This is a genomic window from Jiella avicenniae (assembly GCF_021390325.1).
Classification (GTDB): Bacteria; Pseudomonadota; Alphaproteobacteria; order Rhizobiales; family Rhizobiaceae; genus Jiella; species Jiella avicenniae.
The window spans coordinates 1-47,206 of the sequence record NZ_JAJUWU010000029.1; the positions used below are offsets into that span (position 1 = coordinate 1).

Genomic DNA, 47,206 nt, shown 5'->3' on the forward strand with positions numbered 1-47,206 from the left:
CCTTGAAGGCCGGGCTATGGTTCCGGCGCGGTCTCTTGCTCATCGTCTCTCCTGTTCACGGCCATCTTCGCCGTCTTCAGGCAGACATTCCACTCAGCCCGCTGTTCAAATTCGCCGAGCCACCTCTGGCCGAGCCCGGGATCGCGCAGGAAACCGTCATACGACGCATTCTGGATGGCAGTCGTGGAGATCGTTTAGAGCCTCACGCGCTAAGCTCGTGGACCATAATCTCCAAAGCTTCAGGTCATTCCCCGTCAGTCCCCAGACCGCAGTGACTTCCCGTGGAGACATCAGCTTACTAGGACTATTCAATCCTGGTCGGCGCCAACCAGCATTTCCTTCGATACTCCCCAATTCGTCGCAATCAGATCACGGCATGATTTCGCCAACCTGTGAGATCGACTGCTGAGGGAAATGTCGTCGCATCCCTGGGCGCCTTCGCCTTGCAGTTTGCGACCAAAGCACACCATGTGGCTCTCGACTAAATTGCCTTCGACGACACTCAGTGGCCCATAATAGAGCACCCAAAAGCGATCCACCGCCTGTTGGCGAGTTGGATCGGCATCCGGCTTGCTAGCGATTGTCGCAGTCACCGTACTGGCTTCCAGACAAAGCTCCATTTGCTTCTCGAGGAATGGTCTCTTCGCGTCCATCTCATAGGTTTGATTGAATTGATGTATGGATACCGCGACACCCACGAGAGCTACGACCACCCCCAAAGCTTTCGCCCAGCTCTCCAATCGTTGTGACGATGACATAGCCTGTTCCTCCGCGACATCGATTCACAACCCTGAATAGCGGAATTACTTGAGTATGTCGAATGCGGCCTGTTCCAGACCCTATTGAAGCGTCGGCGCCACTACGGCAACCTCACGCAAGACGGACAAAAAAAGGGAGCCGAAGCCCCCCTTAGATCATTCACAAAACTTGGAAACTTGCGGCTCATGCCGCCTCTTCGTTGCCTTCGGCCTCGAGCCGGGCGCGGTCGGCCGCGCCGCGCGCATCCGGATCACGGTCGACGAATTCGATGACGGCGAGCGGGGCGTTGTCGCCGCGCCGGAAGCCGGCCTTGAGAACCCGGCAGTAGCCGCCGTTGCGCTCGGCATAGCGGGCCGCCAGCGTGTCGAACAGCTTGGCGGTGGCCGCAGCGTCCTGCAGGCGCGAGCCGGCGAGACGGCGGGCATGGAGGTCGCCGCGCTTGCCGAGGGTGATGAGCTTCTCGACGATCGGACGCAGGTCCTTGGCCTTGGGAAGCGTGGTGATGATCTGTTCGTGCTCGATCAGCGAGGCCGCCATGTTGGCGAACATCGCCTTGCGGTGGCTGGCGGTACGATTGAGCTTACGGCCGCGATTGGCGTGGCGCATGGGTCGGTTTCCTTGGTCGAAGAGCCGGCTTTCGCCGGGGGTCGGTATCTTTGCGTCCCTGCCGCGATGCGACAGGTCGCCGTGCCTTTGAATGATTCATGCCATGCCGGAGCATGGGATCGACCCGGCCGGTGACGAAACCGGCCGGGTCGCTCGTCTCAGTACTGGTCTTCGTAGCGCTTGGCGAGATCGTCGATGTTTTCCGGCGGCCAGGAGGGCACTTCCATACCGAGGTGCAGACCCATGGAGGCCAGGACTTCCTTGATCTCGTTCAAGGACTTGCGGCCGAAGTTCGGAGTGCGCAGCATCTCCGCCTCGGTCTTCTGGATGAGATCGCCGATATAGACGATGTTGTCGTTCTTCAGGCAGTTGGCCGAACGGACAGAAAGCTCCAGCTCGTCGACCTTCTTGAGCAGCGCCGGGTTGAAGGCGAGTTCGGCGATCTGCTCGTCGGCCACGCCGCCGGCGGCGCCCGGACGGACGTCGCGCTGCGGTTCCTCGAAGTTGACGAAGACCGAAAGCTGGTCCTGCAGGATGCGCGCCGCATAGGCGACGGCGTCCTCGCCGGAGATCGAGCCGTCCGTCTCGATCGTCATGGTCAGCTTGTCCTTGTTCAGGTCCTGACCCTCGCGGGTGTTCTCGACCTTGTAGGACACCTTCTTGACCGGCGAGAACAGGCTGTCGACCGGGATCAGGCCGATCGGCGCGTCCTCGGCGCGGTTCTGGTCCGCCGGGACGTAGCCCTTGCCGGTATTGACCGTGAACTCCATGCGGATCTCCGCGCCCTCGTCGAGGGTGCAGATCTCGTGCTCGGGGTTCAGGACCTCGATGTCTCCGACCGTCTGGATGTCGCCCGCCTTGACGACGCCCGGGCCGGACTTGCGCACGACCATGCGCTTCGGCCCCTCGCCCTGCATGGAGATGTTGATCTCCTTGACGTTCAGGACGATGTCGGTGACGTCCTCGCGGACGCCCGGGATCGAGGAGAATTCATGCAGGACGCCGTCGATCTGCACGGCCGTGACCGACGCGCCGCGCAGCGACGACAGAAGGACGCGGCGCAGCGCGTTGCCGAGCGTCAGGCCGAAGCCGCGCTCGAGCGGCTCGGCGACGAGCGTCGCCTTGGTCCGGCTGTTCTCGTTCTTGAAGACAAGCTGGTTCGGCTTCGTCAGCTCTTGCCAGTTGCTGGAAATCATCGGGGATGCCTCTCAGTTTCCTCGCCACCATCCAATCGTGGCGATAGGTCTGATGCCGGTGTGCCGCCGGCGCGCGCCGGCAGGGCCTTCCGGAAACTCGAACAGCGGAGCGCTTCGCGCCCCGCCCTTGCACTGGCCGCATGACGGCCGGGTCCTCACCACGCGAAAGGGCGCGGCCCTCGGGCGCGCCATCCGCGGGACGGTGTCAGACGCGGCGCTTCTTGCGCGGCCGAACGCCGTTGTGCGGGATCGGCGTCACGTCACGGATCGAGGTGATGGTGAAGCCCGCCGACTGCAGGGCGCGCAGCGCCGATTCGCGGCCCGAACCGGGGCCGCAGACCTCGACCTCGAGCGTCCGCATGCCGTGCTCCTGCGCCTTCTTGGCGCAATCCTCGGCGGCGATCTGTGCCGCGAAGGGGGTCGACTTGCGCGAGCCCTTGAAGCCCTGCGCACCGGCCGAAGACCAGGCGATCGCGTTGCCCTGGGCGTCGGTGATGGTGATCAGCGTGTTGTTGAAGGTCGAGTTGACGTGCGCCACACCCGACGAAATGTTCTTGCGCTCGCGGCGGCGAACGCGCTGGACTTCCTTGGCCATTCAGACTTCCTGTTCGATCTCGACACCGCCGTAATTCCGGCGGCTCCACCTGCGCTGCCAGCGGGCAGCGCGACATTGGGAGCGGGCATGACGAAGCCAAGCATGGCGACCGCACCCGTTCCCGAACGAAAGCGGGCGCACAGCAAACGCCGGCGCCCGACCTCGTAAAAGCTTACTTCTTCTTGCCGGCGATCGCCTTGGCCGGACCCTTGCGGGTGCGGGCATTGGTGTGGGTGCGCTGACCCCGGACCGGCAGGCCGCGGCGATGACGCAGGCCGCGGTAGCAGCCGAGATCCATCAGCCGCTTGATGTTCATCGCGGTCTCGCGGCGCAGATCGCCCTCGACCTGATAGTCGCGGTCGATGATCTCGCGGATCTGCAGCACTTCGGCGTCGCTGAGGTCGTTGACGCGACGATCCTCGGTGAGGTTCGCCTTCGTCATGATCTCGCGGGCAAAGGACGGACCGATGCCGTGGATGTACTGCAGCGCGATCACAGCGCGCTTGCCGGATGGAATGTTGACGCCAGCGATACGGGCCACGTCGCTTCTCCTACAATGTCATGGCAGGCCGTCGAGCCCGCTTTCCTGTTGGGCAATGCGCCCGATCGTTCACGCGGGGCTTTTATGGCCGAAAACAGCCGGCCGGTCCTCGTTGGAGCCCCGTGCCAGCCGCAAAAATCGCGAATGGGCTGCGTATAGGGAGTCGCGGCGGGCAAGTCAACCGGCACGACGAGCGCGCGACGGGGCCGAGAGCAGCCGTTTCCGCCCGCTTCGCGCGATCTTGCGCAAGCCGTGGCAGACTCGGCGCCGTCAGCGCAAGAGGCCCTTCACCACGGTCGAGGCCTTGCCGAAATCCATCTTGCCGGGATAGCGCTCCTTGAGCTTGTTCATGCAGCGGCCGACGTCGCGCAGGCTCTTCGATTCGGTGTCCTCGACGGCCTTGCGGCAGGCCAGCTCGATCTCTCCGTTGTCGAGCTGCGGCGGCAGGAACTCGCGAATGATGGCGATTTCCTCGCGCTCCTGCTCGGCCAGTTCCAGACGACCGTTGTCCTCGTAGGTGCGCGCCGATTCCTCGCGCTGCCTGATCATCTTGTCCAGGATGTGCAGCACCTCCTCCTGGCTCACCGGGTCGCGGCCGGCGCTGCGATTGGCGACGTCGCGGTCCTTGATGGCGGCGGTGATCAGCCGCAACGTGCTGATGCGGCGTTTGTCCTGCTGTTTGACTGCGGCGTTGAGAGCGTCGGAGAGATGCTCGCGCATGGTGCCTGACTTTCGAGTTCGATTGACGGCGCGCTCATCGAGCGCGCTGGCGTTGACGTAGTGCAATACCTGTAGAGGCCGGACGTAAAGGTCGAATCGCGTTTCGAGCCGCGCTACGCTGTGAACGAAACGGGGAGATGTCGCCTGTTTGCATCGGGCCCGCCGGGATCGATCCGGCCCTCGACGCTCTTGCTCGTCGGCACCGGCTGCATGTAAAGACGCCCACGACTTTGCGCAAGATGTCTTGCCTCCGCCTGACGCGCACCTGATATGGGCGTGCGACGGGGCGCGCCGCGCCGCACCCGCTTGCAACATCAGCATCCCGAAAGGAACGATCATGACCGGCGAAGCCTGGACCGAGCGCAGGACGACGGCAGTGCTCGTCCTTGCCGATGGAACGGTGATCGAGGGATTCGGCGTCGGCGCCGAAGGGGCGGTCGAAGGCGAGGTCTGCTTCAACACCGCCCTCACCGGCTATCAGGAAATCCTCACCGATCCGTCCTATGCCAGACAGATCGTCACCTTCACCTTCCCGCATGTCGGCAATGTCGGCGCCAATCCCGACGATCACGAGGACCTGACGCCGGCCAATTCCTTCGGCGCCGTCGGCGCGATCTTCCGGGCCGACGTCACCGCTCCGTCGAACTACCGCTCCGCCGGCCATCTCGACGCCTGGCTGAAGACCCGGGGCGTCGTCGGCCTGTCCGGCGTCGACACGCGGGCGCTGACCGCCTGGATCCGCGACAACGGCATGCCCAACGCCGTCATCGCCCATTCCGAGGCCGGCGAGTTCGACCTCGAGGCCTTGAAGGCGCGGGCGAGGGCCTGGCCGGGCCTCGTCGGCCTCGATCTCGCCAGGGAGGTCGCCGTCGGCCAGTCGGCGGTCTGGAAGGAAACGCCGTGGATCTGGGACGCCGGCTATGCCGAAATGGCCGAGCCCCGCTACAGGATCGTCGCCATCGACTACGGCACCAAGCGCAACATCCTCCGGCTGATGTGCGGCCACGGCGCCGAGGTGATCGTCATGCCGCCGACCGCCAGCGCGGAAGAGATCCTCGCCCACCGGCCGGATGGCGTGTTCCTGTCCAACGGCCCGGGCGATCCGGCGGCGACCGGCGAATATGCCGTCCCGACGATCCGCAAGCTGATCGAAGCCGACGTGCCGCTGTTCGGCATCTGCCTCGGCCATCAGCTGCTGGCCCTGGCGCTGGGCGCCAAGACCGAGAAGATGCATCAGGGCCACCACGGCGCCAATCATCCGGTCAAGGACTACACCACGAACAAGGTCGAGATCGTCTCGATGAACCACGGCTTCGCCGTCGCCGCCGACAGCCTGCCGGCCGGGGTCGAGGAGACCCACCGCTCGCTCTTCGACGGAACGAATTGCGGCCTGCGGCTCGCCGGAAAGCCGGTCTTCTCGGTGCAGCATCACCCCGAAGCCTCGCCCGGCCCGCAGGACAGCCATTACCTGTTCCAGCGCTTCTTCGACCTCATTGAGGAGAGCCGGTCGAAAAAGGCCGCCTGACCCCGGGAGGCAATCTCCCTCGTCGCCTCGACGACGCCTGCCGACCAATGCGAAACCGGCGCCGGAGAAACCTCTCCGGCGCCGGTTTCGCATTGTCGCATGTCGTGTCCGGAATCGCCGTCAGGCAAACCGGAACAGCCTCATCGTCCGCTTCCAAAACGACTTGATGCCGCAGCTGAACGTCGCATGACGATGCAGATCGTCCCGCCCGCGATCACCGCCGTAAGAAGAGCGGCCGACCAGAATATCCGCCAACATGGCAGCTCACCCTTTCTCCGTTGCCCCAACTTGACCGACGATACGATCGAAAACCTGCGCGAGCATTAATTCGCCGTTCGTCATGAGGGTAGAATGTGCACGTTGTGCACCCCCGTCAAGCGATTTTTGCGCACTGTGTGCGCCGAATTCTATGCACACAGTGCGTATTCGCCCGTGCCGGGAGAGCGTTTCCGGAAGCGGGAATCAGGCTGAATCGCTTATGAGGCAGGGATCCGAGCCCAGGTACCTTGCCGGAATGGCGTCACGGCGACTGCACGATGCCGTCGGCCCGGCGGCGAAGTCACGGTGACGTGACATGCTCGCGAAGTCCTGCTTTGGTGCGCCGCAGGCAATGCATCGGCAACCGCGTCGAGAGTGACATGACCCCCGAAGCCTTCAAGGACTGGCGCAAGCGCCTCGGCCTCAAACAGAAGGAGGCGGCCGAGAAGCTCGGCCTGAAGAAGCGCGTCATCCAGTATTACGAAAAGGGTCACCGCGACGGAAAGACGGTGGAGATTCCGAAGAACGTCGAGCTCGCCTGCGTCGCGCTGGCGCTGGGCTACGAGGGGTACGACGCGGCGCTCCTGAAGGAGGCGCCCTCCTCCGCAGGACCGGCGGACGACGAAGCCGACGGGTCCGACGACGAATGACCAGCCCCGCCGCCCGCATGACCGCAGCACCATTCATCGCGAAGCCCGAGGGCAATCCTCCCCGCTCTGCCCGAAGCAATTCACCCTTTCCGTCCCCAGCCCCTTCCGTCCCCGGTCCACCTTCCCTATAAGCCGGCCTCAGCCTCATGATCGCCAGCCCGTCCGGCCGCCAGCCCTGCTGCGCGCCGGGGCTTTGGCATGCACCGGAAGACGACGCGATGCCCAAACGCACAGACCTGAAATCGATCCTCATCGTCGGCGCCGGCCCGATCATCATCGGCCAGGCCTGCGAGTTCGACTATTCGGGCACCCAGGCCTGCAAGGCGCTGCGCGAGGAAGGCTACCGGATCATCCTGGTCAATTCGAACCCGGCGACGATCATGACCGATCCCGATCTCGCCGACGCCACCTATGTCGAGCCGATCACGCCGGAGGTGGTGGCGAAGATCATCGCCAAGGAGCGGCCGGATGCGATCCTGCCGACCATGGGCGGGCAGACGGCGCTGAACACCGCCCTGTCGCTGCGGCGCATGGGGGTTCTGGAGAAATACGGCGTCGAGATGATCGGCGCCGATGCCGACGCCATCGACAAGGCCGAGGACCGCTCGCTGTTCCGCGAGGCGATGGCGAAGATCGGCCTCGAGACGCCGAAGTCGCGGCTCGCCAATGCCAGCGAGGCGAAGGCCGCCGACCGTGCCGCCCACGAGGAGAGGAAGGCGGCGCTCCGCCGCGAGATCGCCGATCCCGACGAGCGCGACGCCCGGCTGGAAGCGCTCGAGACCGAGTGGCAGCACGGCGAGGCCGAGCGCAAGCAGCGCTACATGGGCCGGGCGCTCGCCGCCGCGGCGGAAGCGCTGGAAGAGGTCGGCCTGCCGGCGATCATCCGCCCCTCCTTCACCCTCGGCGGCACCGGCGGCGGCATCGCCTACAACCGTTCGGAATTCTTCGAGATCATCGAGACCGGCCTCGACGCCTCGCCGACCACCGAGGTGTTGATCGAGGAATCGGTGCTCGGCTGGAAGGAGTTCGAGATGGAAGTCGTCCGCGACAGGGCGGACAACTGCATCATCGTCTGCTCGATCGAAAACGTCGATCCGATGGGCGTCCACACCGGCGATTCGATCACCGTCGCCCCGGCCCTGACGCTCACCGACAAGGAATATCAGGTGATGCGCAACGCCTCGATCGCGGTGTTGCGCGAGATCGGCGTCGAGACCGGCGGCTCCAACGTCCAGTTTGCGGTCAATCCGGAGACCGGCCGTCTCGTCGTCATCGAGATGAACCCGCGCGTCTCGCGCTCCTCGGCGCTGGCCTCCAAGGCCACCGGCTTCCCGATCGCCAAGGTCGCCGCCAAGCTCGCGGTCGGCTACACGCTCGACGAACTCGACAACGACATCACCGGCGGCGCGACGCCCGCCTCCTTCGAGCCGTCGATCGACTACGTCGTCACCAAGATCCCGCGCTTCGCCTTCGAGAAATTTCCCGGCGCCTCGCCGATCCTGACGACGGCGATGAAGTCCGTCGGCGAGGTCATGGCGATCGGCCGGACCTTCGCCGAATCCCTGCAGAAGGCCCTGCGCGGCCTCGAAACAGGGCTCACCGGCCTCGACGAGATCGAGATCCCCGGCCTCGGCGTCGACGACGACAAGAACGCCATCCGCGCCGCCATCGGCACGCCGACGCCCGACCGCCTGCGCATGGTCGCCCAGGCGATGCGCCTCGGCATGTCGATCGAGGACGTCCATGCCGGCTGCAAGATCGACCGCTGGTTCCTGGCGCAGCTGAAGGCGATCGTCGACACCGAGAAGAAGATCGCCGCCCTCGGCCTGCCGGAGGACGCGAGCAATCTGCGGCTCCTCAAGGCGATGGGCTTTTCCGACGCGCGGCTCGCCAGTCTGGCGAAGAAGCGGCCGAAGGAGGTCGCCGAGTTGCGCAACCGGCTGGGCGTCAAGCCCGTCTACAAGCGCATCGACACCTGCGCCGCCGAATTCGCCTCGCCGACGCCCTACATGTACTCGACCTACGAGCGGCCCTTCGCCGGCGCCCTGCGCACGGAAGCCGAGGTTTCGGACCGCAGGAAGGTCGTCATCCTCGGCGGCGGCCCGAACCGCATCGGCCAGGGCATCGAGTTCGACTATTGCTGCTGCCATGCCGCCTTCGCCCTCAAGGACGCGGGGCTGGAAGCGATCATGATCAACTGCAATCCCGAAACGGTCTCGACCGACTACGATACCTCGGACCGGCTGTATTTCGAGCCGCTGACCGCCGAGGACGTCATCGAGATCATGAAGGCCGAGCAGGAGCGCGGCGAACTCGTCGGCGTCATCGTCCAGTATGGCGGCCAGACCCCGCTGAAGCTCGCCGAGGCGCTGGAGAAGAACGGCATCCCGATTCTCGGCACCGCGCCCGACATGATCGACCTCGCCGAGGACCGCGACCGCTTCCAGAAGCTCCTGACCCGCCTCGACCTGAAGCAGCCGAACAACGGCATCGCCTTCTCCGTCGAGCAGGCCAGGCTCGTCGCCGCCGAGATCGGTTTCCCGCTTGTGGTGCGCCCGTCCTACGTCCTCGGCGGCCGGGCGATGCAGATCATCCATTCCGAGACGATGCTGCAGAGCTATCTGCTCGACACCGTGCCCGGGCTCGTGCCGGAGGACATCAAGCAGCGCTATCCGAACGACAAGACCGGCCAGATCAACACCCTGCTCGGCAAGAACCCGCTGCTCTTCGACAGTTACCTGACCGACGCCATCGAGGTCGACGTCGACTGTCTGTCGGACGGAACGGGCAGCTTCGTCGCCGGCATCATGGAGCACATCGAGGAAGCCGGCATCCATTCCGGCGATTCGGCCTGCTCGCTGCCGGTCCACTCCCTGTCGAAGGAGACGACCGACGAACTCGCCCGCCAGAGCGAGGCACTCGCCCGCTCGCTCCATGTCGGCGGCCTGATGAACGTCCAGTTCGCCATCAAGGACGGCGAGATCTACGTTCTCGAAGTCAATCCGCGCGCCTCGCGCACCGTCCCCTTCGTCGCCAAGACCGTCGGCCGCCCGATCGCCAAGATCGCCGCGCGCATCATGGCCGGCGAGAGTCTCGAATCCGCCTTCGACCGCTACGGCGGCAAGCCGGACACCCACAATGTCCGCCACATCGCCGTCAAGGAAGCGGTTTTCCCCTTCGCCCGCTTCCCCGGCGTCGACACGCTTCTCGGCCCGGAAATGCGCTCGACCGGCGAAGTGATGGGCCTCGACTACGACTACGCCCTCGCCTTCGCCAAGGCCCAGCTCGGCGCCGGCGTCGACCTGCCGCGCGAAGGCACGGTCTTCGTCTCGGTGAAGGATTCCGACAAGGAGCGCTGCCTGCCGGCGGTCCGCCGCCTCGCCGAGCTCGGCTTCCAGGTGCTGGCGACGGGGGGCACCCAGCGCTTCCTCGTCGAGAACGGCATCACGTCGACCAAGATCAACAAGGTGCTGGAAGGCCGCCCGCATATCGAGGACGCGATTCGCAACCGGCAGGTCCAGCTCGTCCTCAATACGACGGAGGGAGCGAAGGCGCTGTCGGACTCGCGCTCGCTGCGCCGCGCCGCGCTGATCCACAAGGTCCCGTACTACACCACCCTTGCGGGCATGGTCGCGGCTGCCGAAGCGATCGCTGCGCTGAAAAAGGGCAATCTTGAAGTTCGTCCGCTTCAGTCGTACTTTATTCCTGCCTGACGTTGTCGGGCGCCTGACGGACGGGCGTCTCGGGCAATCTCAATCGGTCCGACGCTTCAATGCTGGCCCAGAACGGCGAAGCCGTTCGGGGCTGGTTTCGTATTGTGCCGAGGGCGTCTTCCTCGGCTGAGTTTGTGCAGAACGACGTCGCCGAATGCGCGGGGTCCTTGAAAAATTGACTCCGCGCCGTGCGCGAAGTCCGGAAAGGTGGAGGCCATGGAAAAGGTCCCGATGACGAGTCGCGGTTTCGAGGCGCTGCGGGAAGAGCTGCGCCGTCGCCAACAGGAGGAGCGACCGCGGATCATTGCGGCGATCTCCGAGGCGCGCGCTCACGGCGACCTCTCCGAGAACGCCGAATATCATGCCGCCAAGGAAGCCCAGAGCCTCAACGAGGGCCGCATTTCCGAACTCGAAGACCTGACGGCCCGCGCCGAGGTGATCGACCTGTCGAAGATGTCCGGCGACCGGGTCAAGTTCGGCGCGACCGTCAAGCTCGTCGACGAGGACACCGAGGAAGAGAAGCGCTACCAGATCGTCGGCGATCAGGAAGCCGACGTGAAGCAGGGCAGGATCTCGATCTCCTCGCCCATCGCCCGCGCCCTCATCGGCAAGACCGAAGGCGACACCGTCGAAGTCGCCGCCCCCGGCGGCGCGCGCTCCTACGAGATCCTCGAGGTCAGCTGGCAGTAGGGTGCGGATCTTGTTTTGATGGACGCGGTCTTCCGTGGATTTTGAGTATGATCCCGAGAAGAGCGCGTCGAACAAGATCAAGCACGGCATCGATTTCGAGGAGGCCAAGCGCCTCTTCGACGATCCTGATCTTTTGGTGATCGAGGCAACGACGAGCGGCGAACGGCGCTACATGGCGATTGGCCGATTGCACGCTAGACACTGGACCGCCATCTTCACCCCGAGAGGCTCGAAGATAAGATTGATCTCGGTGAGGCGATCGAGACGGAGCGAGGTCGGGAATTATGAAAGCGCATGAGTTCGACAGGATCTTCGACGACGGCGGATCGGTCGACGAGGCGATCGACTGGACCACTGCGCGGCGGCCGAACCAACCAGCCACGCGCCTGTCGGTCGAATTGCCGCATCGCCTGTCGCAGGCGCTCGACCGAGAGGCGGAGCGCGTCGGCCTCACGCGGGAAGAAGTCATCCGTGCGCTGATCTCGGACCACCTCGCCTGACCTGACCCGATTGCCCGACCTCTCCACCATCACCGTCGTCGCGCCGAACTTCAAGCGCCGGCTCTCCGGCGTCACCTCGACGATCGTCCAGCTCGTGCCCCTCCAGGCCCGGTCCATCGGCATCGCCACCCTCGGTCCGGGCCTCCCGAAGTCGCTGCCGAGACTCGGGTGGCGCGACCTGCCGAAACTCTGGCGCCGGCCGGAGGGACGGCCGTTCCGCATCTGGCACGCCCGCCGCAACCCCGAAATGCTGGCGGGCGTCGTTCTGCGTGACGTGCTGCGCATGCCGCTCCGGCTTCTCTTCACCTCCGCCGCCCAGCGCCACCACACCGCCTGGACCCGTTTCCTGATCTCCCGCATGGACGCGGTCGTGGCCACCAGCGAGCGCAGCCGAGCCTTTCTGAAGGTTCCGTCGCGGGTGGTCATGCACGGGATCGACTGCGAGTGGTTTCGCCCGGACGGTCCGATGCCCTCGGGCCCGCTTGCCGAGCGCCTCGCCGGCCGCAAGATCGTCGGCTGCTCCGGCCGCATCCGTCACCAGAAGGGCACCGACCTCTTCGTCGAGGCGATGATCGCCCTCCTGCCAGGGCATCCGGACTGGTCCGCCGTCGTCACCGGCCGCGCCACGTCCGAAAACGAGACCTTCGCCGCCGACCTCGAACGGCGGATCGAAGCCGCAGGCCTTGCCGAGCGCATCCTGTTCGCCGGCGAGGTCGAGGACATCTCGGCCTGGTTCCGCCGCTTCGACCTCTACGTCGCTCCCCCCCGCAACGAGGGATTCGGCCTCACTCCGCTGGAAGCCATGGCGAGTGCGACGCCGGTCGTCGCCAGTGACGCCGGCGCCTTCGCCGAACTGATCGTCGAAGGCGTGACCGGACGGATCGTTCCGACAGGCGAGGCGGGCGCCCTCGCCTCCGCGATTGAACCCTATCTGTCGGACGACGCCGTGCGCCTCGCCGCGGGTGCGGCGGGGCTCGACCATGTCAGGCGGAACTTTCCCCTGGAGCGGGAGGCCGGCGAATTGCGCGCCGTCTACGAGGCGCTCTGGTCCGCCGCCGCGTAGCGCCGCGTCTCGGCGGCGAGCGCTTCGCGCGAAATCGGCAGCAGCGGCGCGAACGCCTCCCCGTCGAAGGCCGCAGGCCGGAACTCGACGTCGCCGAGCCGCCGCAGATTGACCGTCGCAAGCCGCAGCTGCGTGCGCAGGCGCCGGGCGAAATAGCCGAGGTTCTTCGTCGAAAGCGGCAGTCGCTTGCGCGGCTGATGGATCGAGGTCTGGGTCGACAGGCCGACGTCGAAGCCGCGCTCTTCGAGGAGATGCACTTGCATCGTCGCCGCCGGCTCCACCTGGGCTGTCCTCAGCCGGCAGACCGCGAACATGTAGGCGTCGACCGGCGCCGTCCGGGCCTCGGCGGTTGCCAAGAGCCGACGGGCACCCCCCTGGGAAACGTAGTAGGCGCCGGCGCCCGATTTTTCCCGCACGAGCTCGGTCAGCCGCAGCCGACTCATCCCCTTCGTCCGGTGCCTCGCGAAGAACTTCCGCCGGCCGACCGTCTCGAAGTTGACGAGATCGTAGCCGCTCGCCGCGACGCTTTCGGCCGCCGCGACGAAATGTGTGGAAAACACCGTGTCGTCCTCGAGGACGATCAGCCCCCCGGGGCGTTCCGACGCGATCTCCCACAGCGCCCGGTGGGAGAGGAACGCCGCCAGTTCCGGCCGGGTGATCGGCCGCTCCCATCGGGTCGAAAGTCGGGCGAAGGCGGCATCGTCGACGGTCGTCGCGTCGATCGCCGCAAACCGGGTCAGGGCGATACCCAGCGCCCTCGCCTGCACCTCCATCAGCGCCCGCCGCTGCGGCGCCCGGTCGAGGTTGATGTAGAAGATCTCGGGACGGGACACCGGCTCCCTCGCGCTCAATCGATCCAGACGGACGGGAACAGCAGGATCAGCACCGTCACCAGTTCGAGCCGGCCGAGCAGCATGGCCGCCGACAGGACCCACAGGGCGGGATCGGGCAGGGTCGAGAAATTGCCCGCCGGCCCGATGACCTGGCCGAAGCCGGGGCCGACATTGGCCAGCGCCGTCAGCGTGCCGGAAAAGGCGGTGATCAGGTCGAGCCCGAAGACCGTCAGCACCACCGTCCCCATCAACAGCGTCCCGAAGAACAGGAAGAAGAAGATCGTGACGGTCTGGATGGTCTGGGCGCTGATGTCGTCGTTGCCGTATTTCAGCCGGATGATCGCGTGCGGCCGGACCAGTCGGCGAAAGCTCGCCCTGACCACCAGATAGAGGACGACGAGGCGGTTCGCCTTGATGCCGCCCGCCGTCGAGCCGGCGCAGCCGCCGAGAAAGGACGCGAGAAAGAAGATGCCGATCGCCGCGTTCGACCAGAGCGTATAGTCCTCGGAGGCATAGCCGGTGGTGGTGATCACCGAGACGAGGTTGAAGGTGGAGGAAACCAGCGCCTCGCCGAACGGCGTGTCGTTGATGATTCGCCGGGTCACCGCGATGGCGAAGCTGAGGACCGCGCAGATGACCAGGAAGACCAGGATCTGCGGATCGCGCCAGAGCTGGAAGCGCCGCGGCAGGAAGGCGCGGACATAGACGACGAAGGGCAGCGCCGCGAGCACCATGAAGACCGTCGCCGCCATCAGGATGCGGTTGTCGTCGAAATAGCCCATCGAGGCGTCGTGGGTGGAATAGCCGCCCGTCGCCATCGTCGACATCGCATGGTTGGTCGCATCGAAAAGCGTCATGCCGAGCGAGGTGTAGGCGATGGCGCACATCAGCGTCAGCGCCACATAGGCGGCGATCAGCCCGCCGGTCAGCTGGTTCACCCGCGGCAGCACCTTGTCCGACTTGTCGGAGCTTTCCATGTGGAACAGCGCGAGGCCGCCGGCCTGCAGCGACGGCAGGACGAGCAGCACCATGCCGATGATCCCGATGCCGCCCAGCCACTGCAGCAGCGAGCGCCACAGGAGGATGCCGCGCGGCAGCGTGTCGAGGCCGGAGATCACCGTCGAGCCGGTGGTCGTCAGCCCCGACATCGATTCGAAGATGGCGCCGGCGAAGCTGACGTTGACGGAGGAGAAATAGATCGGCAGCGAGCCGATCAGGCAGGCGGCGAGCCATACCGTGGTGACCAGCAGGAAGCCGAGCTTCTGGGTGAATTGCGGCCGCTCGCCGCGGGTGGCGACGGCGATCAGGGCGCAGACGACGCCGACGAGAAAGCCGGTTCCGACGAAGACCCGGAAGTCGTCGTTCTGGTCGGCGAGGTCGGTCAGCGCCGGCAGGAGCATGGCAAAGGCGAGGCCGAGACCGAAGATCGACGTGACGTGGGCGATCGTCCTGAAAATGTCATGCTCTCCGAATGCTGGCGACACCCTCGAAGGGCCCGTCGAACCGGTTTTCTAGTGCTTCCCCGCAGCGACGGCAATTCGCCCTCGCCCGCCGGCTGCGGCTTCCTCCGGCCCTGTTGCCGCCATGTTGCAGCACGGGAAGGCCTCGTCTATTGAACCACAATAACCCCGATGCCATTTGCTAGGCGCATTGCTCGCGAGGCCGCCATGTCCGATCGTCACGCCAACGTCATCATTCTGGGTTCCGGCCCGGCCGGCTACACCGCCGCGATCTATGCGGCGCGCGCGATGATGAAGCCTTTGATCGTCGCCGGCCTGCAGGAGGGCGGCCAGCTCACCATCACCACCGACGTCGAGAACTATCCCGGCTTCGCCGAGCCCGTGCAGGGCCCGTGGATGATGGAGCAGATGAAGGCTCAGGCCCTCAACGTCGGCGCCGAGATGGCGAACGACATCATCGTCGAGGCCGATCTGAAGCAGCGCCCGTTCCGTCTCACCGGCGACTCGGGCACGGTCTACACGTGCGACGCCCTGGTCATCGCGACAGGGGCCCAGGCCAAGTGGCTCGGCCTCGACAGCGAGGAGAAGTTCCAGGGCTTCGGCGTCTCGGCCTGCGCCACCTGCGACGGCTTCTTCTACCGCGGCAAGGAGGTCGTCGTGGTCGGCGGCGGCAACACCGCCGTCGAGGAGGCGCTCTATCTCTCGCACATCGCCGGCAAGGTCACCCTCGTCCACCGCCGCGACGAACTGCGCGCCGAGCGCATCCTGCAGGAGCGGCTCTTCGCCAGCGAGAACGTCGAGGTCCTGTGGGACACCGCGGTCGAGGAAGTCGTCGGCGTCGAAAAGCCGATGAAGTCGGTCAACGGCGTCAGGCTGAAGAACATGAAGACGGGCGAGGTGACGGAAAAGTCCGTCGACGGCGTCTTCGTGGCGATCGGCCATGCCCCGGCGGTCGAACTCTTCGTCGGTCAGTTGAAGCAGAAGCCCTCGGGCTATCTGTGGGTGGAGCCCGGTACGACGCGCACTTCGCTCGAAGGCGTCTTCGCCGCCGGCGACGTCGCCGACGACGTCTACCGTCAGGCGGTGACGGCGGCCGGAATGGGATGCATGGCCGCGCTGGAAGCCGAAAAATGGCTTGCCGAGCAGGCTCTGTCCGACGCGCGAGAAGCCGCCGAATAGGCACCGATCCCCCTTCCGGCACAGTCTGCCGGATCGCTTGAAGGACCAACCCCGATGGCCCTCGACTGGGACAAGCTGCGGATCTTCCACGCAGCGGCCGAAGCCGGCTCGTTCACCCATGCGGCAGACGCGCTCAATCTCAGCCAGTCGGCCATCAGCCGCCAGGTGGCGGCGCTGGAAAACGAGATCGGCGTGCCGCTGTTTCATCGGCATGCTCGCGGCCTCGTCCTGTCGGAGCAGGGCGAACTCCTGTTCCAGACGGCCAACGACGTCCTGAAGCGGCTCGAAACGGTGCGCATGCAGCTCACCGAGACGAAGGAAAAGCCGACCGGCAAGCTGCGCGTCACCACCACCGTCGGCCTCGGCTCCGGCTGGCTGACCGAGCGCGCCCGGGAGTTTCTCGAGCTCTACCCCGATCTCGAACTCCAGCTCGTCTTCGACAACGAGGAGATCGACCTGACGATGCGCAAGGCGGACGCGGCGATCCGCCTGCGCCAACCCCAGCAGCCGGACCTCATCCAGCGGCGGCTGTTCACCGTGCATCTCCACGTCTATGCGGCGCCCGCCTATCTCGCCCGGTTCGGCACGCCGGAGACCCTCGACGATCTCGATCAGCACCGGATCATCACCTTCGGCGAGCCGGCCCCGAACTATCTGCGCAATCTCAACACGCTGGAGACCGTCGGCCTGCCGGAGGGCAAGAGCCGCAGCCCGATCCTCCAGATCAACAATCTGATGGCCATCCGCTCGGCCATCGAGAGCGGCACCGGCATCGCGCTCCTGCCGGACTACATGATCGACAAGCGATCGAAGCTGGTCCAGGTGCTGCCCGAGATGGAAATGCCGACCTTCGACACCTATCTCTGCTATACCGAGCAGATGCGCAGCGCCGCCAAGCTGAAGGTCTTCCGCGACTTTCTGATTTCGAAGGCCCGCACCTGGGCCTATTGAGGACGGCACTCCATCGCCGATCGCACAGCCGGTCCCGACGCCTCCTCCCACACGATTTCGAAGGCGGAGACATTGTCGAACGAACCGAGCGAAATCGTCGCCATCGGCGACGTCCACGGCGAGAGCGAACTGTTCCGGCGTTTCCTCGACGGCGTCGACCGTCTGGCGTCGCAGCGCGGCGTGCGGCCGGCGGTCTACATGCTCGGCGATCTCGTCGATCGCGGCGAGGACAGCCGAGGCGCCCTGGAGATCGCCGACGAGGTGCTCTCGCACTGGCCGGACTCGAAGCTCCTCCTCGGCAATCACGACGAATGGCTGCTGCGCTTCTTGAAGAACGAGCTTTCGCTGGAGGAGGTTTTCCACTGGCTGGATCAGGGCGGCGCGGAGACGCTGGCCTCTTATGGTTTCAGCATCACCGAGACGCAACCCGACGAGATCCGCCGCACCATCGTCGAACGGTGGCCCGCCCATGTGCATCGGCTCACCGAAGCCTCCTTCATCGAATTCGCCGGTCCCTTCGCCTTCGTCCATGCCGGCGTCGATCCGGCCCACCCGCTCGATCGTCAGCGTCCGCACGACTGCATCTGGATTCGCGCGCCGTTCATGAACCATGTCGGCCGCCTCAGCCACGTCGTCCTGCACGGCCACACGCCGCAGAAGGCCAGCCTTCCGACCGTCACCGAAAATCGCCTCTCCCTCGACACCGGCGCGGTCTTCACCGGCTGCCTGACGGGCGCGTGGGTCGACACCCGCAGCGGCACCATGGAATGCTGGCAGGCGGTGCACGGTCACGACCTTGCCCGGATCGAGCCGAAGCGACTCGACCGCGGCCTCGGCACGGCGATGGACTGACGGCCTCAGGCCGATCGGGCCGGAGCGCTGAGCGCCGGCGGAGACGCGCTCGCGCCGGTGCCCGTGCCATTTTCCGGATCGAGACGTCCTTCGTCGCCGGAGGTGCCCCGCGTCACCTTCGAGAGCACGGCCTCGAGCAACGGCGTCATCACGCCGAGACGCTGCGCCTTGATCACCAGGTCCCAGAGCGGCTCGAACTTCTTCCAACCGGCCGCATAGAAGAAGTGCTTGGCCCGGTGTCTGGCGCCGTCATGGCCGGTGGCGGCCCGGACGATGTTCCGCCAGCCGTAGAAGTCCCGATACGCCTTGTCGTAACCCGCCTCGAGTTCGTCCGGCGTCAGCCGCGCGGGTTCGTAGACGACGTGCCGCGTGTCGTAGAGGTCCCAGTCGCGGGTGGTGATCCGCCCGGCCCGCTCCATCGCCGCGAACAGCCGGGTGCCGGGATAGGGCGTCTGGATATGGAAGGTCGCCGTGGTGATGCCGTGCTCGACCGCCCAGTCCACCGTCCTGTCGAAGACGTCGGCGTCGTCGGCATCCATGCCGAAGACGAACGAGCCGTTGATCATGATGCCGAGATCGCTGAGCCGCTTGGCGACGGCCGCATAGTCCTTGGCGAGGTTCTGCGTCTTGTTGCTGGCGGCGAGATTGGCCGGGTCGAAGGTCTCGAAGCCGACGAAAAGGCTGCGCAGCCCCGCCTCGGCCGCCCGTTCGATGAGATCGCCCCTGAGGATGCTGTCGACGGTCGCCGCCCCCTGGAACAGCCGGCCCATTCCCGTCAGCCCGGCGAAGAGTTCGCGCGCGAAGGTCGGGCTGCCGAGCAGATGGTCGTCGAGAAAATAGAGGTGCCGGCCGGGAAGTCGCTCGATCTCGGCCAAAGCTTCGTCGACGCGCTGGGTGTAGAAGGAGCGCCCGCCGCCGAAGAACGCGTCCTTGTAGCAGAAGTCGCAATGCTGCGGGCAGCCGCGCGTCACGACGATCGAGTTCGGCACGAGATAGCGGTTGCGCTTGATCAGGTCGCGGCGGACCGGCGGCAGGCCGCGGATGGAGCGCTTGCCGCGCGAGACGTATCGCGGCTTCGGCGATCCGGCCCGAAGATCGGCCAGGAATTGCGGGAAGGTGTCCTCGCCGGGCCCGAGAAAGATCGTGTCGGCATGCCGTTCAGCCTCGTCCGGCAGCGACGTCACGTGCAGTCCGCCGAGGACCACGCGGCACCCCTTCGCCCGGTAGCGATCGGCGATCGCGTAGGCGCGATAGGCGTTGGTGACGTAGACCTGAATGACGACGAGATCGGGCGTGTCGTCGAGCCGGAGAACCTCGACATGGTCGTCGACGAGTTCGACCGTGTCGTCGTCCCCGAGGAAAGCCGCCAGCGTGGCGAGCCCGAGCGGCGGGAACAGCGAGTATTTGATCGGACGAAAGAGCGGGCTCTTCGCCTCCGTCAAAGCCGGCAGGATCAGTTTCACCTTCAAGAGCACCTCCCGTCACGAGGTCTCGAGGAGCGCTCGAAAGGCGATATCCGGTCCGGACCGGCGTGCGGGCGAACGCCGCCCGCACGCCGCATGTCCCTGCCCGGCCGGTGCTACATCGCGCCGGCCTTTTCCTTCAGCGACGACAGGCCGGCATCGTAGATCCCGCCGATGACGTTCGACGCCTCTTCGTCGCTGGCGCCAGCCGCGTCGAACGTCCCGGACCAGCTGACCGTCGAGCCCTCGCCCGAGCCGGTGACGCTGATCGTCGACTTGTAGTTCGCGACCGGCAGCGGGCCTTCGAGAATCGCGTAGGTGTAGCTCATCGCGCCCTCGTCGCGGGAAACCTCTTCTTCGACGAGGGCCGCGCCGTCCGGCAGCGTCAGGGTCCGGACGTTCTTGTCGCCGTCCTTCGACAGCTCGCATTTCGTCACCGCCGGGTGCCAGGTCTCGATGTCGCAGAACGTCCCGATCATCTGCCACACCGCCGCGGGCGCCGCCTCGATGTCGACCGACTTGGAGACCTCGATGGCGAGGGACGGCGTTGCAACGAATGCTCCGGCCACGGCCAGGCCGGCGAGTTTCGGCGAAAATGTCATGTGAATTCCTCCCACGCCCGCGTCAGGAATCCTGAACCCGGGACGGCATCGGGTGCCCGGCACCATGTTAGCCGAATTCGTCCGCTCGGCAATCGCATGAAAACGCCGGCTGCCTTGCCCCCAATGCGAAGAACCGGCGGGCCGCATCTCGCGGACCCGCCGGCTCTCCGGCATCACGGCAGGGCGCGCCGAGGATCAGCGGCAGACCTTCTTCATCGTCACGATGCGCTTGTGGTGACGATATTTCACGACCTTCTTCGTCACGCAGTGGTCGTGGTGACGGACCCGGTGAAGAACCACTGGAGCACGGTGCTTCACGACGACGTCGTGATGGCCATGGCCATGGCCATGGCCGTTGCCGATGACGACCTTGACGTCGCGCGCCTCGGCCGAAGCGCCGGCGGCGAGGGTGGTTGCGAGAGCGACTGCGGCGGCGATGACGAGATTACGCATTTGCCAAACCTTCTTGGTACTGCGTCTGAGGATCAGACGATAATCAAGACTTACGGCCTCCCGGCTGAACGATGGCTGAACGCCGGCACCGGATTTGATTCAGCCGACGTCACCCGCCCGTTTCCCGGACCGCCGGCCCATCCCGACAAAGGCCCCGAAAGCTTGCACGGGTCGCGGCGACGGACAAAAAAAAGGCGGCCACGGGCCGCCTTGAAGTTTGGCTGGAGTATCAGGTCGAAAACCCGATATGCCCACAACGCTACGGCCCGAACATGGTTGCAGTTGGGCAACGCGCATATGGAAAAATTCGTGCGCGGGCCATATGTCGGTCACGACCGGGTGACGGGTCCGTTCTCGCCCTCTCGCCGCAAACATCGATCTGCCGCCTGCCGTCGCGGCGCAACCAATGCAGCGGGCTCACGTTATCCGGTCGAATTCGGCGGGCGAAGGCCCGGCCGCTCCCCCGCCCCATACGATCGCCTTCGACGCATCGGCAACGCCAGGAGTTTCGCAAATGTTTCGCGACCGACCCAGCACCTACGACAACCTCGCCAACGCACTCGGCGCGATCAGCGAGCGGATCGGGGAACTGGAAAGCCAGGTGGCCGAACGGCTCGATCCGACGCCCTCTGCCGGCGAGCGTGCTCGGCGGGCGATCGGGCGGATCGTGCCGGGCATCGCGCCGGAGCCGACCGGCCTGACGCGGTACCTTCCCCACCTGTCGGACTACTGGCCGGACGACGCCGGCCGGCGCGCGCGCCGTCAGGTCCGGGCTCTGCAGGATGCCGGCGGCGACCTCGCCCACGGGGCCGAGGATTATTTCGACAGCGCCCGGCGCCATCTTTCCGGCTGGTCGGCGCCCGCCCTCGCCTCGCTGCGCAGCCGCCTGCCCGCCCGCTACCAGCCCGAGCCCGACCGCCGCAATCGCGAGCTGACGGCCCTTCTGATCGCCGGCGGCGCCATCGCGGCGGTCGGTGCGGCCTACTACATCACCAAGAAGGTCAACGAGCACAGCGAGGAGCCGGATTACGACGTCGTTCGCGCCGACGGACCGGTCGAAATCCGCGACTACGAGGCGATGATCGTCGCCGAGACGGTGAAGAGCGGCTATCACGAAAAGGCCCGGCGCATGGGCTTCATGACTCTGGCCGACTACATCTTCGCCAAGAACCGGCCCGGCAAGAAGATCAAGATGACCACCCCCGTCCTGCAGCAGCTCGCCGAAGGCGAAGGCCGCTCGAAGGGCTGGGCGGTTCGCTTCGTCATGCCGAAGAAGTTCACCCTCGCCAGCCTGCCCGAGCCCGGCTCCAGCGACGTCGCGCTGAAGGACGTCTCGGCACGGCGGGTCGCGGCCATCCGGTTCTCCGGCAACTTCACCGCGACGCTCGCCTCCAAACATCTGATGACGCTGTACAATTATCTGGCGGACAACAATCTGAAACAGAAGGGCGATCCGGAATACGCCTTCTACAATCCGCCCTGGACCCCCGGCTTCCTGAAGCGCAACGAGATCCTCATCGAGATCGAGCGCTGAGCCGTTGGATCCCCAGGATGAAGAGAAAGGCCGGCGATCGTCTCGCCGGCCTTTCTCGTTTGTGGACGGGCGCCGCGGCCGGACACGCGCCTCAGGCCGGCTGCGGTCGGTAGGGCATGAAGCGCTGCATGATCACCCGGTAGGGAATCAGCGCGAAGACGGCGATGGCGAGCTTGACCGTGAAATCCCCGATCGCCCATGAGACCCAGCGCGGCGCCTCGAGGGAAAACACCCCGAGCAGCGGGGCGCTCTCCAGCGCGAAGCCGTCATTGGCGCCGAGGAAGACGAAGAGCGGCGCGAAGGCGAGGGAAAAGAACGTCACCGTATCGAGCACCGAGCCGCTCAGCGAAGACGCGGCCGGCGCCCGCCACCAGCTGTCCTGTCGCAGCCGGTTGAACACCGCGACGTCGAGGAGCTGGGCCATCAGGAAGGCGCAGCCGGAGGCGACGGCAATGCGAAACAGCCGGTCGGCCGTCGTCGAGAAGCCGAGCAGCCCGAGATCGTAGAGGACCGGCGGCACCACCAGCGAGCAGACGACCGCTGCCGCAAAGCCCGCATAGACCACCCGCCGGGCGACCCGCGGGCCATAGCGGCGATTGGTGAGGTCGGTGACCAGGAAGGCGAAGGGATAGGTGAAGGCCCCGAAGGTCAGGAGGTCGGCGAGCTGCAGCCCGCCGATTTCAGCGAAGACCGGATACTGAACCGCGACGTTCGAGGCGAGGACGATCGCGGCCATGGCGGCGATCGGAAGAGCATAGATTCTGGCAGAAGCCATTTTTTTATCCTGGGTGATGGAACCAGCGATCATATGACGGCGCGATCTCGGCGCGCCGCCGCGGCGAAATTCTCTCCTTCAGGCGCGAAAATGCCGCTCGTTCGATCCCGTTCGAGCGGCATTCGGCTGAAGAGACCTTGACCCGCCCGGACGGGCGGCTCGTTCGACGCTCAGGCCGCGGTGGCGGCCGTCTCGCTCGTCTCGGCGACCTTCTTGGCGATCTGGCGCTTCAGAAGCCGGGCGCGCTGGGACAGATCGTCCTCGCTGGCCTTGATGAGGAAGGCATCGAGGCCGCCGCGATGCTCCACCGTGCGCAGGGCATGGGCCGAGACGCGCAGGCGGAAACGCTGGCCGAGCGCATCGGAGATCAGCGTGACGTTGCACAGATTCGGCAGGAACCGGCGACGCGTCTTGTTGTTCGCGTGGGAGACGTTGTTGCCGGTCAGGACGGCCTTGCCGGTCAGTTCGCAGGCGCGTGACATCGGTTCACCTTTCAGTCTATCGAAAACCCTTGAGCCGCGCGCCGCCGTTCAAATCCGGCGCGATCATCGCTTCAGGGCATGATCGGGAAAATCTGGCGCTTCATAGTCGCGATCGAAAGAGGCGTCAAGGTTTCCGCGCGATTGCGACGTCGAAGCGAAGAACACGGGACTGTGGCTTTCGTCGGTCTCGCCAACTTCGTAGTGAGACCGGTAAGATCCGGCAACGACCTCCTGCCGTGAACGTTTCGGCAGACGAGGCGACCATTGAAGATGCGACCCAATCCCATGCAGTTCAGACGAATCGCGATCAGCCTGGCCGTTCTTTGCGGCGTCGTCCTCACCCCCGCGACGGCCCCCGCCGCGGCCGACCGGGTCGTCACGACCGAATACGGCATGGCGCTGATCGGCCTCATCATCGGCAAGGCGACCTTCGACACCAAGATCGACGGCAACAGCTTCTCGGTGAAGGGCCGGATGTCCTCGGCCGGCCTCGGCCAGTTGGTCTCCAAGACCGGCGGCACCAGCCAGGTGTCGGGTCGCGTCACCTCCCGCGGCTTCGCCCCCGAGCGCTACGGCCTCGACTACACCTCGGACGGCAAGCGCTGGTCGAGCGACGTCAGCTTCCGCTCCGGCCGGGTCACCGGCTCGAACGTCAGCCCGAAGCGATCGGCGGACGAGAAGCCGTCCTACGTGCCGGTGCAGCGCTCGCAGCTCGCCTCGGTGGTGGATCCGCTGAGCGGCATGATGGTCCGCACCAGCGATCCCGCCAGCGTCTGCCGCCGCACCCTGCCGCTTTACGACGGCTGGTCGCGGCTCGACCTGAAGCTCTCGCCCAAGGCGCGGCGGACGGTCTCCCTCAGCGGCTACGACGGCGATGCGGTGGTCTGCAACGTCCGCATCGATCCCGTCAGCGGCTACGACAAGAAGTCCAAGGGTCTGCGCTTTCTGAAGAACCAGACGATCGAACTCTGGTTCGCACCGATCGCCCGGCCGGACGTCTTCGTTCCCGTCTATGTCCGCATCCCGACGACGATCGGCCCCCTCACCCTGCAGGCGACGTCCGTCTCGGTGAAGTGATCGGCCGAGCGGGTTGAAACCGGTGTCGCCGCGGCGCGTGGTTGCTGCACTTGGCCGCCCTCTGGCCAGACGACTGACGCATGAATAAGCTTGCCTCCTCTTTGACCGTTGGAGGGAGTCGGACATGCGGATGGGGACGAAACGCGCTGCCGCGGCGGTAACGTCGCTGGGCCTGGCGTTGTGGCTGGCGGGGCCTGCACTCGCGCAGGATCAAGGCGGCAAGGGTCTCTGGTCGGTCTATGACAAGGCGTTGAAGGGCGCCAAATATGTCGACCTCACCCATACGATCACGCCGAAGATCCCCGTCTGGGCCGGTTTCTCCGATCCGACCTTCGCGCCTGCCAAGGCCGGCAAGGACATCGAGGGCTACGCCGCCAAGGGCAACACCTACACATACGAAAAGCACGGCTTCGAAGCGACGGACTATCGCCTTCCGACCGACCAGCTCGGCACCCAGCTCGATCCGCCGGCCCATTGGGCGCCGGAATATCCGGCGATCGACGAGCTTCCGGCGACCTATACGCTGCGCCCGCTGGTCGTCGTCTCCATCGTCGAGCAGCTGAAGGACGATCCGAACTACGCGCTGAAGGTCGCCGACCTCGAGGCGTGGGAGAAGGAGCACGGCCGGATCCCGGAAGGCTCGGTCGTCTTCGTGCGCTCCGACTGGTCGAAGGCGTGGCCGGACCCGAAGCTCGCGACCCTGACGAAGTTTCCCCAGGTCGGCCTCGACGCGCTGAAGTTCCTGCACGAGCAACGCCACATCCTGTTCCACGGCCACGAGCCGCTCGACACCGATTCGACCCCCGATCTCGAAGGCGAATACTGGCTGATGCACAATGGCTACGCCCAGGCCGAGGGTGTCGCGAATCTCGACCAGGTGCCGCCGACCGGTTGCCTCGTCTCCATCGGCTATCCGAAATTCGGCGGCGGTCTCGGCGGCTATGCCCGCTACGTCGCCGTCTGCCCGGCCGACTGGCAATATGGCGTGACGATCGGGGAGAACGACGCACCGCTGCCGAAGTCCGATACGAAGCTGCACTTCGACGAAGCCGCCGGCATGCGGGTGCGCTGAGGAGACACCTGGATCTCCGCGGCCCGGAGTCTCGTCGCCGGCGCCTTCCGTCGGACGCGGGGACGACGCGGTGCCGATCCTCCGCCTCGCCGGATACCCTCAGTATTCGAAGATCCGCCGGAAGATGCCCGGCGCGATCAGCGAGATCGGATTGACGGTGAGGGTCGGGTCGGACAGCAGTCCGTCGAGGCGGTAGGTGATGCCGATGAGACCGCCCTCGCCGCCATTGCCCAACACGCCGCCGACGAAGGGCAGCGCGCCGAACAGCCGGTTGACGCCGTAGGCCGGCATGAACGAGCCGGCCATGGCGACCCGGCCGGACGGATCGATCAGCGTGCCGGCGAAGCTCGATCCGAACACCGGCCCGCGAATGATCCCGTCGTCGAGAATCAACCGGCCGCCCCGCCACAGCATCGTGGCATAGGCCGTGTCGAAATAGGCGTTGGCGACCGGCAGATCCTTGCCGAGCCGGGCGGCCAGACTGTCGGAGCGTTGCTGCGCCGTTCCGACGAGGCGCCGCAACCGCTCCTCGTCGACCAGGATGAAATCGCTCAGGACCACCTGCCCCGCATAGGCGCCCTCCCGGGTGCCGAGCTTGGCCCGCAGGCGCCCACCCTTCATCTTGCCGTAGAAACCGGAAAAGCGCAGCAGCGCGCCGGTGTCTCCCGCTTCCAGCCGAAGCGCCGGCGCGTCCTTGGCCGCCGGCTCGAAGACCATCGAGACCGGGGCGCCGTCGATGCTGGCCGCCAGAGACGCCCCACGGACGCGGCCGCCGCTCGCCTCGTAGCGGATCGCCGCATCCTCGAGGGTCTCGCCGTTGAAGCCGACGACCCTGTCCGCGGAAAGCTCGATGCGCAGCCGGTCCGTATCGGCGGATTTTTCCTCGCCGCTCTCGCCGAGCCCGGTTTCCAGCGTCGCCAGCATCGGCCGCGCATCGATGCCGTTCGCGGCGATGCTGACGCCGAGGCCGCCCTCGATCCGGGTCACGCGGGCGGAAATCGAATCGCTGCGGTTGAGCGCCAGGGAGTTCAGGACCATCGACTTCAGACCCGCTTCGTCGAGTTCGGCCGATCCCGTCGCCGAGAACCCCTCGCCGTCGAGCACCGCGTCGTCGATCTGGTAGACGGGACCGTCCTGCTTCGCCGAGAAGGTCAGAACCCCCGCGACGCCGGCGCTTTTCGACCAGCCGATGGCCGGCAGCTTCATCGACGCGTCGGTCAGATCGACCCGCGCCGCGAAGCCGCTGCCCTGCCGGGTCAGTCCGACGGTGACGGGACCCTTCACGACGCGCGCGAGCGCCGGCGACAGTGCGGCGATCTCGCCATCGTCGAGGCGCGCGGAAATCTTCAGCGAGCTTTCGCCCACCGGATCGGGGCCGATCGGCTGCGAGAAGCTGACGTCGGCGGCGATGCCGTCGATGCGGCCGGTGAAATCGCCCATGGCGCTCGCTTCGGCGATCATCGCCGTGCCGGTGAGATCGGACAGCCGCCGTCCCTCGATCGGCTTCATGACGTCGACGCCCTTCAATTCGGCGACGACGGTCCATTTCAGGCCGCTCACCTCCGATCCCGTCTCCGGCTCATCGCCGAGATGGAAGGCCGTTCCGACGCCGACGCGGGCCTTGCCCGCGAAGTCCTCGGGTTGCCAGTCCTTGGCGGCGTTGGCGATGATCGGTTCGTGCCCGGCCAGCCGCACGAGGTCGGCCGCGGCACCCTCGATGTTGAGGGACAAGGCGCCGTCGACGCCGCCCCCGGCATGCTGGATGTCCAGCGACGAGGGCAGGACCGAAAGCTCAGGCATTCCGACGACGGTGCCGGTCTCCAGGCCGATCGTCGCGTGGTCGCCGCGATGGCGCACCCCGCCGGACACGTCGGCGAGCGGCGGCATGTCCTTGAGGGTGGTGAACGCACCGCCCTCGAAGGCGAGCCGCAGCTGGAACTCGTCGTCCCGCATCGGCGTGTTGGGCTGGATGACGGCGAGAAACCGTTCGATCGTCAGGTCGAGCCCGACCTCGGCTTCGGTGATCACGCCGTCCTTCAGATGCTCCATTGCCCAGCCACGAGGCCCCTCGGCGATGAAGAACGGCCAGAAGGCGGTGAGATCGGCGGCAACGAGCTTGTTTCCTCGAAGCTTCGTCTCCAGCCGGTCCTGCGGATCGAACCCGCCGATTTCGGCGGTGGCCTCCAGCCAGCCGGTGCCGGCGTCGAGCCGGGCCGCGTCGATGCTCAACCTGCCGCTCTCGATGTCGATGGTGCCGCGGGACGTCAGACGTGCCGTTCGCTCCGGGGATGGCCCGGGCTCGGCGACGGCGCTCCGGATGCGCGAGACCAGCCGCGTCGAATCGAGGCGGAACGGAACCTTGCCGTCGGTCCCCGCGGCAAGATCGGCGACGCCCGCGAAGGCTGCCCGGAGGTCCGATCCATCGGAAAAATCCGCTGCGATCTCCGCCTCTTCGCGGCCTTCGTTGAAGTCGATTCCCAGCGTGCCGTCGATTCGCTCGCCGGCCCCGCGCGAGATCGCCGTCGCCGCGGCCAGTTTCAGGTGGCGGGCGCCTTTCTCGCCACCGAGCGCCAGCGAGACCGCCAGCGACGGACGCGCCGACGGACCGATGGTGACGGGGAGGTCGATCGAATCGGTCGTGAGGTCGAGGTGCTGCAGCCCGTCGCCGGTGTCGGAAGGCCGCGCCGACCCGGTGACCGCGATGTTCGTTCCGTCGAGTGCGAGGGCCCCATCGAGGCGCAGATCGCCGCCGTTGCCCTTGTCGATCCGCAGCCGCGCGATTCGCGGCTCGGACGGGCTGCTGCCCGCGATCGTGAGATCGCTGACGGTGATCGCTTCGATCGGAATGCCGGCGACTTCGGCGCCGGCGCGGTCGAGCGCGGCAAAGATCGCCTCCGTCGTCACCGGGCCGAGATCCGCGCTGCCCGAAAGAATCGCCGGGTCGACGGCGACGCCCGTGGCGGTGATCGCCTCCGCTGCGAGGTCGTCGGTGAGGAGATCGAACAGGCTGAAGTCGACGGAAAGATCGGCGACGGTGGCGAGCGTCGTCCCGGAGGCACGATCTGTCAGGACGACGTCGGCATAGCGCAGGCCGATCTTGCCGGTAGCCGCGAAGCCGACGCTGCGGCCGCCGATCGAAACCGCGACGCCGTCGGGCAACATCATAGCCGCCAGGCGCTCGCTCTGGTCGAGGAGCAGGCGGTTGCCGAAGGACGTGGCGACGACGAGGGCGACTGCGCCGACGACGAAGACGAGGACGGCGGCGAAGACGCCGCAGGAAATTCCGGCGGCGCGCCTCATGCCGGCTCCCGGCAGAGGACGGCAAACTCCACGTCCGTCGCGCGCCCGTCCGGACGCATCCCGTCCCTCACCGTCGACCGGGTCCCCGCCCGCATCGCCCCGCCCGCATCTCAACAGCTTCCTACCCCACTCCAGCAAGACGGCATGGCCAGGACCCCTCCCGTACGCTATCGGTCGCAACCGATCCGCCATGCCCCTCGAGGTGCTCCTTCAATCTTCTCGCGTCGAAAGGATGACACGATGACCATTTTCGTCGGCGACAAATGCCCGGACTTCAACTTGCCGGACGACCGTGGCGAGATGGTCTCGCTCGCAGGCGTCCTCGGAAAGCCGTTCGTGCTGTATTTCTATCCCAAGGACGATACCTCGGGATGCACGCGCGAGGCTGTCGATTTCAGCAAGCTGGCCAAGGATTTCGAAGCGGCCGGCGTGGCGGTCTTCGGCGTGTCGCCGGATCCGGTGAAGAAGCACGGCAAGTTCCGCGACAAGCACGAACTGACGGTCCGGCTGTTGTCCGACGAGGAGAAGGCGCTGCTGTCGGCCTTCGGCGTCTGGGTCGAAAAGTCGATGTATGGGCGCAAATACATGGGCGTCGAACGGACGACGGCGCTGATCGGCGCAAGCGGCGAAGTGACGCGGCTCTGGCCGAAGGTGAAGGTGCCCGGCCATGCCGAAGAGGTGCTCGAGGCGGCCCGCCAACTTTCCGAGACGGCGTGAGCGAAGTGACCGCGCCAGCAGAGACCGCACCCTCGCCTGGGCAGCCGGCGACGCTGCGCGAGGCCGCGATCGACGCCCTGGCGGCGGGCGATCTCGACGAAAAGGTTCGGCTGACGAATCTCGCCTGCCGCCTGTGGTTTGCCCGGCGGCTCGGCCTTCATTCGGCGACCGACCCGGCTCATCCGGGTCGTCCCGGCCGCCCGGAGGAGCCCGAACTCGTCTCGCCGCGGTTCCTCCCGCGCCGCTCGGCCCATACCGAAGAAGGGCGGATCGTCCTCATCCACGCCCTCGCCCACATCGAACTCAACGCCATCGATCTCGCCCTCGACATCGTCGCGCGCTTTGCCCGCGAGGCGATGCCGCGCAGCTTCTTCGACGGCTGGATGACGGTGGCGCTGGAAGAGGCCAAGCATTTCGGCCTCCTCTCCCGGCGGCTGCAACAGCTCGGCTCGCGCTACGGCGCCCTGCCCGCCCATGACGGCCTCTGGCAGGCCGTCGAGGCGACGGCGCACGATCTGTCCGCCCGGCTCGCCGTCGTGCCGCTGATTCTCGAAGCGCGCGGCCTCGACGTCACGCCGTCGATGATCGACAAGCTCACCGCCGTCGGCGACCTCGACACGGCGAAGATCCTGGAGATCATCTATCGCGACGAGAAGAAGCACGTCGCCATCGGCGCCAAGTGGTTCCGCTTTCTCTGCGCCCGCCAGAACGTCAATGCCGCCGAGCGCTTCGGCCTCCTGGTGCGGGAGAGTTTCCGCGGCGAGGTGAAGGCCCCGTTCAACGACCGCGCGAGGGCCGAAGCGGGGCTGACGCCGACCTTCTATCGCTCGCTGTCGCCCCGCTCGCGCTGAGCTCTGACTGATTTCATCGGGTGGTTGCCAACGAAACGTTAACCTTAAGGATTTCTAATCGCCCTCGACGAGAGAGCCCCTTCGGGCCGCCCAGAAGCGATCGGGTCGATGCAGGCGAGCAAGCTGACGAGCACCTTCGGTAGACGCAAAGAGCCCCACACGGTGATCATCGCGCGGGGCGAGCACGTCCGGCATTTCACCGTCTGCCGCACGCGCCTGCTGCTCGGCTCGGCGCTCGCCGCCGCCATCGTCACGGCTGCCTTCGCCGCGCCCTTCGGCTACGTCGCCGCGGCCCCGGAGGACGCCGGCGCGCCCGAACGGCAATGGCAGGTCCGCCACGAATACGAGGAGCGGATCGCCACGCTCAGGGCCGAACTCGACCGCGCCACCAGCCGGCAGTTCCTCGCCCAGAAGATGGTGGAGAGCAAGGTCGACGTCCTCCTGGAGCAGCAGGAGGAACTCACCGCCCGCTACGAGCGGCTTCGCCCGCTGTTCGACCGGGCGAAGTCGACCGGCCTGCTCGCGGCAGCCGTGCCGATCCCGACGCCCAAACCCGAGGAGGATGCGTCGGATCACCTCGAATCCGAGGCAGCCTCGGACTCCTTGTCCCTCGCCGAGAGCGACGGCACCGGCGACGCCGAGGGCCCCGTCGAGGCCCCCGTCGAGGCCATGCCGGACGCCCCCGCCGCCAATGCCTTCGCGCCGCAGGAAAATCCCGCTCCGGTCGACTGGCTCGCCCGCCTCAGGGCCGAAGCCGAGCCGGTCCCGGCGGCATCGACCGTCGCCAAGTCGGCGCGCCTCGTTCGCAAGCCGGCAGAGGTCATTTCCGACGACAGCCTGCGACGCATCGGCGAGGCGATCAGCGTCGCCGAACTCGGCCAGATCCGTCACCTCGAGGCCCTGGCCTCGACCGCCCGCGGCCGGGCGGTGCGCATATCCTCGGCGCTGGCGGCGGCGGGAATCCGGGTGCCCGGCGACGACGACGAGGAGCGCGCGCAGGGCGGTCCCTACGAGCCGGTGCCCGCGGTCGACGCCTTCGACCAGTCGGTCGCCGAACTCGACGAGGCGCTCGACGCATTGCAGCGCGTCGCCGCCGTCACGAAGAGCCTGCCGCTCGAACGGCCGATGCCGGCGCGGCTGATCTCCTCCACCTTCGGCGTCCGGGCCGATCCGTTCCTCGGCCGCAGCGCCTTTCATTCCGGCATCGACTTCGCCGAGCCGCAGGGCAGCGCCGTCCGCGCGACGGCGCCCGGCAAGGTGATCAAGGCCGGCTCCTACGGCGGCTACGGCAACATGGTCGAGATCGACCATGGCGACGGCATCACCACGCGCTACGGCCACATGTCGAAGATCGCCGTGAAGGTCGGCGCGACCATCGCCCGTGGCGAAACCATCGGTTCCGTCGGCTCGACCGGCCGCAGCACCGGCCCGCATCTCCATTACGAGGTGCGCCGCAACGACAAGGCCGTCGACCCGGCGAAGTTCTTCCGCCTCGGCGACCGCATCCGCGAATTCGGCTGAGCGCCGTCGCGATACCGCACATCCCAAAGGCGACGGGCCGGCACCGCGTGATGCGATGCCGGCCCGTCGCTTTCCATAGGTATCGGGCCGTCGGTCCGGCTGCGCCCTACTCGACGTCCTCGACGTCGACCTTGCCGCCGTGAACCCGCTGGGCGAGCGCCGCTTCCATGAAGGCGTCGATGTCGCCGTCCAGCACGTCCTGCGGGCTGGTGCTTTCGACGCCGGTGCGCAGGTCCTTCACCATCTGATACGGCTGCAGCACGTAGGAGCGGATCTGGTGGCCCCAGCCGATGTCGCTCTTCGACGCGGCCTCGGCATTCGCCGCGGCTTCGCGTTTTTCGAGCTCGGCCTCGTAGAGCCGCGCCTTCAGCATGTTCCAGGCGGTGGCTCGGTTCTTGTGCTGCGAGCGCTCCTGCTGGCAGGCGACGACGATGCCGGTCGGAACGTGGGTGATGCGCACCGCCGAATCGGTGGTGTTGACGTGCTGACCGCCGGCGCCGGACGCCCGATAGGTGTCGATCCGGCAGTCGGACTCGTTCACCTGGATGTCGATCGTGTCGTCGACCACCGGATAAACCCAGACCGAGGCGAAGGAGGTATGCCGCCGCGCCTGGCTGTCATAGGGCGAGATCCGCACCAGGCGATGCACGCCGGATTCGGTCTTCGCCCAGCCATAGGCGTTGTGGCCCTTGATCAACAGCGTTGCCGACTTGATGCCCGCCTCTTCGCCGGCATGCTCTTCGAGCACCTCGACCTTGAAACGCGCCCGTTCGGCCCAGCGCATGTACATGCGCTCGAGCATCTCGGCCCAGTCCTGGCTCTCGGTGCCGCCGGCGCCGGAATGGACTTCCAGATAGGTGTCGTTCGAATCGGCTTCGCCCGAGAGCAGCGTCTCGACCTGGCGCTTGTCGACCTCGGCCTTCACCTCGCGAAGCGCCTTCTCGGCCTCCGTGACAATCTCCTGGTCGCCCTCCTCTTCGCCCATGGCGATGAGGTCGATCGAATCGGCGAGGGTCTGTTCCAGGCGGCGGATCGCCGTGATGGAGGATTCCAGCTCCTGACGCTCGCGCATCAGCTTCTGGCCTTCCATCGGGTCGTTCCAGATCGACGGATCTTCCGCCTTCTGATTCAGCTGGTCGAAGCGTTTGAGGGAACGATCCCAGTCAAAGATGCCTCCTCAGCAGGCTTATGGCCTGCTTGATTTCGTCGACCAGGGTCTCGATCTCGGCACGCATGCCGCATTCTCCTTGCGATGTTCGTGGGTGCCGCGTCGAATGGGACGGCGCGACGCCCGCTCTGGATGAGCCGGGTCTTACCGGCGCACCCGGCGGGGCGTCAACATGCGGTGCGGCGGAAGAGCGGCCGATCAGAACAGGCCGCCCGCCCCTTGCGAGATCGCCTGTTCGGCCTGCTGCGAGACCTGACCCGTCGGCGTGCCGAAACCGTCGCCGGCAATCTCGTCGTCGCCGATGATCTGGTAGCTGTCGGCCGGGCCGGTGCCGGGCTTGAAGGCCTCCATGATGACGTCGGAACCGGAGCCCGAGGCCCGCATGCCGGTCTTGCGGTTGACCGCGATCAGTTCCATCCCCTCGGGGACCTTGAAGTCCACCGGCTTCTTGCCCTTCAGCGCTTCCTTCATGAAGTCGATGAAGACCGGCGCGGCCATGCCGCCGCCGGTGGCGCCGTGGCCCATCGGCGTCGGATTGTCGTAGCCGAGATAGACGCCGCAGACGAGGTCGGGGGTGAAGCCGACGAACCAGACGTCCTTCTCGTCGTTGGTGGTACCGGTCTTGCCGGCGATCGGCACGCCGAGCGCCTTGACGCGCGTTGCCGTGCCGCGCTGGACGACGCCCTCCATCATCGAGGTGATCTGGTAGGCGGTCATCGGGTCGAGCACCTGGTCGCGCTCGTCGACGAGCTGCGGCTCGCCCTGGCCGTCGTATTCGCGGCTGTTGCAGTCGGCGCAGAAGCGCTGGTCGTGCTTGTAGATCGTGCGGCCGTAGCGGTCCTGCACACGGTCGATCAGCGACGGCTCGATCGAGCGGCCGCCATTGGCGATCACCGAATAGGCCGTGACCATCCGCAGCACCGTCGTCTCGCCCGCGCCGAGCGCCATCGGCAGATAGGGCTTCAGATGGTCGTAGATGCCGAAGCGCTCGGCATATTGCGCGACGAGATCCATGCCCATGTCCTTGGCGAGGCGCACGGTCATCAGGTTGCGGCTTTTCTCGATGCCGAGCCGCAGGGTCGAGGGACCGGCATAGCCGCCGCCGTAGTTCGACGGCGTCCAGTAGCCGCCATTTCCGTCGGGCAGCGAGATCGGCCCGTCCATGATCACCGAGGCCGGCGTGTAGCCGTTGTCGAGCGCGGCGGAGTAGACGAAGGGTTTGAACGAGGAACCCGGCTGGCGATAGGCCTGGCTCGCGCGGTTGAACTCGGACTGGGCGTAGGAGAAGCCGCCGACCATGGCGCGCACCCGGCCGGTCTCCGGCTCCATCACGACCATCGCGCCCTGCACCTTCGGCGGCTGGCGCAGCCGGTAGCCGTCGCCTTCGCCCTTCTTCTGGACGTAGACGACGTCGCCGCGCGACAGGACGTCGTCGGCCGCGCGCACCGAACCCTTCCTGTCCTTGGTGTTGAGCCGCAGCGCCCATTTCATGTCGGCCAGCGCGACCGTGCCGATGTCGCGCTCGCTGGAGAGCGAGCCGGAGACCGTGCGGGATGGCTGCAGACCGACGCTGACCTGGTCGGCCCCCGCCTCCAGAACCACGGCGAGCCGCCATTCAGGAACGTCGGACAGGGCGTCCAGCTTGCCGAGTTCGGCGCCCCAGTCGCTGCCGATGTCGAGGGTCTTGACCGGGCCGCGATAGCCGCGCTGCTGGTCGTATTCGATGAGGCCGTTCTGCAGCGCCGAGCGCGCTTCCTTCTGCAGGGTCGGATCGAGCGTCGTGCGCACCGACAGGCCGCCTTCGTAGAGCGACTTCGAACCGTAGCGCTGGACGATCTCGCGTCGCACGTCCTCGGTGAAATATTCCGACGAGGCGAGATAGGTGCCGGAGGGTCGCGGATTGACCTCGATCGGCGTCTCCTTGGCGGTCTCCGCCTGATCGTCGGTGATGACGCCGTTGGCCGCCATCTGCGTGATCACCCAGTTGCGGCGATCGATCGCCCGGTCGTAGTCGCGGAACGGGTTGTAGTTTTCCGGGGCCTTCGGCAGCGCCGCGAGATAGGCCGCCTCGGCGACGGAAAGCTCGGTCACCGACTTGTCGAAATAGGCGAGCGCCGCGGCGGCGATGCCGTAGGAGCCCATGCCGAGATAGATCTCGTTCAGATAGAGTTCGAGGATCTTTTCCTTCGAATAGGCCTGCTCGATCCTGAGCGACAGGATCGCTTCCTTGATCTTGCGGTCGAGGGTCCGCTCGTTGGTCAGGAGGAAGTTCTTCGCCACCTGCTGGGTGATCGTCGAGGCGCCCTGCATCCGGCCGCCCTTGGCCAGCACCATGACGGCGCGGCCGACGCCCTCGATGTCGATGCCGGGATGGGTGTAGAAGTTCTTGTCCTCGGCCGACAGGAAGGCGTTCTTGACCATGTCGGGAATCGCCTGGATCGGCAGGAAGAGCCGCCGCTGGGTGGCGTATTCCGCCATCAGCTGGCCGTCCGACGCATGAAAGCGCGTCGTGACCGGCGGCTCGTACTTCGCCAGCACCTGATAGTCCGGCAGCCCCTCGGACATCCGCTCGACATACCAGGCGACCGCGCCGGCGACGAGAATGAAAAGGACGGCGCCAATGCCGAAGAAATAGCCGATCAGCCTGATCATCGAAACTCCGTCCGGACGGTTCCCAACTGGTTGCCGTCCGGGTGTCTGCGAACGTCCGCGTCCGGCCGTCCTGCCCCCGTCGGAACGGCCCTGGCCGTCCCCGCCCCCGATCGATGCCGTGGAACTGTGTCAGCCATGACCGCAAATTGCGGCACTGCCATGGATGAAGGCGATTATCCGGGTTTTCGCGTCCGAAACTTGCGGAATTGCCACAGACGGCCGGTCCGCTGTCAAGCTCCGCGCAGGCCCCGCGGCACGCGGGGACGCAGCTTCGTTGCGGCATCCACCGAAAAAACCCGCATAACGCCTCGTGAGGCCTGAAGAATTCAGTTCTTCGCCTCGGCGGCCTTCAGGGCGTCGGCCTTGCCGCCGCGAAAGAACTGGATGACCGATTCGGCGATGGCCCGGCAGATCTTGGCCCGCCATTCGCCGTTCTTCAGAAGCTTCTCGTCGTCCGAATTGGACAGAAATCCCATCTCGATCAGCACCGAGGGGACGTCCGGCGACTTCAGCACCCGAAACCCGGCCGAGCGCTTGGGGCGGTTGATGAGGTCGATCTCGTGCCTCGACAGGTCGGTCACCAGCGCCGCGGCGAAATGCTCCGAAAAGCTCACGGTCTCCCGCCGGGTCAGATCGAGGAGGATGTCGAAGACCTCCGGCGAACCCTGCTGGAAACCCTCCGGCGCGTAGCGGTCGGCGGCATTCTCGTTGGCGGCGATCTGCCGGGCCAGATCGTCCGATGCGTCCTCGGAGAGAGTGTAGACGGTGGCGCCGCGCAGGGACTGGTAGTGGATGGAATCGGCGTGGATCGAAAGGAACAGGTCGGCGTCCTTCCGCCGCGCGATCTCCGCCCGGTCGTCGAGCGGGATGAAGGTATCGTCGTCGCGGGTGAGCTCGGCATCGACGCCGGGATAGCCGTTGAGGACGTCCCGCAGCATCCGGGCGTTTTCCAGATTGATGGTCTTCTCCATCGTCCCCGAGGGCGACACCGCTCCCTTGTCCTCGCCGCCGTGGCCGGGATCGATGACGATCGTCAGGCGCCGTTCCGCGGCCGCCTCGTGGGGGGCCTTCTTCGCGGCGTGATCGGGCTTCGCCGCCGCGGCGGCCGATCCAGACGGCCCCGGCGCACCTTGCCCGCCGCCCGGCCGGATCGTCAGTTCGACGACGTCGCCACCGCCCTCGCCCCGCTCCGACAGCATGCCGACGGCCGGCGCCTTCAGGCGGAAGATCACCCGGTAGCGATCGGCGGTGACGAGGCCGTGGCGAACCGTCGAGACCAGCGGATTGTCGGGCAAATCGTCGAACGGCACGGCCGGGACGGCATTCTCGAAATCGATGGCGATGCGGTCCGGATTCTTCAGGGCGAAGCTGCGCACCTTGGCCTTGCCGGTCAGGGTGAAGCGCACCGCCAGGCCCTCCTCGCTGGCCGCCGGCTCGATCCGGGTGATCACCCGCTCGCCCGCCGCCCGGGCCGGAACGGCGCTCGATACCAGGGGCAGCGACAGGAGAAGTGCGAAGACGAGAGCCGAGAGGCGGCCGGTGGCCATGCCAACATCCCCCTTGATTCATTCGTTGCGCGCCCTTGCGGCGCGATGCCGGGCCGGAGCGGCGCCCTCCCGCAGGCCGGGGCCATAGCACATCGTCGCGCGATCGGAGACGGGGCGACGAACGCGGCGCGAAGATTTGAACGCGGCCCCGAGGGGCGGCGCTCAGTCTCCGTCTCGCCGCCGGCGGTCGCCGGAGACGCCATGGACGACGGCACCGTGCCCGCGCGATGCCGGACGGCCTCCGGCGTTCGACGGCCTCCGCAGGCAAGTCGACGACGTCGCCCGCCAGACCTAGGCCGCGAGGCTTGTCCGGGGCTCGCCCGGCGGACGCCGGACGAGCCTTGCGACGCCTTCCGAACAGGCAGTGCCCTTGTCATGATCAATAACCCGTCATAAAAGCAGGATCGAGGTTCTAGGTGGCAGGGAATCGCTCCTCGCCGGCAAGGGTTTCGGGTGCAGTCGCGGGCGACGTCCGTGGTGGCGTCCTGCGATGCCCGGCGGGCGATGCCGCGTCCCACCATCCCCTCGTGTCGAGAATTTCCGTCGATGCCGCAGCGTGAACTGCGATCGACACGCTTCGTCCTTCAAGATGCGCACGTCCGCTCGGCGGCAGCGCGGTTGAGGCGTTCCATCGGCCGCCAGACGGCGGTCACCTGTTGTTATAAGGTCGTGTTGTTGCCGCCCCTGTCCGATTCGCTTTGTATGCCATTGCCCTGCGCCCGCTTCGAGGCGGCCGGTCATCAGCGTGCGATCGATGCGTCGCGGCGCCAACGCACGGCCCATTCGGGCTCGCGCCCTTTCCAAGACCGCCAGGCGTTGAGATGCCGGATGCGTGTCCCTTGCGCGAGCGCCGGGGAGTCATCTGATGGCAAACAAAATGTTGATCGACGCGTCCCACCAGGAAGAGACGCGCGTCGTCGTCGTCCGCGGTAGCCGCATCGAAGAGTTCGATTTCGAATCGGAACACAAGAAGCAGCTCAAGGGAAACATCTATCTCGCCAAGGTCACGCGGGTCGAACCGTCGCTGCAGGCCGCCTTCGTCGAATATGGCGGCAACCGCCACGGTTTCCTGGCCTTCTCCGAGATCCATCCCGACTACTACCAGATCCCCAAGGCCGACCGCGAAGCCCTGATCGCCGAGGAACTGGCACGCGGCGGCGACGACGATGACGACGCCGAGGAAATCAAGCCGAAGTCCCGCTCGCGCAACGGCGGCCGCTCCCGCAGCAAGGCGGCAAGCCGGACCGACGGCGATGCGATCGCCGAGACCGTCGAGGGAGCCGAAGCCGGCGACGTGCAGGCCGCAGCCGAACGTCCCGACACCGACGAGACCGTTTCCGCTGACGATCGGCCCGACGCAGCGGTCGAGGCCCGGCGCGGCGACGGCGATTCGACGGACGGCGAGACCACCGAGTCCGACGGCGACGACGCCGGCCGGGCAGAAGGCGATTCCGACGAGAGCGAGGACGATGGCGGCCGCAACCGCAGGGGCCGGCGCAGCCGCAGGCCGCGGGGCCGCGGCCGCAACGCCGATGCCGACAATGGCGACGAGGATTCCGAAGAGGCCGAGGAGATCGACGATCTCGGCTCCGAGGACGCCATGGAGGAAGTCCCGGTCCGCCAGGTGCGCGCCCGCAAGCAGTACAAGATCCAGGAAGTCATCAAGCGCCGGCAGATCCTGCTCGTCCAGGTCGTCAAGGAAGAGCGCGGCAACAAGGGCGCGGCGCTGACCACCTATCTGTCGCTCGCCGGCCGCTACTCGGTGCTGATGCCGAACACCGCGCGCGGCGGCGGCATCTCCCGCAAGATCACCAATGCCGCCGACCGCAAGCGGCTGAAGGACGTCGTGCGCGAGCTCGACGTGCCGCGCGGCATGGGCATCATCCTGCGCACGGCCGGCGCCAACCGCACCAAGGCCGAGGTCAAGCGCGACTACGAATATCTGATGCGCCTGTGGGAGACGGTGCGCACCGTCACCCTCTCCTCGATCGCCCCCGCCCTCGTCTACGAGGAAGGCAGCCTGATCAAGCGCTCGATCCGCGACCTCTACAACAAGGACATCGACCAGATCCTCGTCGCCGGCGAAGGTGGCTACCGCGAAGCCAAGGACTTCATGCGGATGCTGATGCCGAGCCAGGCGAAGGTGGTCCAGCCCTACCGCGATCCAACGCCGATCTTCGCCCGTCAGGGGATCGAGACCCAGCTCGACAAGATGCTGCAGCCGCATGTGACGCTGAAGTCCGGCGGCTACATCATCATCAACCAGACCGAGGCGCTGGTCGCCATCGACGTCAATTCCGGTCGCTCGACGCGCGAGCACTCGATCGAGGACACCGCCTACCAGACCAATCTGGAGGCGGCAGAGGAGGTCGCGAGGCAGCTCAGGCTGCGCGACCTCGCCGGGCTCATCGTCATCGACTTCATCGACATGGAGGAAAAGCGCAACAACCGCGCCGTCGAGAAGAAGATCAAGGACTGCCTGAAGAACGACCGTGCGCGGATCCAGGTCGGCAAGATCTCGCATTTCGGCCTGTTGGAGATGAGCCGCCAGCGCATCCGCGCCAGCGTCCTCGAATCCACCATGCAGCCCTGCCCGATCTGCGGCGGCGCCGGGCACATCCGCTCGGCCTCCTCGCTGGCGCTGCACGTCCTGCGCTCGATCGAGGAGCATCTGCAGAAGCACGCCACCCACGATCTCGTGGTCAAGGTCCCGACGGCGACGGCGCTCTACGTCCTCAACGAGAAGCGCAAGCGGATCGAGGAGCTCGAACAGCACTACGGTCTGAGGATCACCATCGAGGCGGACGAGGCCGCCGGCCACCAGGCCGTGGCGATCGAGCACGGCGCGCCCGCCGCGCAGCCGATCATCCGCCAGGAGGTGGTCAATCCGGAATCGGTTTCGGCCGAGGACGAGATCGAGGTGGCCGAAGAGGAAGAGAGCGTCGCCGAGACGATCGAGACGAAGGCCCCCGACGAGCAGAAGGACGAAGGCGACGGCAAGCGTCGCCGTCGTCGGCGCCGGCGGCGGCGCGGCGACCGGCAGGAAGGCCGGGACAATCAGAGCGATGCCTCGTCCGAGGCCGGCTCCGATGACGACGACGCCCAGGACGGCGAGGAGGACGACCTCGCCGACGGTCGCAGCGACGACGAAGGCGGCGCACGGGCCGGATCCGAGACGGGTGGCGACTCCGACGACGACGATCGCGGCTCGCGCCGTCGCCGGCGCGGCCGGCGGGGCGGACGCCGCCATCGCGATGGAAGCGACGAGGCCGGCACCGACAACCTGGAAGCCGTGCCCGAGGACCGGCCCGTCGAGGCGGTCGCCGCGACTTCGGTCGAGGCTGGGGCGGCGGACGTGTCGAACGGCGGCGTCTCGCCGATCGGCGAAGCCGGCACCGAAGTGTCCGACGCGGGCGCTTCCTTGGCGGTGACGGAAACCGTCGTCGCCGAGACCGAAAGCCTCTCGCGCGAGACCACCGTTCAGGTGACCAGCACGACGATCGAGCCGTCCGGAACCGAGGCGTCCGACGATGCCGCCGTGGGCGACGTCGGTTCGCAGGGCGCCGGCGATCCCGAGCCGGTGAGCACCGCGATGCCCGCCACCGAGGTTTCGCAGTCGACGGACGACGCGGCCTCGGCCATGGATCCGGCGGCATCCGATGCGCTCGGCTCCATCGACGGTGCGGAGACATCGGCCATGATGCCGGCTGCCGAGCCGGCCTCGAGCGAGATCGAAGCGGTGGAGCAACCCGCTGCCAACGACGACACGCCCGAACCGGCGCCGAGCAAGGAGCCGGTGGTCACCTCCTCGCGCGAGGAGGAAAGCGGCGAGGAAGGAAAGCCGCGCCGCACCGGCTGGTGGGCCCGCCGCAGTTTTTTCTGAAAATCTTCGGGCTCGGCCAGTAGGCCGGGTCCGACTGCCGTTCGGCCTGCGCCGGAAGACGCCGCCGGGCAATCCTCCGCGCGCGTCTGGGAACCGGGCCGGTCCACTCGGCGAGACCGACGCCCGAACGGTCGGATCGGTCGGCACGAAACCGTATGTCGGCTAGCGTTTATTGGCCTTTCCCTGACGCAACGAAAGCAGTGGTCGCGCCCTTATCGGCGCGGGGCGCTGTCGTCCCCGTTGCGTGGGTGGCCATGAATTGCGGTTTCAGCGATCTCGTCTTCCGGCACGGTGCCGAGCTGACGTGCGTCGAGCGCTGGCCCGGCGTCGCCCTTTCGACGCGATGGGTCGCCTGCATTCCCGCCCGCGACGAAGCCGCCCGGATCGCGGCGGCGATCCGCTCCCTCGACGAGGAATTCGGCGCCGTCCTCCACATTCTGCTTTTGGTCAACGACACCTTCGACGACACCCTCGCCGTCGTCCAGTCGATCGCCGGCGAACTCACATGTGCCCTCACGGCGGTCTGCGTCGAATGGCGCGGTGAGCCGAGTTCTGCTCCGAAGGCGCGCACGCTCGCCTTCGACCTCGCCGATCTCGCTGCGCCGAACGCCTCGTGGATTTTCTCGACCGACGCCGACAGCGTCGTCCTGCCGGGACTGAGGCGCGCCTATGAGGATGCCTTCGGGCGCGGCTTCGACATGGTCTGCGGCCCGATCGACTTCATCGAGGCGGAGGTCGCGGCCGTCGATCCTCTCCACCCGCAGCGCGACGCCGCAATCGGCGAATATCGGCGCCTCGGCCGGGAAATCGCAGCGCTCTGGTTTCCCGATTCCGACAATCCCTGGCCGCACCATGGCGGCATCGGCGGGGCGAATTTCGCGGTGACGCGGTCGGCCTATCGGATCGCCGGGCCTTTCCCGCCCGTGCCCTTCGCCGAGGACTGGGCGCTCCGGCGCCGCTTCGAAGCCTTCGGCCTGCGGATCAGGCACGACGAGGACCCGCGCGTCGCAACCTCCTGCCGTTTGGACAGCCGGACGGAAGGCGGCCTTTCGGCGGAACTGCGTCGCAACCGCCTCGAAGCCGATCCCCTCGTCGACGAGGCGCTGGAAACGCCCGCCCGCCTGCACCGCCGGCTGCGATTGCGCCGCCTCGTCGAGGGCGAGCCCAACCGCCGGCGTGTGGCGGCCGTCCTCGTCGGGCGCGGCCTGCCGCGGGAGCGGGCGGATGAGCTTGCCGCTTTGCCGGCCCGCAAGATGGCCTGGTTCCGGGTCGAAGCCGAATTGCCCTGCCTGCGACGGACGCCGATGCGGTTCAGCGAGATGTGCCGTCACCTTCCGGCGCTGCGCCGGCTTCTGGCAAGAACCGCAGCAGCTCGGCCAGATAGCGTTCCCGAGCACGCCGGCTGATCGTCCGGACTTGCCGGCCGAAACAGGCGACGAACAGATCGTGCGCCTCGCGGCCGGACAGGGGCGTATCGGTGGGCCCGAGATAGCTGACGACCAGAATGTCGGCCCCGGGTGAGAGACGACCGGCCAGCCCGCCGGCGGTCGCGGCGATGTCCGTCGCGTCGAGGAAATACAGAACCTCCGAGACGATCGCGCAGTCGAACGGCCCTTCCGGCAGGTCGGCCGGCAAGGCGCCGGCGCAGAAGCGCAACCGCGCGTCTGCACCGTACCGGCGCTCGGCACGGGTGACGATGGACGGATCGCGGTCGAGCCCCGTCATCGCCGCCACCTTGCCGGCCGCCACCAGTTCGGCGGCGAGATGGCCCTCGCCGCACCCGATGTCGAGGCCGCGCCGATAGTGCGGCCGTTCGAGCTGGTCGCGGTTGTCCGCCCGCTTTTCCACCTCGTAGGCGGAACGCTGCGCTTCCCAGGGATCGCCCCCATCGGCATAGAGTGCGGCGAAATGCTCGGCTCCGGGCGGCACCCCCGGCCGCGTCGCCCAGACATGCACCTCTTCCGGCTCGCTTTGCGCCTCGAGGAAAAAGTCCGGCAGCGTGAAGCCGGTGGGATCGTCGGTGACCACCTCGCCGAGCTGCGAACGGTGGCAGGCGGTGGCGCGTGCCTTCGCCTCCGGGTCGGTGGCGACCCGGAACGGCAGAAGCCCGTCGCTGCGATAGGGCGCGTCGTCGTCGAGGCGCATCGACCAGATCGGATAGAACAAAAGCCGCAATCCGGGCCGCAGTCGCAGCACGGCTTCGGCAAGCTCGGCTGCGGCATGGTGGTCGATATGCGGATCGTCCGGATGCGGCGCCGAAAGGGTGCCGGCCCCGACCTCGTCGCAGAAGGCCGCGATCTTCTCCGCTGCCGCTGCGAAGCCGGCCGATCGCTTCGCAGCGCCGTCCGGCAGACCGAGCCGCAGCCACCGCGCCGTGCCGACCCCGAGGGCCGCCACCGCCCGTTCCTGTTCGGCGCGCCGGATCTCGGCAAGTGTCGCACCGGGCACCTTCCGCGAGTTCGGATGCGAGGCGTCGCCGTCGGTCACCGCGACGATGCCGACGGCCCGGCCGCTTCGGGCCGCTTCGAGAAGCAGCGCGGAGGCGCCGAAAGTCTCGTCGTCCGGATGCGGCGCGATGACGACCAGCCCGCCCTCGCCGAGGAGCCGCGCCGCATCCGCCCGCGGCGCCGCATCGCAGCGGGCGCGAAAGGCGCCCCAGCTTCCGGGCCGTTGCTCGGGTCGAAGTCCCGACGAGGTCTCGTCCATCACAGATAGGCCTCCGCCATCGCGCGGCATTTGTTCAGGAGCAGCGCGTCCGGATTGGCCTGCCGCAGATAGACCGACAGGTCGGCGGTCGCCCGATCCAGCGGATGGCCGCTGGCGAAGGATGGAAGACCCACCGATCGCCGGGCGAGTTCCATCACCGCCAGCGCGTCCCGCTCCACCTGCAGCCGCGTATAGGACGACGCCGCCACCGCCTGCGGGATCGTCTCGTCCGGCTTCGGCGCCTCGATCCGGCGGGCGGCGTCTTCCACCCAGAGCCGGGCGGTCCGCGCATGCATCACCGCCTGGCCGAGCCGCTCGGCCTGCAGCGGATGGTCGAGCCGGCCGCTGCCGTCGAGATGGCGGGCCATCATCCCGAGGATCGCCTCGACGGCGCCGAGATGCACCGCGGCGCAGCGCCAGATGCCGCCTTCGAAGAACGGCTCGATCCTGTAGTCGCCGGGCCGGCCGAGACGCGTCGCCGCGTCGGCGGCGATTCCTTCGAGCGAGAAGCTGCCGGAGGCCGATTCCTGCATGCCGCTCATCTGCCAGCCCGAGACGTCCTGCCGAAACGCCTCGTCGGCCGGAACGAGGAAGAGCTGCTGAACGCCGTCCGCCCCGGCGATCGGCACCAGCGCCAGCGAGACCGTCCCGAGCCCCGACGCATAGCGTTTCCCGCCGGCGAGCATCGCAGCCTCCGCGCCGTCCCCGACCGATGCGGGCGGTGCTCCGTCGGCGCCCCAGACGCCGAGTATGCGGTCCCCTTCGAGAGCGTCGTCGATCCGGGCCTTCTGGGCCTCGTCGCCATAGAGGCGAACGAGTTGGACCGCGTTGGCGTGTCCCTCCAGCAGCCGGCCGAGATTGAGGTTCCGGCCCCCGGCCTCGGCGAGACGGGCGAGCATCGTCTGCCAGCGATCGCCGAGCCGGCCCTCGCGGTCGTAGAGGCCGCCCACCGCGCGGAACAGCCCCGCCTGCCGGGCACCGGCGAAGGCGGTTTCGAAGGGCTGATAGTCGAGCCCTTCCTGTGGAGATTGCGACCCACTCACTGCGGTAGACCGCAGACCGCGGCCCTTGAGCGGCGCCTCGTCAGCGCGTCGGCGCGGCGCAAACACCTGGAAAGACAAGAGAGATCCGTCAGCGTCGTCGCTCCGGCTGCAGGGGCTCGCCCGATGGTCGGGGGCACATCGGCTCAATCTGAGCGCCGGCAGGACGAAGTCAAAACGCTTGCTTGAAGCCGGCTATCGTTCCGGCCGCCCGCCGGCTGCGGGACGACGGAGCCGCCGCACCGGCCTTCCCCCGCGAGTTCCACGGGCCGACACGGCGATTGACATCGACGCTGCCGGCATGATTGTTTGTATACGAACGAATGGTGGTCGAAGCGATGGTGGACATGTCCTCGCAACAAGCTGCCGGCCCCGTCGCGGACGACAAGATCCGCTGCGACGCCTGCCCGGTCATGTGTTACATCAAGCCCGGCATGACCGGCGCCTGCGATCGCTATGCCAATCGCGCCGGCGAGCTGGTGCGCGTCGATCCACACGTCCTGCTCGAACAGGCGATCTCCGGCGGCACCGACGTCGTCCCCTTCACCCGGCCGGCGGACTGGGACGGCACGATCGTCCAGACCCCGGAACGCTTCGTCACGGCGATCGGCGCCGGTACGACCTATCCTGACTACAAGCCCGCCCCCTTCATCGTCTCCTCCGAGATCGACGGCGTCGACATGGTGACCGTCGTCACCGAGGGCATCTTCAGCTATTGCGGCGTCAAGGTGAAGATCGACACCGACCGCTTCGTCGGGCCGGAGGCGAGCCCCGTCCGGGTGTCGGGCGAACAGATCGGCCACGTCACCACGGGCGAATACGGCTCGCAGATGCTGTCGCTCGGCGGTGTCCACCACCTCACGGGCGGCTCCAAGAAGGAAGGCCGCGTCACCTGCCAGGCGCTGCTCGACCTCTCCAACGGCCAGGCCGTCGAGATGACCGTCGACGGCGGCGCGACGCTCGTCGTCGAGGCCGGCAAGCCGCCGATCGTCAACGGCCAGACCGAGACCCGCATGCGCGTCGGCTGCGGCTCGGCCACCATCGGCATCTTCGCCAAGCAGTGGCTCGGCAAGGCCGACGAGGTGGTGGTGGTCGACGATCACATCACCGGCGTCCTTTCCGAGCACCAGGCCGGCAAGATGCTCGACATCCCGCCGACCGGCATCCGCCTCAAGGGCCGGCGCTCCACCCCCGGCCGCTACTTCCAGGTCGCCGAGCCCGGCACCGGCTGGGGCGGCACCAACATCTCCGACCCCCTGTCGATCCTCGGCGATTTCGATCCGAAACACGCCTTCCCCGGCCTGCGGCTTTTGATGGTTTCCACCACCGGCGAGCACGCCGCCTATTACGAACTCGACGAAGCGCTGCGCCCGGTCGAAATGGCGATGCCGGAGCCGCTGATCGAGCCGGTCGAGCGGATCGCCGAAAATTGCGAGCCGGCGCTGTGCACCGTGCTCTTCATCGGCGGCGCCGGCGGCTCGCTGCGCGCCGGCGTCACGGAAAATCCCGTCCGCCTGACGCGCTCGATCAAGGACGCGCTCACCAACGTCACCTGCGGCGGCGCGCCGGTCTATCTGTGGCCGGGCGGCGGCATCACCTTCATGGTCGACGTCACCCGCCTGCCCGAAAACGCCTTCGGCTACGTGCCGACCCCGGCCCTCGTCGCGCCGCTGGAATTCACCCTGAGGCTCTCCGACTACGCCGCCCTCGGCGGCCACATGGATCACGTCCGCCCCCTCGCCTCGCTCACCGGCGGCGACCGCCAGAGCATCCCCAACCGCCGCGACAACCCCTGGCCCTTCGCCCGCCGCATCGCCGGCGAACTGAGCCAGTGACGGGGGTGGTTGCGCTGATGGCTCCTCGTCTTGCGACGAAACTTGTGACGAGCGGGGCATCGCCCTGGATCAGGCCACGGAGGTGGCCGCTTCGGATCCATCCAACCCGGCGGGTTTCAGTCGGCTTGGCAATGTCACCGGGGATCTCGGAAGAAGGCCGCTGGCAGCGGCGCAAAGGGATGGTCGCAAGCCTGGACGCTTCGTCATCCCGGCCTTCGAGCCGGGATCCATGCCTCGGCATCAAAGTGCCTTTCCGCGGCAGAATGAGCCGATCGACCGGCGTCGACTGCAAGAACTGCAACGATTTGGAATGGCAACTGTGTTCATGCAAAGGCCTTTTTGTCCCTCTGCATGGCATTGAGGACGGTGAGAAGCTTTCTGGCGACGGCGATGATCGCGACCTTCTTGGATCCCGATCTTTCGGTGACGGCGTTGAA

Annotated in this window: 38 protein-coding genes; 19 read left to right on the forward strand and 19 right to left on the reverse strand. The window is 67.0% G+C overall.

Features of this window, described 5'->3' with window-relative positions:
• Positions 1-308: 308 nt before the first annotated feature.
• From LZD57_RS22515 to LZD57_RS22540, 6 genes are all read right to left on the reverse strand, one after another.
• Positions 309-758, reverse strand: coding sequence for a hypothetical protein (locus tag LZD57_RS22515; protein WP_233721839.1), 450 nt, complete (start codon positions 756-758; stop codon positions 309-311).
• 184 nt (positions 759-942) lie between these two features.
• Positions 943-1,365 (reverse strand): 50S ribosomal protein L17, encoded by a 423-nt coding sequence (gene rplQ, locus LZD57_RS22520; protein WP_233721840.1) that lies wholly within the window; start codon positions 1,363-1,365, stop codon positions 943-945.
• Between the two features lie 158 nt (positions 1,366-1,523).
• A complete protein-coding gene (locus tag LZD57_RS22525) occupies positions 1,524-2,561 on the reverse strand; it encodes a DNA-directed RNA polymerase subunit alpha (protein ID WP_233721841.1) in 1,038 nt (345 codons plus the stop codon).
• A gap of 205 nt (positions 2,562-2,766) precedes the next feature.
• Complete coding sequence (gene rpsK, locus LZD57_RS22530; RefSeq protein ID WP_209595444.1) at positions 2,767-3,156, reverse strand: 30S ribosomal protein S11; 390 nt, start codon at positions 3,154-3,156, stop codon at positions 2,767-2,769.
• Positions 3,157-3,328: 172 nt separating this feature from the next.
• Positions 3,329-3,697 carry a 30S ribosomal protein S13 gene (rpsM, locus tag LZD57_RS22535; RefSeq protein ID WP_233721842.1) on the reverse strand — a complete coding sequence of 123 codons (369 nt, stop codon included), beginning with the start codon at positions 3,695-3,697 and terminating at the stop codon, positions 3,329-3,331.
• Between the two features lie 270 nt (positions 3,698-3,967).
• Positions 3,968-4,417, reverse strand: a complete 450-nt coding sequence (locus tag LZD57_RS22540; RefSeq protein WP_233721872.1) for a GatB/YqeY domain-containing protein — start codon at positions 4,415-4,417, stop codon at positions 3,968-3,970.
• A 337-nt stretch (positions 4,418-4,754) separates the two neighbouring features.
• Between LZD57_RS22540 and carA the strand changes: the two genes are divergently transcribed.
• The 7 genes from carA (at position 4,755) to LZD57_RS22575 (ending at position 12,816) form a co-directional block, all read left to right on the forward strand.
• Complete coding sequence (carA, locus tag LZD57_RS22545) at positions 4,755-5,942, forward strand: glutamine-hydrolyzing carbamoyl-phosphate synthase small subunit (protein ID WP_233721843.1); 1,188 nt, start codon at positions 4,755-4,757, stop codon at positions 5,940-5,942.
• Between the two features lie 638 nt (positions 5,943-6,580).
• Positions 6,581-6,850: a helix-turn-helix domain-containing protein gene (locus tag LZD57_RS22550; protein WP_233721844.1), complete on the forward strand. Its 270-nt coding sequence runs from the start codon at positions 6,581-6,583 to the stop codon at positions 6,848-6,850.
• Positions 6,851-7,068: 218 nt separating this feature from the next.
• The gene (gene carB / locus LZD57_RS22555; protein WP_233721845.1) at positions 7,069-10,563 is read left to right on the forward strand and encodes a carbamoyl-phosphate synthase large subunit; all 3,495 of its coding nucleotides are present in this window, start codon (positions 7,069-7,071) and stop codon (positions 10,561-10,563) included.
• 216 nt (positions 10,564-10,779) lie between these two features.
• On the forward strand, positions 10,780-11,253 hold the full coding sequence (gene greA, locus LZD57_RS22560) for a transcription elongation factor GreA (RefSeq protein ID WP_233721846.1): 474 nt from the start codon (positions 10,780-10,782) through the stop codon (positions 11,251-11,253).
• Between the two features lie 34 nt (positions 11,254-11,287).
• On the forward strand, positions 11,288-11,551 hold the full coding sequence (locus tag LZD57_RS22565) for a BrnT family toxin (protein ID WP_233721847.1): 264 nt from the start codon (positions 11,288-11,290) through the stop codon (positions 11,549-11,551).
• A complete protein-coding gene (brnA, locus tag LZD57_RS22570) occupies positions 11,538-11,753 on the forward strand; it encodes a type II toxin-antitoxin system BrnA family antitoxin (RefSeq protein ID WP_233721848.1) in 216 nt (71 codons plus the stop codon). The genes LZD57_RS22565 and brnA overlap by 14 nt, the downstream gene beginning before the upstream one ends.
• A gap of 10 nt (positions 11,754-11,763) precedes the next feature.
• The gene (locus LZD57_RS22575) at positions 11,764-12,816 is read left to right on the forward strand and encodes a glycosyltransferase family 4 protein (protein ID WP_233721849.1); all 1,053 of its coding nucleotides are present in this window, start codon (positions 11,764-11,766) and stop codon (positions 12,814-12,816) included.
• Here LZD57_RS22575 and LZD57_RS22580 read toward each other — a convergent pair.
• Positions 12,786-13,649, reverse strand: a complete 864-nt coding sequence (locus tag LZD57_RS22580) for a glycosyltransferase family 25 protein (protein WP_233721850.1) — start codon at positions 13,647-13,649, stop codon at positions 12,786-12,788. The genes LZD57_RS22575 and LZD57_RS22580 overlap by 31 nt on opposite strands.
• Positions 13,650-13,663: 14 nt before the next feature.
• Positions 13,664-15,049: a TrkH family potassium uptake protein gene (locus tag LZD57_RS22585; protein WP_233721873.1), complete on the reverse strand. Its 1,386-nt coding sequence runs from the start codon at positions 15,047-15,049 to the stop codon at positions 13,664-13,666.
• A gap of 267 nt (positions 15,050-15,316) precedes the next feature.
• Between LZD57_RS22585 and trxB the strand changes: the two genes are divergently transcribed.
• From trxB to LZD57_RS22600, 3 genes are all read left to right on the forward strand, one after another.
• The gene (gene trxB, locus LZD57_RS22590) at positions 15,317-16,288 is read left to right on the forward strand and encodes a thioredoxin-disulfide reductase (RefSeq protein ID WP_233721851.1); all 972 of its coding nucleotides are present in this window, start codon (positions 15,317-15,319) and stop codon (positions 16,286-16,288) included.
• Between the two features lie 54 nt (positions 16,289-16,342).
• Positions 16,343-17,239, forward strand: coding sequence for a LysR family transcriptional regulator (locus tag LZD57_RS22595; protein WP_233721852.1), 897 nt, complete (start codon positions 16,343-16,345; stop codon positions 17,237-17,239).
• 72 nt (positions 17,240-17,311) lie between these two features.
• Positions 17,312-18,091 (forward strand): metallophosphoesterase, encoded by a 780-nt coding sequence (locus LZD57_RS22600; protein WP_233721853.1) that lies wholly within the window; start codon positions 17,312-17,314, stop codon positions 18,089-18,091.
• A gap of 5 nt (positions 18,092-18,096) precedes the next feature.
• Here the strand turns inward: LZD57_RS22600 and LZD57_RS22605 are convergent, their stop codons facing one another.
• From LZD57_RS22605 to LZD57_RS22615, 3 genes are all read right to left on the reverse strand, one after another.
• A complete protein-coding gene (locus LZD57_RS22605; RefSeq protein ID WP_233721874.1) occupies positions 18,097-19,554 on the reverse strand; it encodes a B12-binding domain-containing radical SAM protein in 1,458 nt (485 codons plus the stop codon).
• Between the two features lie 116 nt (positions 19,555-19,670).
• Positions 19,671-20,156 (reverse strand): SRPBCC family protein, encoded by a 486-nt coding sequence (locus tag LZD57_RS22610; protein WP_233721854.1) that lies wholly within the window; start codon positions 20,154-20,156, stop codon positions 19,671-19,673.
• Between the two features lie 195 nt (positions 20,157-20,351).
• On the reverse strand, positions 20,352-20,609 hold the full coding sequence (locus LZD57_RS22615; protein WP_233721855.1) for a hypothetical protein: 258 nt from the start codon (positions 20,607-20,609) through the stop codon (positions 20,352-20,354).
• A 514-nt stretch (positions 20,610-21,123) separates the two neighbouring features.
• Between LZD57_RS22615 and LZD57_RS22620 the strand changes: the two genes are divergently transcribed.
• A complete protein-coding gene (locus LZD57_RS22620) occupies positions 21,124-22,143 on the forward strand; it encodes an SOUL family heme-binding protein (protein WP_233721856.1) in 1,020 nt (339 codons plus the stop codon).
• A 91-nt stretch (positions 22,144-22,234) separates the two neighbouring features.
• Here LZD57_RS22620 and LZD57_RS22625 read toward each other — a convergent pair whose 3' ends face one another.
• A complete protein-coding gene (locus LZD57_RS22625; protein ID WP_233721857.1) occupies positions 22,235-22,918 on the reverse strand; it encodes a queuosine precursor transporter in 684 nt (227 codons plus the stop codon).
• Positions 22,919-23,088: 170 nt separating this feature from the next.
• The gene (gene rpmB / locus LZD57_RS22630; protein ID WP_233721858.1) at positions 23,089-23,400 is read right to left on the reverse strand and encodes a 50S ribosomal protein L28; all 312 of its coding nucleotides are present in this window, start codon (positions 23,398-23,400) and stop codon (positions 23,089-23,091) included.
• A 285-nt stretch (positions 23,401-23,685) separates the two neighbouring features.
• On the opposite strand from rpmB, the gene LZD57_RS22635 reads away from it, so the two are divergent.
• A complete protein-coding gene (locus LZD57_RS22635) occupies positions 23,686-24,477 on the forward strand; it encodes a DUF3108 domain-containing protein (protein ID WP_233721859.1) in 792 nt (263 codons plus the stop codon).
• Between the two features lie 130 nt (positions 24,478-24,607).
• Entirely contained in the window at positions 24,608-25,549 is a 942-nt protein-coding gene (locus LZD57_RS22640) for a cyclase family protein (RefSeq protein ID WP_233721860.1), read from the forward strand.
• A 99-nt stretch (positions 25,550-25,648) separates the two neighbouring features.
• On the opposite strand, the gene LZD57_RS22645 is transcribed toward LZD57_RS22640, so the two are convergent.
• Entirely contained in the window at positions 25,649-28,849 is a 3,201-nt protein-coding gene (locus tag LZD57_RS22645) for a hypothetical protein (RefSeq protein WP_233721861.1), read from the reverse strand.
• A 240-nt stretch (positions 28,850-29,089) separates the two neighbouring features.
• Here LZD57_RS22645 and LZD57_RS22650 point away from each other — a divergent pair, with 240 nt between their 5' ends.
• The 3 genes from LZD57_RS22650 (at position 29,090) to LZD57_RS22660 (ending at position 31,938) form a co-directional block, all read left to right on the forward strand.
• Entirely contained in the window at positions 29,090-29,566 is a 477-nt protein-coding gene (locus tag LZD57_RS22650) for a peroxiredoxin (RefSeq protein WP_233721862.1), read from the forward strand.
• A gap of 5 nt (positions 29,567-29,571) precedes the next feature.
• Positions 29,572-30,417 (forward strand): ferritin-like domain-containing protein, encoded by an 846-nt coding sequence (locus LZD57_RS22655; protein WP_233721875.1) that lies wholly within the window; start codon positions 29,572-29,574, stop codon positions 30,415-30,417.
• A gap of 108 nt (positions 30,418-30,525) precedes the next feature.
• Positions 30,526-31,938 carry a M23 family metallopeptidase gene (locus LZD57_RS22660; RefSeq protein ID WP_233721863.1) on the forward strand — a complete coding sequence of 471 codons (1,413 nt, stop codon included), beginning with the start codon at positions 30,526-30,528 and terminating at the stop codon, positions 31,936-31,938.
• Positions 31,939-32,044: 106 nt separating this feature from the next.
• Here LZD57_RS22660 and prfB read toward each other — a convergent pair.
• From prfB to LZD57_RS22675, 3 genes are all read right to left on the reverse strand, one after another.
• Positions 32,045-33,173, reverse strand: a protein-coding gene (prfB, locus tag LZD57_RS22665; RefSeq protein ID WP_233721864.1) for a peptide chain release factor 2 whose coding sequence is annotated in 2 segments (ribosomal slippage) — positions 32,045-33,103 and positions 33,105-33,173 — 1,128 coding nt in all. Because the reading frame shifts where the segments join, the coding sequence is not laid out codon by codon here.
• Positions 33,174-33,304: 131 nt separating this feature from the next.
• Entirely contained in the window at positions 33,305-35,758 is a 2,454-nt protein-coding gene (locus tag LZD57_RS22670) for a penicillin-binding protein 1A (protein WP_233721865.1), read from the reverse strand.
• 326 nt (positions 35,759-36,084) lie between these two features.
• Positions 36,085-37,305: an N-acetylmuramoyl-L-alanine amidase gene (locus LZD57_RS22675; RefSeq protein ID WP_233721866.1), complete on the reverse strand. Its 1,221-nt coding sequence runs from the start codon at positions 37,303-37,305 to the stop codon at positions 36,085-36,087.
• Between the two features lie 865 nt (positions 37,306-38,170).
• Here LZD57_RS22675 and LZD57_RS22680 point away from each other — a divergent pair.
• Both LZD57_RS22680 and LZD57_RS22685 read left to right on the forward strand, forming a co-directional pair.
• Positions 38,171-41,188 carry an Rne/Rng family ribonuclease gene (locus LZD57_RS22680; RefSeq protein ID WP_233721867.1) on the forward strand — a complete coding sequence of 1,006 codons (3,018 nt, stop codon included), beginning with the start codon at positions 38,171-38,173 and terminating at the stop codon, positions 41,186-41,188.
• Between the two features lie 254 nt (positions 41,189-41,442).
• Positions 41,443-42,594: a glycosyltransferase gene (locus tag LZD57_RS22685; protein ID WP_233721868.1), complete on the forward strand. Its 1,152-nt coding sequence runs from the start codon at positions 41,443-41,445 to the stop codon at positions 42,592-42,594.
• On the opposite strand, the gene LZD57_RS22690 is transcribed toward LZD57_RS22685, so the two are convergent.
• Positions 42,500-43,894 (reverse strand): PIG-L family deacetylase, encoded by a 1,395-nt coding sequence (locus LZD57_RS22690; RefSeq protein WP_233721869.1) that lies wholly within the window; start codon positions 43,892-43,894, stop codon positions 42,500-42,502. The genes LZD57_RS22685 and LZD57_RS22690 overlap by 95 nt on opposite strands.
• Complete coding sequence (locus LZD57_RS24200) at positions 43,894-44,937, reverse strand: acyl-CoA dehydrogenase family protein (protein WP_233721870.1); 1,044 nt, start codon at positions 44,935-44,937, stop codon at positions 43,894-43,896. Before LZD57_RS24200 ends, LZD57_RS22690 begins: the two co-directional genes overlap by 1 nt.
• A gap of 344 nt (positions 44,938-45,281) precedes the next feature.
• On the opposite strand from LZD57_RS24200, the gene LZD57_RS22700 reads away from it, so the two are divergent.
• A complete protein-coding gene (locus LZD57_RS22700) occupies positions 45,282-46,769 on the forward strand; it encodes a 6-hydroxynicotinate reductase (RefSeq protein WP_233721871.1) in 1,488 nt (495 codons plus the stop codon).
• The last annotated feature ends 437 nt before the right edge of the window (positions 46,770-47,206 follow it).

Coding starts and splice junctions, on each gene's coding strand:
- LZD57_RS22515 (WP_233721839.1), bottom strand. CDS start 758: ATGTCATCGTCACAACGATTGGAGAGCTGGGCGAAAGCTTTGGGGGTG.
- rplQ (WP_233721840.1), bottom strand. CDS start 1,365: ATGCGCCACGCCAATCGCGGCCGTAAGCTCAATCGTACCGCCAGCCAC.
- LZD57_RS22525 (WP_233721841.1), bottom strand. CDS start 2,561: ATGATTTCCAGCAACTGGCAAGAGCTGACGAAGCCGAACCAGCTTGTC.
- rpsK (WP_209595444.1), bottom strand. CDS start 3,156: ATGGCCAAGGAAGTCCAGCGCGTTCGCCGCCGCGAGCGCAAGAACATT.
- LZD57_RS22540 (WP_233721872.1), bottom strand. CDS start 4,417: ATGCGCGAGCATCTCTCCGACGCTCTCAACGCCGCAGTCAAACAGCAG.
- carA (WP_233721843.1), top strand. CDS start 4,755: ATGACCGGCGAAGCCTGGACCGAGCGCAGGACGACGGCAGTGCTCGTC.
- LZD57_RS22550 (WP_233721844.1), top strand. CDS start 6,581: ATGACCCCCGAAGCCTTCAAGGACTGGCGCAAGCGCCTCGGCCTCAAA.
- carB (WP_233721845.1), top strand. CDS start 7,069: ATGCCCAAACGCACAGACCTGAAATCGATCCTCATCGTCGGCGCCGGC.
- greA (WP_233721846.1), top strand. CDS start 10,780: ATGGAAAAGGTCCCGATGACGAGTCGCGGTTTCGAGGCGCTGCGGGAA.
- brnA (WP_233721848.1), top strand. CDS start 11,538: ATGAAAGCGCATGAGTTCGACAGGATCTTCGACGACGGCGGATCGGTC.
- LZD57_RS22585 (WP_233721873.1), bottom strand. CDS start 15,049: ATGCTCCTGCCGGCGCTGACCGACCTCGCCGACCAGAACGACGACTTC.
- trxB (WP_233721851.1), top strand. CDS start 15,317: ATGTCCGATCGTCACGCCAACGTCATCATTCTGGGTTCCGGCCCGGCC.
- LZD57_RS22595 (WP_233721852.1), top strand. CDS start 16,343: ATGGCCCTCGACTGGGACAAGCTGCGGATCTTCCACGCAGCGGCCGAA.
- LZD57_RS22610 (WP_233721854.1), bottom strand. CDS start 20,156: ATGACATTTTCGCCGAAACTCGCCGGCCTGGCCGTGGCCGGAGCATTC.
- LZD57_RS22615 (WP_233721855.1), bottom strand. CDS start 20,609: ATGCGTAATCTCGTCATCGCCGCCGCAGTCGCTCTCGCAACCACCCTC.
- LZD57_RS22620 (WP_233721856.1), top strand. CDS start 21,124: ATGTTTCGCGACCGACCCAGCACCTACGACAACCTCGCCAACGCACTC.
- LZD57_RS22625 (WP_233721857.1), bottom strand. CDS start 22,918: ATGGCTTCTGCCAGAATCTATGCTCTTCCGATCGCCGCCATGGCCGCG.
- rpmB (WP_233721858.1), bottom strand. CDS start 23,400: ATGTCACGCGCCTGCGAACTGACCGGCAAGGCCGTCCTGACCGGCAAC.
- LZD57_RS22635 (WP_233721859.1), top strand. CDS start 23,686: ATGCAGTTCAGACGAATCGCGATCAGCCTGGCCGTTCTTTGCGGCGTC.
- LZD57_RS22640 (WP_233721860.1), top strand. CDS start 24,608: ATGGGGACGAAACGCGCTGCCGCGGCGGTAACGTCGCTGGGCCTGGCG.
- LZD57_RS22645 (WP_233721861.1), bottom strand. CDS start 28,849: ATGAGGCGCGCCGCCGGAATTTCCTGCGGCGTCTTCGCCGCCGTCCTC.
- LZD57_RS22650 (WP_233721862.1), top strand. CDS start 29,090: ATGACCATTTTCGTCGGCGACAAATGCCCGGACTTCAACTTGCCGGAC.
- LZD57_RS22660 (WP_233721863.1), top strand. CDS start 30,526: ATGCAGGCGAGCAAGCTGACGAGCACCTTCGGTAGACGCAAAGAGCCC.
- LZD57_RS22670 (WP_233721865.1), bottom strand. CDS start 35,758: ATGATCAGGCTGATCGGCTATTTCTTCGGCATTGGCGCCGTCCTTTTC.
- LZD57_RS22675 (WP_233721866.1), bottom strand. CDS start 37,305: ATGGCCACCGGCCGCCTCTCGGCTCTCGTCTTCGCACTTCTCCTGTCG.
- LZD57_RS22680 (WP_233721867.1), top strand. CDS start 38,171: ATGGCAAACAAAATGTTGATCGACGCGTCCCACCAGGAAGAGACGCGC.
- LZD57_RS22685 (WP_233721868.1), top strand. CDS start 41,443: ATGAATTGCGGTTTCAGCGATCTCGTCTTCCGGCACGGTGCCGAGCTG.
- LZD57_RS22690 (WP_233721869.1), bottom strand. CDS start 43,894: ATGGACGAGACCTCGTCGGGACTTCGACCCGAGCAACGGCCCGGAAGC.
- LZD57_RS22700 (WP_233721871.1), top strand. CDS start 45,282: ATGTCCTCGCAACAAGCTGCCGGCCCCGTCGCGGACGACAAGATCCGC.